Origin of the sequence: Verrucosispora sp. WMMA2044, from assembly GCF_027497155.1 — a bacterium.
GTDB classification, from domain to species: domain Bacteria; phylum Actinomycetota; class Actinomycetes; order Mycobacteriales; family Micromonosporaceae; genus Micromonospora; species Micromonospora palythoicola.
Genome location: NZ_CP114913.1, coordinates 3556653 through 3614323 on the forward strand (window position 1 = coordinate 3556653; position 57671 = coordinate 3614323).

Here is a 57671-nt window from a genome sequence, read left to right on the forward strand (position 1 = left end):
GCCGCTCTGGATGGTGTGCGTACCGTTGCCCAACGTCGGCGTCCGGCCGCATCCCGCGCCCGGCTCACCGGTGGGTGGTGGCGACGTGGGGCCACCCCCGTCGACCCGGGCCAGCTGCCACTGCTGGTTGGCGCCGTTCCAGTCGGCGTACTGCACCACGTTCGCGCCGTCCGCCGTGGCCGCACCCTGCACCTCCACGACCTTACCGCTGTGCCGACCGACCAACCGCACATGACCACCATCGGAATCAGCCAACCGGAACTGCTGATTGGTGCCGTTGTGATCAGACCACTGCACCACCGCCGCACCATCCGCGGTCGACGCGTTCGACACATCCAGCACCTTGCCCGAATGCCGCGACTTCAACCGGTAGTAACCACCACCGGAATCCACGAACTGCCACTGCTGATTCGCACCGTTGTTACGCGTCCACTGACTGATCCGCGCACCATCGCTGGTCGCCAGACCATACACGTCCAACGCCTTACCACTGTTGCGGTTCACCAACACGTACCAGGCATTGGTGTCCACGGTCGCCGCCGCCGCGGGCGCCGCGTTGACGGCGACGAGGCTACCGGCCACCAGGACGGCCGCACCGACCGCCGCCACGACCGACCGTCGGCGACGCCTGGCAGGAGAGGCGGGACGAACCTCACCATTCATTGATCCACTCCTTCGACTAGGACCACGCGCGGTCGGGAGGGGACGCGCGTTGTCGCAGGCACCGACGGTGTGGATGGTGGTGTCGACACGTCGGGCCGCCAGCGAGCAAGCCCCAACGTATCGTCGTAATACGTCATACGTCAATGAAGGACGTCGATGGACTGCGGCGTGCCGGACGATCACGTCCGGCACGCCGGGTGCGGAACAGGCAGCTACTCGCGGTCGATCTGGTGACCCACCACGGCCGGGCCGAGCATGACGGCGAAGCCGGAGCCGTCGCGGCGCGGGTCGGCCGCCGGCAGCTCCACCGCCTCACCGTTGGCCGTCGAGCCGACCGGCCGGGGACCGACCCAACCGACCACCACGTCGGTCTCACCCTTGAGGAACCGATGGGCACGCACCCCGCCGGTCGCCCGCCCCTTCGCCGGGTACGCCGACAGCGGCGTCACCTTGACCGTCGCACCGGTCGAGGTGACCACCATCGGCTCACCGTGCTCCGGATCGTCGGTGCGCACCGCGCCGAAGAACACCACCCGAGCCCCGGATGGCAGGGCGATCCCGGCCATCCCGCCGCCCTTGAGCCCCTGCGGCCGGATCGTCCCGGCGGCGAACCGCAGCAGCGAGGCCGCGCTGGTCAGGAAGGCGAGCGTCTCAGCACCGTCGACCAGCCAGGTCGCCCCGACCACCTCGTCGCCGTCGCGCAGCCCGATCACCTCGAACTCGTCGGAACGCACCGGCCAGTCCGGCGCGCAGACCTTCACCACACCCTGCCGGGTACCGAGCGCCAGACCCGGTGAGCCCTCGGCGGCAGCGCCGAGCGGCGCCAGGCCGACCACGGTCTCCCCCGGCTCCAGCGGCACCAGCTCGGCGGCGGACATCCCGCCGCGCAACGACACCGTGCCGGCCTGCTCCGGCAACACAGGCAGCGGCAGCACGTCCACCTTGAACGCCCGGCCGGCACTGGTCACCAGCAGCACCCGCCCCCGGGCGGTGGAGTGCGCCACGGCGCGTACCGCGTCGTGCTTGACCCGGCCGTGCCGGCGGCGCCCCTCGGCGGCCTCCTCCGACTCGGCCGCGGTGCGAGCCACCAACCCGGTCGCCGACAGGATCACCTGGCACGGGTCGTCGGCGACCTCCAGCGGCCCGGCCGGCGCGGACGCGGCCAGCACCTCCTTGAGGTCGCCGTCGACGAGCGTCGTCCGCCGGGGCGCGGCGAACTGCTTGACCACCGCGGCCAACTCGTCCGAGACGACCTTCTTCAGCACGTTCTCGTCGTCCAGGATGGTCGACAACTCGGCGATCTCGGCGCGCAGCTTCTGCTGCTCGGCCTCCAACTCCAGCCGGTCGTACTTCGTCAGCCGGCGCAGCGGAGTGTCCAGGATGTAGTTCGCCTGGATCTCGGAGAGCTTGAACTGGCGCATCAGGCCGCTGCGGGCCGCCTGGGCGTCCTCGCTGCCCCGGATCAGCTTCACCACCTTGTCGATGTCGAGCAGGGCGATCAGCAGACCGTCGACCAGGTGCAGCCGCTCCTCCCGCTTACGTTTGCGGTACGCGCTGCGCCGGGTCACCACCTCGTAGCGGTGGGCCAGGAACACCTCCAGCAGCTCCTTGAGCCCCAGGGTGCGCGGCTGCCCGTCGACGAGCACCAGGTTGTTGACGCCGAAGGACTGCTCCAGCGGGGTCAACCGGTAGAGGTCGGCGAGCAGCGCCTGCGGGTTCACGCCGACCTTGCACTCGATGACCAGCCGGGTGCCGCTCTCCCGGTCGGTGAGGTCCTTGACGTCGGCGATCCCGGTGAGTCGCTTGGTCTTGGTCACCTCGTTGGTGATGGCGGCGATGACCTTCTCCGCGCCGATGCCGTACGGCAACTCGACCACCGTGATGGCCTGCCGACCCCGGCTGCCCTCCAGCGGCCCGATCTCCACCTTGCCGCGCATCCGCACCACGCCCCGGCCGGTCTCGTACGCCCGGCGCACCTCGTCCAGGCCCAGCAGCATGCCGCCGGTGGGCAGGTCGGGACCGGGCACGAATTCCATCAGCTTGTCGAGGGTGGCGTTCGGGTGCCGGATCAGCCACCGGGCCGCCGCGACGACCTCGCCCAGGTTGTGCGGGATCATGTTCGTCGCCATCCCGACCGCGATCCCGGCGGCACCGTTGACCAGCAGGTTCGGGAAGGCCGCCGGCAGCACCGTGGGCTGGGTCAGCGAGCCGTCGTAGTTGGGCTCGACGTCGACGGTGTCCTCGCCCAGCTCACCGACGAGCAGCATTGCCTCCCGCGACATCCGAGCCTCGGTGTATCTCGCCGCTGCCGGTCCATCGTCTGGGCTCCCAAAATTTCCATGCCCGTCGATGAGTGGCACGTTGAGCGAGAAGTCCTGCGCCAACCGGACCATCGCGTCGTAGATCGGGCCGTCGCCGTGCGGGTGATAGCGACCCATCACGTCACCGACCACGCGGGCCGACTTGACGTACGCCCGGTCCGGCCGGAAGCCCGACTCGTGCATCGAGTAGAGGATGCGGCGGTGCACCGGCTTGAGGCCGTCGCGTGCGTCGGGCAGGGCCCGGGAGTGGATGACCGAGAAGGCGTACTCCAGGTAGGAGTCGGACACCTCGGTGGTCAGCGGGTTGTCGATGATCCGCGCGCCGGCCCGGTCGAACGCGGAGTGGTCGACCTTCGTCTCCTTGCGGCGTGCCATGGCTCAGCTTTCCTTCCGAGAGACCCGATGGTCAGGCGTCGATGGCGTCACGGTCGACCCGGTCGGCGGAGTCGATCAGCCAGTTGCGGCGCGGCTCGACCTTCTCCCCCATCAGCAGTTCGAGGATCCGCTCGGCGGCGTCGATGTCGTCCAGGGTGATCCGGCGCACCGCGCGGGTGGCCGGATTCATCGTGGTCTCCCACAGTTCCTCGGCGTCCATTTCGCCGAGACCCTTGAACCGGGGCACCGGGGTGACGATCTGCTTGCCGGCCCTCTCGAACCGGCGCACCGTCGACTCCATCTCCGCCTGCGTGTAGGTGTAGACGGTCTCCGGGTTGCGCCCCTTGGTCGTGATCTTGTGCAACGGCGGCATCGCGGCGTAGAGCCGGCCCGCCTCGATCAGCGGTCGCATGTACCGGGCGAAGAGGGTGATCAGCAGCGTCCGGATGTGTGCGCCGTCGACATCGGCGTCGGCCATGATCAGCACCCGGCCGTAGCGCAGCGCCGACAGGTCGAAGGTGCGCCCCGAGCCAGCCCCGAGCACCTGCACGATCGCCGCGCACTCGGCGTTGTCCAGCACCTGCTGAAGGCTGGCCTTCTGCACGTTGAGGATCTTGCCCCGAATCGGCAGAAGGGCCTGATACTCGGAGGTACGGGCGACCCGGGCGCTGTTGTGCACGAACACGCCCGCTTCCAGTGCGAAGTTGTGGTAGCCATCGACTGTCAGGTCATAGACGTCCGCCGTCTCGTCGAGCGCTTCGACGGACACCACACGGTGGTTGACCAGAGCAGCAGCCTCACGAAGCCGGGCGTAATCCCCGTCGTAAAGCGTGAGGAGCCGGTCGAAGCGAAGCCCGGTACGGGCGGACTTCAAGCGCTCAGCCTCGTAGGCCGCCGCGAGTTCACCATTGTGCAGCGCAAGCATCGGCGCGAGTCGGCGCAGCGCGGCCAGCCGCCTCCCTTCCTGCTGACGGCTCACCCGGTCCGCACGCGGCACGTCGGCCACGTAGCGCAGCCGTCCGGCCTGCACCTTGGCAAGGTGGCTATTCTTTGGATCGGCCATCCGCTGCTTCATCCGGCGAGAGTGGCGCTCGCCGAACTCCCGGTTGTTCTCATGCCAGGCCACGACCGCGTTGCGTTGCCGATCCCGTTCGGCGGGATCGGAGAACTGCTCGAGGGTCTTTCGGGAACGCCACGCACGCAGCTCGGAGTCCTGCCATTGCCGAACGGAACGCTCCCGCCACTCCGCGCGCCGCGCGGGGTCGGTGAAGTACAGCCGAGCCCGCTCCGCAGCGGCCGCTCGGTGCTCCGGATCCGACCAGTAGCCTGCCTGCCGTTCCCTCATGCGGTCGGCGTAAGCGCACCGTTCGTCGTCGCTCAGCGCGGCGTACCAGTCCTGGAACCCCTGCTCGACCTTGGCTCGGAACGCGGGTGACTCGTTGAGTGCGAAAAGCCGAGCCAGGCACGCCTCTCGGAAGGCGGGGTCGCGCCACTGAGCGGTGAGCATCGCCGACCTGAACTCCCGGCCGCCGTTCTCGAACCACTCACGCCACCCGGCCTGGACGTGCTCGCCCATCATCGCGGCGTGCAGCGCCGAATGATCGGCCCAGGTCATCCGCTGGATGTTGCGCGGGTCGTTGTTGCGCTTGTCGATGTCGATGTGGTGCCGGACCCTGCCGTTGGCGGCGCTGTCCCTGCCGTTTCTGAGGTTCCACGCGTCGGCGAGGTAGTGGGTGTAGACCCACTCATCTTTGTCGTTCATCCAAACCCGCTCGTACCCTTGCAGCTTCTGTCCGGCCGCCTTGTTGGACAGGCTGCGGTAGAGCGGCATGAGGGAGTCGCCAGGCATCAGGGCGTCGGCACGGCGGTAAGAGCCGTCACGGAGCCGGAAGCGGTGATCGGGTGTGCATCTGACGGACTCGCCGTTGTCGAGGGTGACCCGCACCAAAGGTGCACCCCGCTTGGTCAGACGCGGCTCGACCAGAGGTGCTATCACCACTCGACCGGCCTTGTTCGTGGTGTAGCCGAAGTGGGTCACACCCTGCTGCCAGTCATTCGCCAGATCGGCGAACGAGCGGCTCATGCCGGAAGCCAGCGCGACCATGGTGTCGCCCGTGAAGCACCCGAGGGCGCTGTCCCCTTCGACGATAAACAGCTCGCTGCGGTCCACCCCGGTGGCGCGGCAGTCGACGAGCTTGGCGGGCATGGCCGCGCCTTCGAGGGCGGTCTTGCGCCGGGCCGCGTCCTTCTGCTGCTTCTGGGTGAGGCGTACCCGGGACGCGTCGACGATCTTCTGGAGGACCGTACGCGCCTCGGTGCGCGTCTTGCGGTCGTCCAGCCAGGACTTGACGTGCTGCTCCACCAGGCCCTGCACGACCTTGGTGATGCCGGCGGTGGAGAGCTCGTCCTTGGTCTGCGAGGTGAACTGCGGCTCGGGCACCCGCACGTGCACCACCGCCGTCATGCCCTCCAGCACGTCGTCCAGGGTGGGCGCGTCCTCCTTGGCCTTGAGTAGGCCCCGGGTGTTGCGTACGGCGTCGGCGAGAGTACGCGCCAACGCCCGCTCGAAGCCCTTGCGGTGGGTGCCGCCGTGGGCGTTGCGGATGGTGTTGGTGAAGCACTCGACCGTGCGTTCGTAGCCGGTGCCCCAGCGGAAGGCGATCTCGACCTCGGCCCGGCGCTGCACGTTGGACTGCATGACGCCGTTGGCGTCGGCGGCGTTCTCCCGGTACGTCCCCTCGCCGGTGACCAGCAGGGTGCCGGAGACGGGCCGGTCGCCGGCCGGTGCGAGGAACTCCACCATGTCGGTGAGGCCGTTGGGATAGTGGAAGCGCTCCTCGGTGGTCTCCCCCGTGGTGCGGTCGTGCAGGGTGTAGCCGACGCCGGGGACCAGGAAGGCGGTGTGGCGCAGCTTGGCCCGCACGGCGTCGTGGTCGAGGGTGGCACCGGTCTCGAAGTAGCGGGGGTCGTGCCAGTAGCGGATCGAGGTGCCGGTGCGGCGGCCGCGCTTCATGGCGCCGACGACCTGGAGGCCGGGGCCGGGGGTGAACGGCGCGTCGGGGCCGTCGCCGTCGAAGACGCCGGGCACCCCGTGCCGGAACGACATGGTGTGCACCTTGCCGCCCCGGCGCACGGTGACGTCGAAGCGGCGGGACAGGGCGTTGACCGCCGAGGCACCCACGCCGTGCAGGCCGCCGGAGGTCTTGTAGCCGGAGCCGCCGAACTTGCCGCCGGCGTGCAGGCGGGTGAGCACCAGCTCCACCCCGGAGATGCCGGAGCGGGCGTGCACGTCGGTGGGGATGCCCCGGCCGTCGTCGTCGACCTGCACCGACCCGTCGGCGTGCAGGATGACCTCGACGCTTGTGGCGTGGCCGGCGACACCCTCGTCGGTCGAGTTGTCGAGGATCTCGTTGACGAGGTGCCCCACGCCACGGCTGTCGGTGGAGCCGATGTACATGCCGGGCCGCTTGCGGACGGCGTCCAGCCCCTCGAGGTGCGTGAGGTCGTCGGCCCCATACAGGGTGTCAGGCTCTGCGGTCAACTGGTCGTACTCCCCGGTCTCGGCGATGTGCTCCCCCGCGCCGTCGGCGGTCGGCCCGGCGCGGACACGCCGCAGCGAGCGTAGCCGCACGCCCCGACAACCTGTGCGGACACCCGCCCGGCACGCCGCGGGCCGCTCCTGGCGGACCTGCTGCGGTCAACGCCCCGGCCGCCGGCCTTATGCCCGGCGGCGGCACTCGACGCCGTTCGCGGGAGCATCCCTGACCCCGCTGGACCCACCTGTCACGGATGTTTCCCACTGTTGACGTTCGTCACACCCGCGTGATCTCATCACCGCACCAGAGGATCTTTCACATTTCTATGAACGGATGGGGATGCCGATGTCCGCGTTGCGTCGTACCGCCGCCGCGATGGCCCTGGCCGTCACCGCGGCGACTCTCTCCACCGCCGTCGCGGTCCCCACCGCCTCGGCCGCACCACCCACCGCGGCGGTGGCCCTCGGCGACAGCTTCATCAGCGGCGAGGGCGCCGGCTCCTACCAGCCGGTGGTCGACGTGACCGGCGTGGCGCGGAGCTTCCCGGGGTGGACAGCGCCCAACAGCAATGCCTTCTTCTGCCACCGCTCGGCCAACGCCTCGCTGCACAAGGCGACGCTGCCCGGCATCCAGGACCGGTTCAACCTGGCCTGCTCCGGTGGCCAGCCGCACGACATCGCCGCCGCCTCGTCGGCCCGAACGAGCGGCCGGCAGGTCGCCGCCCAGCTCGACCAGCTCCGCGCGGTCGCCCAGACCCATGACATCGACCTGGTGCTGATCGGGCTCGGCTCGAACAACAGCTCGTTCACCTTCGGCGGGGTCGCCGAGAAGTGCGCCAACCGGTTCATCGCCGACGCCTGGACCGGCTGGTGGGAGTTCTGGGCGTACCTGAACGGCCCGGTGGAGCAGAAGCCGTGCAGCGACGCCGACCTGGCCACCGCCGCTCAGATCACCGCCGCGACCGCGGAGACCACCACGGCCGTACGCCAGATCCTGACCACCCTGCGCGAGGTGGACGCCGACGGTCAGCACCGGGTGGTGCTGCAGGACTACACCAACCCGCTGCCGCTGGACCTGGCCCCCACCTACCACTCCGAGGACAACCGGGACGACACCCGGGACAAGTTCCGCGCGCTGGGTGCCGAGCGGTACGCGGCCGGCTGCCCGATCCACCGGGCCAGCCTCCCGCCCGGTCACCGGTTCTCGCAGGGCCTCGGGACCATCGTGCGGTCCACCCGGGACACCCTGGCCGCCGAGTTCGCCGGTGCCGACCTGGTCTACCTCAACGTGCAGCGCGCCTTCGACGGCGCCCGGCTCTGCGAGAACACGAACAGCCCGACCGGCACCCTGGCCACCCCGATCCGGTTGATGGACAACCCGCCGAACGGGACCTTCGTGACCAGCCTCTCCGGCAAGGACAAGATCGCCATCCAGCGGATCGCCAACACCTGCGTGAGCTACTTCCAGACCTGCCAGGAGTCGTGGCACCCGAACGCCGCCGGGCACCAGGTGCTGGGGCAGTGCCTGTCCGGCGCGGCCAGCACCGCGGCCCGCTCGGTGGCCTGCGTACGCTCCGCGAACGGCACGATCGGCGTTTCCTGACCGCCCCGAGTCGGGCAGTGGGGTGCCCCGGAGTCCGGCCGGACTCCGGGGCACCCGTCGCCGCGGTGCGATCCCGGCGGGGGTGGCCCCCCGCCACAACCTACCCGCCGGTAACCTGTGGTCGTGAACGCGACGGAGTATCAGCAGGAGTTCGTCCAGGTCGACGATGCCCGGCTCGGCATCCAGGTCTACCCGGAGCCCGTCGGGGTGGCCGATGCTCCGGTGGTGCTGATCTCTCCGGCGATGGGGGTCCGGGCCCGCTACTACCGACCGTTCGCCGCCGCGCTGCGCGCCGCCGGGCTCGCCGTGGTCGTGGCGGACCTGCGCGGCACCGGCGAGAGCACTCCCCGGCCGAGCCGGACCTGCCGGTACGGCTACGCCGAACTGGCCGCCGACATCGGGGCGGTACGGACGGCGCTCAAGCCCCGGCTCGACGGCCGGCGGACGGTGTTGCTGGGACACTCCCTCGGTGGCCAGGCCGCCGTGCTGCACCTGGCCCTGCACGGCGAGCACGAGGTGGACGGGCTGGCCCTGATCGCGGTCGGCATCCCCTACTGGCGTGACTTCTCCGGCCCCCGACGGTACGGGGTACTGCCGTACACCCAGGGCATCGCGGCCACCGCCCGGATGCTCGGCGTCTGGCCCGGTTGGGGCTTCGGTGGTCGGCAGGCACGCGGGGTGATCCGCGACTGGGCGCACACCGCACGCACCGGACGCTTTCCCGAGCTGGACGGGGTGGACACGGAGGCGGCGGTGCGCCGGATCCGCACCCCGGTGCTGGCGATCAGCGTCGACGGCGACCAGTACACCCCGCATCCCACGCTGGACCGGCTCTGCGCCAAGCTCACCGCAGCTCCCGTCGAGCGTGAACGCTACGGCGCGCCGGGCACCGACGTGGACCACTTCACCTGGGTACGCGCCGCCGGACCGCTGGCCGCGCGGGTGGCCGACTTCGTCACCACCCTGCCCGCCCGCTGACCCGCACGGCGGCGGCCGGGACGCCCGACAGCGGTCAGGCCGACGGGCTGGCCGAACGGCGCCGGCGAAGCCGGAACAGCAGCCGGGCCACGGTCATCGGCAGCAGGTGCAGCACCACCACCAGCGCAGCCGTCAGCATCGCGTACTGGCCCACGGAGAGCCCGGCCAGGGCCAGCACCAGTCCGGCGCAGGCCACGGTGACCAGCGTCTGGCCTGCGATCCGTAGCGCGATCCGTCGGGGCGACGGGTCCACCTCGGCCTCGGTGGATCGTCGCAGCGCCGCGCCGGCCGCCGCCGCGACCGCGGTCAGGCCGGCGAACTGCAAGGCCCAGAGGGCGACCCGGCCGACACCGGCCTCGTCGGTCGCCGCCGGCGCGACGAGGGTGGCCAGCGCGAACACGACGAAGGTCGGTGGCCAGGTGAGGACGAAGGCGGCCAGCACCGCCAGCGCGACCCTGCTCGGCAGGCTCGGCTCCGGGGTGACCTCCTGCCGGATACGGGCGGCCACCTCGTCGGGTGCCCACACCAGCTTGCCGTCGGTGCCCGCTTCTGGTGCCGGTTGTGCCATGCGGCGAGCCTAGTGGGATCGGTCAATGCGCTCGGGTGCGGAGCATCCCCGTCGGCCGACCACCACCGCACGGCGACGTGACCTGCCTCACCAGGCGGCACAGCGGTGGGCATTACGGTGTCTTGCGGCCGGAGCCAGACCCATGGGGCGCCATGATCCCCGGTGCTCGTCATCGACGGCGGGTACGCCGGGGTCCGGAAGGAGAGGTCGAGACAGTGAGTGAGCGCATCACCGACCCGGCGACCACCACCTTCGTCGCCCACCGCAACCTGCTGTTCACCGTCGCGTACGAACTGCTCGGCTCGGCCGCCGACGCCGAGGACGTCCTTCAGGAGACCTGGCTGCGCTGGGTCGACGTCGACCTGGATCGGGTCCGCGACCAGCGTGCCTACCTGGTCCGGATCACCACCCGGCAGGCGCTCAACCGGCTGCGCACGTTGCGTCGCCGCAGGGAGTCCTATGTCGGCTCGTGGCTGCCCGAGCCCTTGCTCACCGCACCGGACGTGGCCGAGGACGTCGAACTCGCCGAGAGCGTCTCGATGGCTCTGATGCTCGTCCTCGAGACGCTGTCACCGACCGAACGGGCCGTGTTCGTGCTCCGCGACGCGTTCGAGGTCAGCTACGACGAGATCGCCGCAGCGATCGGGCGCAGCCCCACGGCGGTGCGGCAGATCGCGCACCGGGCCCGCCAGCATGTCACCACCCGCCGCCCCCGCGACGTGGTCTCTGCCGGCGAGACCCGGGCGGCGCTGGAGTCGTTCCGGCGCGCGGTCGAGACCGGCGACCTCCAGGCCCTGCTCGACGTGCTCGCTCCCGAGGTCGTCCTGGTCGCCGACGGCGGCGGCGTGCGGCAGGCCGTGCCGAACCCGGTCGTCGGCGCGGACAAGGTGGCCCGCATGATCCTCGGCGGTCTCCGCCGGGCGCCGGGCCGGCTGACCGCGACCGTGACGGCGCTCAACGGCAGCCCGGCCCTCGTCGTACACCTCGATGGTGATCTCGACGGCGTGCTGGCCGTCCGGGTCGGTGAGGCGGGCATCGGTGGCCTCTACTACGTCCGCAACCCGGCGAAGCTGACCCGGGTCGGCTCCGAGACCCGACTCGTCCGCCGCTGAACGCCGGGATCATCGCGGCGGGTGTCCCCAGGTCACCGCGATTAGCCCGGCCGAAGGCGGGTAAGCCGCTGCGCCCGACACGGTGGAAGGGGACCAGATGTCTGACAGCCACACCGCACTACGTTCCATGCACGACCTGGGCCTGGCGGCCTGGTTCGGCGGCAGCCTGATGGGTGCCTTCGGCGTGAACGGTGCCGCAGCCCGGATCGGCGACTCGACCCAACGACTCTCGGTGGCGTCGACCGGTTGGAACCGGTGGACGCCGGTCAACGCGGCGGCCATCGGCGCTCACCTCGCCGGCGCGGTCGGCGAACTGGTGACCGAGAGCCCGCGCATGGCCGCCCAGGCCGGGGTCGGCCGGGCCAGCACCGTGAAGACCGCGCTGACCGTCGGCGCCCTGGCGGTGACCGGGTACAGCCGGTTGCTCGGCATGCGACTGGCCAAGGCCGGCCAGGCTTCGGTCGAGGGGGTGACCGAGCCGAACGGACAGACCCCGGCGAACGTGGCCTCCTGCCAACGCCAGATGAAGGCGCTGCAATGGGCGATCCCGGCGCTGACCGGCGCCCTGATCGTGGTCACCGCCTACATGGGTGAGCAGCAGAAGCCCGGGCAGGTCCTGCGCGGCATGCTCGGCCGCGTGGGTGGCCTCGGGCACTCGTCGAAGACGATGGGCAAGGGCGCCGGCGGGATGGCGGCGGCCAAGGCGATCCGGCAGATGGCGATGTCCGGCCGCTGACGGCGGCGGCATCACCGCCAGTGCACCCATGTGCCGGCGTCGGTATCGGGTAGACCGGCGGCCGCGCACCGATCAGCGAGGTGGCCATGACGGACCGGGACAGGCAGGACCGGGCACCCGAGGGTGTCTCCCCCTGGGGGACCACCGACGGCTTCGACGGGGATCCGCCGTGGGGTGCCGGCGCGGACTCCCCGATGGATGAGGGCAGCGAGGAGACCGCCGTGCCGGAGGGACGACGCGGTGAACGACGCGCGGCCGGCACTTCCGCCGGTGATCCGACGGACCGGCCCGCCGGGCGGCACGGGTTCGGCTCGGTGGAGCCGACCCGTACCCCGGCGGCCGGGCCCGGGGCACCACCGGACCCGGCGCCCTCGCGGCGCAGCTTCCCGGACGACTCGGCCGATGGGGACCTGCCGGACAACGCGCTGGAGGAGGCGACCGGGATGCACCCGGAGGGCACCTGGCGCGGGTGAGCGCCACCGTGCCGTCCACTCAGGACGGTACGGCCCGCCGGTCGGCCCCGTCGAGCAGACCGACCAGCCGCTCCGCGTCGCGTTGGGCCTGACCCGCGCAGCAGTTGTTGAACAGCACGTGCAGCTCGTCGGCCTGCCCGGCGAGATCGATCAGCAGCTCGGACCAGCGGCGCAGTTCCTCGTCGCCGTAGGCGTACCGGAACCGGTCCTCCTTGTCGCCGCTGGTCCAGGCGCTGCTGTGGCCGTGGAACCGGATCATCGCCAGGTCGGCGGTGGCGACCGGGATCGGCGGCACCGAGTCCGGATGTCCCTGCGGCATGTCCACGCAGCAGAAGGTCAGTCGCTGCTCGCGCAGGAAGGCCAGCGTCTCCAGCGCCGCCGCCCCGTCGAACCAGGAGGCGTGCCGCACCTCGACGGCGACCCGCCACGGTCGGCACCGCGACGCCAGCTCCGCGATCCGTCGGCGGGCCGCCTCGCTGCGGGCCAGCCACGGCGGGAACTGCAACAGCACCGCGCCGAGCCGGTCGGCCGCCGCGATCGGCGCCAGCGCCGCCCGGAACCGGTTCCACAACTCGTCGTACGCGGCCGTCGGCAGGTCACGTCGGCGGATCCGGGCCGGACCGCCGCCCGGACGGAGGTCGGCGGGCAGGGTGGCCACCGGGGTCGGGTGACCGGTGAAGAGACTGAACGCCTTGACGTTGAAGGTGAACCCGTCGGGCGTGGCGTCGACCCAGCCCTGCGTGGTCTCCGGTGCGGGCACCGCGTAGTACGACGTGTCCACCTCGACCAGCCCGAACCGGTCGGCGTAGTGGCGCAGTCGGCCGGCCGGTGTGTTGGCCTGGCGCGGGTACCAGCCGGAACGGACGAGCGTCCGGTCCGCCCACGAGGACGTGCCCACCTTGATGACACCCATGTAGTTCAGTGGACCGCCGAACGGGCCCATCGGCAACCGCTGGGCGGTGACCGCCGGGCCGACCCGTTGGTAACGTGCCGCGATGACTCTGCGGCGTCGATCCGCGGCGGTGGTGGTGCTCCGCCTGGCGATCGTGACAGGTGTGCTGGCCGGCGTGGTGCTCACCGCGCTCGGCCCGGCCACGGTGACCGGGCTGCTGCCGTACTTCACCATCCAGAGCAACCTCGCGGTGGGCCTGGTCGCCGGGTACGCGGTCTGGCGGGGCCGGCCGGATCCGTCGGACGTGCTCGCCGCCGCGGTGACCCTCTACATCACCATCACCGCCGTGGTGTACCACGTGGTGCTGGCCAATCCGGCCAGCCCGTTCGCCATGCCGCAACCGGACCGGGCGCTCGGTGAGGCGTTCGGTAACCAACTCCTGCACACCGTGGTGCCGTTGCTCGCCGTCGCCGACTGGGCGGTGCTTCGCCGGCACGGGCGGCTGCGCCTGCGGCACGCGCTGTGGTGGTTGGCGTTCCCGCTGGGTTACCTGGGTTTCGCCCTGGTACGCGGGCTGGTGGTGCACCGCTACCCGTACCCCTTCCTGGACGCGGGCGAGCTCGGCTACGCCGGGGTGGGCATCGTCTCGGCCTGCCTCGCCGTGGTGTTCTGGCTGCTCGGCCTGCTGCTCGTCGGCATCGACCGGACGCTGACCCGGCTCCGGCCGGCATCCGTGCCGGCCGACCCGGACCCGGTGCCGGCGGCCCGACCCGCCCCTGCCGGGTCGGCACCGCCCGACACTGCGACCCCACCGGAGGAGCAGGCGGCGGAGGTGGTTTGAGTCGGCATCCGTCGGGGAGCCTCGGGCAGGGGTAACGGCGACGGGAGACAGGGATGCGTGCACTGCGGCTGCCCGCCTGGAAGACCGAGCCGGAACTGGTCGAGGTCGACCAACCGACACCCGGCCCGGGCCAGGTGGTGGTGCGGATCGGGGCCGCCGGTGCCTGCCATTCCGACCTGCACCTGATGCACGACTTCGAGGCCGGCGGCCTGCCCTGGAATCCGCCGTTCACGCTCGGCCACGAGAACGCGGGCTGGGTGCAACGGCTCGGCGCCGGGGTGACCGGCCTGGAGGTGGGCCAGCCGGTGGCGGTCTACGGCCCGTGGGGCTGCGGTCGCTGCGCCCGCTGCCGGGTCGGTGTCGACAACTACTGCGAGAACCCGGCCGCGGCGCCGGTGCCGGGCGGTGGTGGTGGCCTCGGCCTGGACGGCGGGATGGCCGAGTACGAGCTGGTGCCGGACGCCCGGCACGTGCTGCCGCTGCCGGACGGGCTCGATCCGGTCGACGCCGCGCCACTGACCGACGCGGGGCTGACCCCGTACCACGCGATCCGCCGGTCGTGGCCGAAGCTGCCACCGGGCAGCACCGCGGTGGTGATCGGCGTCGGTGGGCTCGGGCACGTCGGGGTGCAGATCCTCAAGGCGACCACCGCCGCCCGGGTCGTCGCGGTGGACACCCGGGAGGAGGCGCTGCGGCTCGCCGAGGAGTGCGGTGCCGACCTGACGATGCGCTCGGCCGAAGGCACCGCCGAGGAGATCCGCCGGGTCACCGGCGGCCGGGGCGCCGACGTGGTGCTCGATTTCGTCGGCGCCGACGCCACGCTCAGGCTGGGCGTCGCCGCCGCCCGGACCGTGGGCGACCTGACCATCGTGGGGCTCGGCGGCGGCTCGCTGTCGGTCGGCTTCTTCTCCGTGCCGTACGAGGTCAGCATCCAGACCACCTACTGGGGCAGCCGTCCGGAGCTGCTCGAGGTGCTCGACCTGGGTGCGCGCGGACTGGTACGACCGAAGACCACCACGTTCGGGCTGGACGAGGCGATGCGCGCGTACCGGATGATGCAGGACGGCAGTCTGGAAGGTCGGGCCGTGATCGTGCCGTGAGCCGCCCGACGACGCGCCCCTCTACAGTGATCATGTGGTCGCCGCGTTGGAGCTGTACCTGGACACCGTCGCCACCCGGCGGATCCGCGTGCTGTGGGACGCCCTGGAGGCCGAGGGGGTGCAGAGCATGCGCTCCCTGCTGGCGCAGCGGCACCGGCCACACGTCTCGCTCGCGGTCGCGCCGCGCTTCGACCCGGAGCAGGTCACGGCGGCGCTCGCCGGCACCACGGTGGCGGCACCGCTGCGATTGTCGTTCCAGCATGCCGGCCAGTTCGTCGGTCGGGTGCTCTGGTTGGGCCCGGTACCCACCCCGGAGCTGCTGGCGCACCACCGACGGGTGCACGACCTGCTCGTCGCCGGCGGGGTGCCGCTGGTGGAGCACTACCGGCCCGGCCGGTGGGTCCCCCACTGCACCCTGTCCATGCGGGTCCCCAACGCGCTGATGGCCCCCGCCGTCCGCCGCTGCCTCGAGGTCCTACCGCTGGAGGCCACGGTCGTCGCCGCCGCCCTCACCGACCACGCCCGCAACATCTCCCACCCCCTCCCCTGACAGACCGCTCCCACCCCTGGGGCGGCGGGTGAGGTCGATGAGGGTCAGGAGGGGTGGTTGTGGCGCCAGTAGCCCATGAAGGCCACCGCGCGGCGGTCCAGGCCCCGTTTGGTGACCAGGTGCCGGCGGAGGGTACGGATGACTCCGGCCTCTCCGGCCAGCCAGGCGTAGAGCGGGGCGGTCGGGTGTGCGTCGGGTACCTCCCAGAGGATCTCGTGGTCCTCGTCCACCTCGTCGACCGGTTCCGGTACCGGGCCGTCGCCGGTGACCGGGCCGCTGGCCAGCAGTTCGTCGGCGGCCGCGGCGACGGCGGCGACGAGCCGGCTGCCGTGCCCGCCGGCACCCCGGGGCAGCCAGGTCACCTCGACACCGGGCGGAGTGACCAGCGACAACGCGTCGCCGGCCTCGGGGACTTCCAGCAGCACCCGACCACACGCGTCAAGTGGCAGCCGCTCGCAGATGCCGCTGATCGCCGGCACCGCCGTCTCGTCCCCGGCCAGCAGCAGACGCCCGGTCGACGGGGGGCGGAACTCGACGCCACCGTGGTCACCGCCGTACGCCGAGTCCGGGCCGACGATGGCGATCTCGTCGCCGGGGCGGACCCGGCGGGCCCACCGGGTCGCCGGCCCACCGTCGCCGTGCAGCACCAGGTCGACGTCGACCTCGCTCAGGTACGGCCGGACCGCGCGCACCGTGTAGGTCCGGATCGGGTTGCGCTGGTGATCCGGCAGGGCCCGCCACCGCGCGTACCAGTCCGGCCCCTGCGGCAGGAGCACACCGGCCTGGCCGAGCAGCGGCAACGCCAGCTTGATCCGTTGGTCGTAGCCGTTGTCGGCGAAGCGGTCCAGGTCGGGACCGGTGAAGGTGACCCGGACGAAGGACGGGCTGAGCCGACGTACCGCGCGGACCTCGACGGCGAACAGCCGCCACGGTGCGACAGGCAGGGTGTGGGTCATGATGCCTCTCCGGGTCGGGTCGGTGCGCTTACCGGGACGGGGTGGCGGCGCGGGACCGCCACAGCAGCCAGACGAAGTAGGGGGTGCCGATCATGGCGGTGACCAGCCCGGCGGGTATCTGCGCCGGAGCGATCACGGTGCGGCCGAGCGTGTCGGCGAGGCTGACCAGGGCCGCGCCGAGCAGCGCGGCGACCGGAAGCACCCGGGTGTGCCGGCCGCCGACGAGGGCCCGGGCCGCGTGCGGGGCGACCAGGCCGACGAAGCCGATCACACCGACGGCGGAAACCGCCGTCGAGGTGAGCAGGGCCGCCGCGCCGAGCGCGATCAGTCGGGTGCGTTCCAGCCGGACACCGAGCACCCGAGGGGTGTCGTCGTCGAGCGTCATCAGGTCCAGCTCGCGCCGGGCGGCGACCACGGCCGGGGTGAGCACCAGCAGGGCTATCGCCACCGGCAGCACCTGCGTCGCGGTCCGCCCGTAGGTGGAGCCGGAGAGCCAGGTGAGGGCCTTGCCGGTGTTCCAGGGATCGAAGGCGACGATCATGAAGGTGATCATGGCCATGCCGCCCTGCCAGGCACCGAAGCCGATCAGGACCAGCCGGTCGGAGCTGAGACCACCGCGCCACGCCGCGCCGTACACCAGGGCGAAGGCCAGCATGGCACCGAGCCCGGCGACCCCGGAGACGGCCCAGACACCGGCCAGCGGCACGAAGGTGAGCAGCGAGACCGCGCCCAGCCCGGCACCGGCGGTGATGCCGAGGATGCCGGGCTCGGCCAGCGGGTTGCGGCAGACCGCCTGCACGGTGGTGCCGGCGACCGCCAGGGCCGCGCCGGCCAGCATCGCCGCGGCGACGCGCGGCCACCGTTGGTCCAGCACGAAGGTGTACGCCGGCCCGGTGCTGCCGTTGATCCAGTTGACGATGTCGCCGAGCAGCAGCCAGGTGTCCCCGGCGAGCATGCCGAGCAGCACCGCCGCGACGGTGACCGTGGCGGCGACCGCCACCACGGTGCGGTGGAAGGTCGCGGAGCGTACGGCGGCGTGGCCACCGGCGGGGCGGCGGGTGGGGCCGGCGTCGCGGTGCCGACGGGCCAGCCAGATCAGGATTCCCGCGCCGAACAGTGTGGTCACCACGCCGGTCGGGATGTCGACACCGGCCTGTCCGCCCATCAGGGCCCGCAGCAGCACGTCGGAGCCGAGGACGATGATGACGCCGGCCATGCCGGACAGTGGCAGCAGGATCCGGTGCCGGTGGACACCCGGCACCAGCGGACCGAGCAGCCGGACGATCACCGGCGCGCAGAGGCCGACGAAGCCGACCGGGCCGGTGAGGGTGACCGCCGCGGCGGACAGCAGCACGGCCAGCACGGTGACGATCAGCCGGGTACGGCGTACTTCGATGCCGAGCACGGTGGCGGTGTCGTCGCCGAGGGCGAGGATGTCGAGGCGGTGGCCGAACAACATCAGCGTCGCCATGGCCGCCACGATCACGGGGGCGAGCTGGGTGAGGGTGTCCAGGTCGCTCTGCACCAGTGAGCCGTTGCCCCAGGCGAACAGGCCGATGGTGGCCTGCTCGAACAGCAGGAGCAGCAGCATGGTCACCGAGCTGAGCGCCAGCGCGGTGGCCGAGCCGGCGAGGATCAGTCGGGTGGTGCCGGCCTGGCCGCCGGAGGACATCGCCATGACCAGGCCGGCGGCGGCGAGGCCACCGCAGAAGGCCAGCCCTCCGGCGGGCAGCGCGGGCAGCGCGATGCCGAACGCGGCCACCGAGACGATGGCCAGGTGGGCGCCGGCGTTGACGGCGAGGGTGTCCGGGGACGCGAGCGGGTTGCGGGCTATCGACTGCAACGCCGCGCCGGCGAAGCCGAGGGCGACACCGATGGTGAGCCCGGCGAGCAGCCGGGGCACCCGGGAGGCGACGAACACCCGGGCGGTCTCGTCGTCACCGCCGGTCAGCAGGCGGAGCAGATCGAGCGCGCCCACGGTGGAGGTGCCCTGGGTGAGGTGCACCGCCACGACCACCAGCAGCAGCGCGGTGGCCGCGAGGAAGATCCCGACGACGCGCGGAACCGAGGCGCGCCCGGCCGGAGCCGGCTGGACAGCCGGCTCCGGCCGCGAGGGCGCGGACAGCATGGTCACCCCGCGTAGGTGGTGACGAGCTGGTCGATGTACTGCTTGCCGGACAGCGGCCCACCGAAGGTCCAGATCCCGTCGGGCATCCGGTGCAGGTTGCCCTGCTTGACGAAGGGCAGCGACTTCCAGATGGCGTTGCTGTTCAGCCCGTCGGCGAAGACGTCAGTGCCGTCCGAGGCGTTGTAGAAGAAGTGCAGGTCCGGGCTGGAGAGCACGGTCAGGCCCTCGACGTCGGTCTGGCCCAGGCCCCACGCCGGGTCGGTCTCGCCGGTCCACGCGTTGCTGAGGCCGAGCTGGATGCCGATCTGGGAGACCAGCGCGCCCTCGCCGAACATCCGGATGCTGACCGTGCTGCCCTCCTTCCAGCCGTCGGCGATGGCGAACGGCTTGCCGGCGGCACCGGCGTCGGCGATCTTCTTCTTGCCGTCGGCGATGGCGGCGTCGAAGTCGGCGAGCAACTTCTCCGCCTCGGCGGTCTTGCCGACCGCGGCGGCGATCATGTTCAGGTCGGCCCGCATCCGGCCGAGGTTGTCCGAGGCGTCGCTGCCCTTGGTCACGATGACCGGGACGTACTTCTCCAGCTGCGTGATGACGTTGGCGCCCCGGTCGTCCTCCATGACCACGAGGTCGGGTTGCAGCGCCACGATGGAGTCGATGCTCGGCTCGCCGCGGGTGCCGACGTCCTTGACGCCGGGGTCGAGCTTGGCGGCGCTGACCCAGGTCGCGTACCCCTCGGGGTCGGCGACGCCGACCGGCATGACGCCGAGACTGACGAGCATCTCGACCTCGCCCCACTCGAGACCGACCACCTTGGTCGCGGGGGCGTCGAGCTTGACCTCCTTGCCGCGGCTGTCGGTGACGGTGACCGGGCCGCTGGCGGCGGAGGTGGCGGCGGCGGGCTCGGTGGTGTTCTCGGTGGTGCCGCAGGCGGCCAGCAGCACCGCGGTGGCGGCAGCCAGCAGGGCGGTTACACGGGTACGGGACATGATGTTCTTTCTCGGGTGGGTGTCGTGACCGGTCTGTGCTCAGACCGGGACTCGGGCCAGGTGTCGGCCCACTGGGCGGGCCGTCACCAGCCCGCTGAGCGGGTCGGTGCTGACCTCGATCCGGATGCCGTAGGTCTCGGTCAGATCCGGTTCGGTGAATACCTCGGCCGGGGTGCCGGTGGCGCGGACCCGGCCACCGTGCAGCAGGACCACCTCGTCGGCCACCGCGGCGGCCTGGTTGAGGTCGTGCAGCACGACGCCGACCGCGACGCCGTGGTCGTCGGCGAGGTCACGCATCAGGTCGAGAATCCCGACCTGATACCGCAGATCAAGGAAGGTGGTGGGCTCGTCGAGCAGCAGCACCGGGGTGTCCTGGGCCAGACAGGTGGCCAGCCAGACCCGCTGCAACTCGCCACCGGAGAGTTCGTCCACCGGCCGACCGGCCATCGCGCTGACGCCGGTGACCTCCATGGCGCGGGCGATGGCGGCCGGGCCGTCCGGGTCGTCCGCGCGCCACCGGCCCCGGTAGGGGTGGCGGCCGTAGCCGACGACGTCGCGGACGGTGACGCCGTTGGGGACCGGCCTGCTCTGGGCGAGCAGGGTGACCCGGCGGGCGTACTCCTTGGCGGGCAGGCCCGCGGCGGCGATGCCGTCGGCGAAGAGCACGCTGCCGCGGTCGAGCGGATGCAGCCGGGCCAGTGCCCGCAACAGGGTGGACTTGCCACTGCCGTTGGGGCCGACCAGAGCGGTCACCGTTCCGGGGCGCAGGGCGATCGCCGCGCCGTGCACCACCGTCGTGCCGTGGTAGCCCAGGCACAGGTCGACACCGCGTAGACTCTGCTCGGCGTCGTTCGACATCAGTCCGCTCGACATGTGGTTAGGCTAACCTAACCTAAGTACCTGTCAAGACGTGGGTCCGTCTCACCCTTCTGAACCTCGACCGTCACTCGGCGTTGCTGGACCGCCGTCGATGCGCCGAGCCACCTCGCTGGCCAGCCCTGGTGGCGCACGCCGTGACGAGCCGCCACCTGCGATCGGGCCGGGACGCCGATGCCGGGCCACCCGTCAGGCGGCCCGAAATCCGTACCGGGGTGGGACGACAGAGCAGTCGGAGCAGCGGTAACGTTGCGCGTCATCCGCCGCCGGCCCGCCGGCGTGGCGCTCTTCGATCCTACGGAGGATGGGGCATGTCCATCGGCGAGGAGCCGTTCGCAGTCCGCGACGACCTGGCCTCGCGGCCGAACTTCGAGGTCGCCCTGCGTGGGTACGACAAACGGCAGGTGGAACGCTACGTCGAGCAGATCGACGGCCGGCTCGCCGCGGTCTCGGCGGAACGGGACCGGGCCACCGCCCAGTTGCGGGAGCTGACCGGGAAGCTTCAGGCGGTGCAGGGCGAGATGGCCGAGCTGCGGCAGCGACCGGCGCAAGTGGACAAGGCCACCTTCCAGGACGTCGGCCCGATGGTCGGCCAGATCCTGGACCTGGCCGAGAAGCAGGCTGCGGCGATCATCGAGACGCACAGCCAGCGGGCCACCAAACTCCAGGCGGAGGCGGAGAAGACGCTCGCCAACGCGCGGGAACGCACCGTCAAGGCGCTTGCCGACCTTGAGGAGGAGCTGGCCGGCCGGCGGGCCGAGCACGAGAAGACGTACGAGGAGTTGCGGGCGGCCGCCGACGCGGAGCTGGCCGAGAGCCGAGAGCGGGCCGACAAGCTGCGCGCCGACGGGGAGGCCGCACACGAGCGTGCGCAGCAGGAGGCGCAGCGGATCGGCGAGCAGTGCCGCCAGCAGGTCGAGCAGGCCCGCTCGGCGGCGGAGGCGCTCACCACCTCGGCGCGTACCCAGATCCACCAGGAGATCCAGGCGGCCCGGTCGAAGAGCCAGCAGGAGCTGGCGCAGTGGCGGGCCACGGTCGAGGAGGAGCTGGCCGAGCGGCGGGCCACGGCCGAGGAGGACCTGGCCGAGCAGCGGGCGGCCGTCGAGCGCGAGTTGGCCGCGCAGCGGGCCGCCGCCGAGCAGCGGGTCAGCTCGATGATCGCCGACGCCCAGCAGTACTCCGCGGAGATCCGCAAGCGCGCCGACGAGCAGGCGGCCGAGGTACGCAAACTCAGCGACGAGCAGGCCGCGGCGGCCGAGGAACAGCTGCACGCCGTCCAGCTCGAGGTCGGGGAGCAGCGTCAGGCACTGGCCCAGCTGCACGAGCAGTTGGACGACGCCGAGCAGCAACTCGACGCCGCCCGCCGCACCAAGGACGCCACCGAGACCGAGCTGACCCGGCTGCGGCAGTTGCTGGAGGAGACCAGCCACGAACTCGTGGCGGAGCGCCAGCGGCTGGACGAGGTGCGCCGGGCGGCCGAGGCCGCCGAGCGGCACGCCAAGGAGACCCGGGCCCGGGTGCAGCGGGAGGCCAAGCGGGTCGCCGATCTGGCGGCCGCGGCGGTGATGGCCGCGGCGGCCGGTGGCGGCGAGACCGCCGAGTACCCGATGGTGGCCGCCCGACTCGGGGTGTCCCGAACCGCTGGCGACGCCGCCGCGGCGGGCGGTGGCGAGGTGACCTCGGCGGCCGGTGGTCAGACCGAGGACGTGGCCACCGAAGCCGAGGGCAGCGCCGAGCGGGCCAGGTCGGATCCACAACGTACCGTCACCGACGCCACCGACCCGGCGGGTCGGGAGCGCAACGGCGTGGTCCCCGGCCGACCGGGGCACCCACAGCCGGAGCAGGGCGCACGCCCCGTGGTCGATCCGGTGGCTCGCGCGGCGGCCGCGGTGGCGGCCGGTGGGCCGGGTGGCATCGACTGGTTCGCCGGTCAGGCCGGGAACCAGCAGTCCGAGGCGGAGGAACCGCCGACGCCGGGCGCGACCGCGGCCGACCGGGCGCCGGAACCCGCGGCGAACTGAGCGCGACCGACAACGGGCCGCCCACCCCGAACCCCGGGGCGGGCGGCCCGCCGCGTCAGGACCGGCTGGTTGCCAGTTCCGGTTCCCGCGCGGTCGGATCCGGCACCAGCCCGAAGGGGCCGTAGACGAGGCCCCTGCGCCGTGCGCCCCGCTCGAACATCCGATGCAACGGAGTCGCGGCGAAGGTGGTCACGATGGCCATGATCGCCAGCACCGTGTAGAGCTGTTGGCTCACCAGGCCGGCGGAGAGCCCGATGTTGAGCAGGATCAGCTCCATCAGCCCTCGGGCGTTGGCCAGTGCGCCCATCGACCCGGCCTCCCGCCAGGTCATGCCCTGCCACCGGGCCGCGAGCCCGACGGCACCGAACTTGCCCAGGAAGGAGGCCGCCATTACCACGGCGGCCACCAGCAGCACGGACGGCTCGAAGATGAGGCTGAGCTTGGTGTTCAGCCCGGAGTAGATGAAGAAGGCCGGTAGCAGCAGGTACGCGGCGAGCGGCTCGGCCCGTTCCCGGAGCGCGTCGACGAAGCGACCCCGCGGCATGACCGCACCCGCGACGAAGGCACCGAAGACCGAGTAGATGCCGACGAAGTCGGTGAACCAGGCGGCGAGGAGCACCACCGTCAGCGTGACGGTCAGCGGCCCCACCGGCAGCGCCGCCGTCTCGCCGACGGCACGTCGGCGCTCGGCCCAGTCCTCCAGTCGGCGCAGCAGCGGCCGACCCACGAAGATCATGAACAGCAGGAACGCCAGCCCACCACCGAGGGCCACCACACCGCCGCCGATCCCGCCGGCGGCCGTGGCCACCACGATCGCCAGGAGCACCCAGGCGCAGGCGTCGTCGGAGGCCGCGCAGGCCAGGGCCATCGTACCGAGCCGGGTGCGCAGCAGGCCCGAGTCGTAGACGATCCACGCCAGCATGGGGAACGCGGTGATGGCGATGGCCGAGGCGATGAACAGGGCGCCCTGCCAGGGCGCCACCCCGGCGCTGAAGTACTCGTCACTGTGGACGGTCAGCCACCAGCCGAGCACGCCACCGAGCAGCAGCGGCACGCCGAGCCCGGCCGAGGCGGTGGCCCCGGCCTGCCGGACGTGCCCACGGAGAATACCCAGATCGAACGAGCAACCGACCAGAAACATGTAAACGACGAGACCGAGTTGCCCGATGACATAAATTGCGGTCAGCGAGGGGTGCGGTATGACCTCGCCGCCGACCTGCAATGTCAGGGGGAACATCCATTGTTGCGCCGCCGGCCACAACAGCCCGAACAGCGACGGGCCCAGCAGGAAACCGGCGACCATGATGGCCACCACCTGCACCTGCCCCAACCTGCGAAACAGCGGCCAGATCAGTCGATAGACGGCCAGAATCACGGCCATCTGCAGAAAAAGATGCATGGCAATTTCGAGCATCGAAGGCATGAGCCATCCACTTCTCGATTGACACGGCAACGGAAACAGCGCTCGACCGAAATTCCCCCCGGAGGAATTATCGACGATGCTAGATCCGGCCCGAAGCGGCGACAAGAGTGGCTCGGCCTCCCCGACCGTCTGGTGGCGGACACTTCACGGTCCGACCTGGTTGCCACCCCGGTACCACCGGTGGAAACGACGAAAGGTCTGGTTGGTCGAGTCTCTCTTCGCTCTTCAGAAGGGACCTTCCCCCGCACCCGGCGAGGTTCGCTCGATATCGGGTCGGCTGGGACGCCGACCGGTGACACCGCCGCGCCCGGTGGTCACGGGCTCACGCGAGCCTGGGACCGCCGGGCGCGGCGTACAGCCGCCGGGCCGGTCAGAACGGCCGGCGTGGCAGCCAGCCGAGGAAGCGGTTGCGGGCCCGGGCCAGCGGCAGCCCGGGCAGGTCGCGGGCGGCGGCGAGCAGACAGGAGCCCAGGTAGACCGCGAGCGCGGCGCGGGCCCCGCCGAACTCCGCGAGCAGTTGACTCTGCTTGACCGCGCACGGCCACTCCTGCCCGCAGCCGGTGCAGGTCCAACTCGGCGGCGAGGGCAGGTGCTCCGGTGGCTTGGCGGAGCGGTAGCGCACGGCGGCACTGTTGCGTCGGCCGACCCGGGTCGGCAACCGGTGTGGACCGCCCGACGCGGGATGCCGATCGGTGAACAGTTCCCGACGGGCCAGTCCGAGCGCCCCGCCGACCCGGACCAGCGCGTCCGGCCCCGGGCGATAGCCGACCACGGCACCCAGCAGGTGGTGACCCAGCAGATCGAAGGCGTCCGGCCCGAGCGCTAGATCGCGACAGAGCGCGATCAGCCGCGTCGGTGCCGCCACCCGCTGCGCCACCAGGGCGCAGCGCAGCACGTCCCGCAGGCCGCCACCCAGGTCGGACAGGCGGGTTCCCACGATGCCGGCAAGGTCCGCCTCCCCGGCGACCCGCCGGAGTGCCTCAGCCGTCGCCAGTCGGACGATGTCAGTCGGATCCTTGGTCTCCAACGCCCCCACCCCTATCCGTTAGGCGAACAATTGCCCTTGTTCGACACCCTTCGCATGATCACGGCCACGGACGGTTGCTGGCTAGCCCGGTTCGCGCAAGCCGGACCGCACCGACTAGCCCAAAAACGAAAACTCCCCTGACATCGACAACGAGCGAGATCCACCGGCGCGACGGATGCGCCGCGAAAACTTCATGGGACTCCTTCCTTTGTGGATACCATCGATGGGAATCCTGGCTCCGCATGTCCTACCGCTCTCCGGATCCACCACGTCCGTCGGGTGCCATCCCGGCGTGCCGAAGCGCCCTCCGTCCAGGTCGATGGAGACGTATTGAAGACGAAGGTGCCGACCACCCACCGGTTCGACAGCGGCGACCCGGAGACGATCCACGACTTCCTGGCCCGCGCCTACCACTCCAGAGTGGCCATCCGCGCGGCCGTCGACGCCCGGTTCCGGTTCCGCCACCACCGGGTCGACGCGGGCTCGTTCTGGTGGGAGACGGTGGACCAGTCCACGCAGCTCGACATCGATGTCGAGCCAGCCCACGCGTTGGTGATCTGCGAAGTCGTCAGCGGACGCGTCGACCGCTCCGGTGCCGGTACGCACGGTCGGTTCGGGCCGGGTGACGTCTTCCTGGCCACCCTGCCCGACCTGGCCTGCTCACTGCGCTGGCTGCCGGGCAGGATCACCGCCTGCCTGCTGAGTCCCTCCGTCCTGGACCGGGTGACCGGCATCGCCTCCGCCGGCCGGGCGAGCAGGATCCGGTTCACCGGGCTGATCCCCGCCTCCCCGGCCCTGGCCGGTCTGTGGCGACACACCACGAGCTATCTGCACCACGTCGTGCTGGGCAATCCATACGCGTACCGCGAGCCCCTGGTGATCGCCAACGCGGCCCGGATGCTGGCCGCGTCGGCCCTGGCGGTCTTCCCGCACACCAGCGTGGGCTGGTCTCCCGCCGCCGACCAGCGGGCCGCCACCACCACCGCGCTGCGCCGGGCGACGGCGTTCATCGAGGAGTACGCCGACCGTGACATCGGTGCGGCCGACATCGCCGCCGCGGCCCAGGTCTCGCTGCGGACCCTGCAACTGGCGTTCCGCCGACATCTCGGCACCACCCCGATGGCGCACCTGCGCCGGGTCCGGCTCGACCGTGCCCATCGCGAACTGCTACAGGCCGACCCGCGGCAGGAAACCGTCTCGGCGATCGCCTCGCGGTGGGGATTCCTCAGCCACAGCCGGTTCACCGCGCGCTACCACGCCACCTACGGATTCCCGCCCAGTCGCACCCTGCACGCCTGACGTCCGTGCTGACCGACCGCCGCGGGGCGGGCCACCGTCCGCATGATGGCCGCCCCACCGCATCGATGCCAGAATCGCACCATGCGGGGTACGCTCGTCGGCCGCGACGGGGTGTTCGATCAGTCCTGGCGCGCACTGCGCGAGCCGGGCTCGGTGCTGTTGGAGGGCCCGGCCGGCATCGGCAAGACAACGGTGCTGCGGGAACTGGTCACCGAGGCGAACCGGGCCGGCTGGTCGGTGCTGAACTGCGCCCCGACCGAGTGCGAGACCGAGCTACCCTTCGCCGCCCTCGCCGACCTGCTCCGCCCACTGGCGGACCTGGTGGCGGCGCTGCCCCGCCCACAGCGGGTCGCGGCCGAGGTGGTGCTGCTCCTGCGGGACAGCGACGAGACCATCGACGAGCGGGTGGTCGGCGCCGCCACCCGCTCGCTGCTGGAGGCGGCCCTCGCCGCCGGCCGGCCGGTGCTGGTCGCCGTGGACGACGCGCCGTGGCTGGACCGGCCGAGCGAACGAGCACTGCGGTTCGCGCTTCGCCGGGTCGGGCCCGGGCTGTCCATCCTGGTCAGCTGCCGCACCGACAACAGCGCGGCGCTGCGGATCGCGCCACTCGGGCTCGACGCCGGTCCCGGCCGACTGACCCGGCTGACCCTGGCGCCGCTGGGCGTGGGCGCCCTGCACCACCTCCTGCGGGAGCGGGTCGGTGCCGTCCTGAGTCGTTCGCTGCTGGCCCGGATCGCCCGGGAGGCCGCCGGCAACCCACTCGTCGCCATCGAGGTGACCCGCGCGGTACAGCGCCTGCCGCAGCCACCGGAACCGGCACAGGACCTGCCGGTGGCCTCCTCGATGCACCAACTCCTCGGCGAGGTGCTCGCCCGGCTGCCGGCCGGCTGTCGCGATGCCGTACGGCTGGCGGCCCTGCTGGGCGTACCTCTGCTTCGGGACCTGGCCGCGGCGGGGGTCTCCCCTGCCGCGTTCGACGCCGCGGAGGAGGCCGGGTTGCTCGTGGTCGGGGCCGCGCGGGTGGAGTTCACCCATCCGGTCTACGCCGCCGCGGTCCGCGCCGGCATCCCGCCCGGCGTCCGGCGCGGCCTGCACCGCAGGCTGGCCGAGGTGGTCACCGATCCGGACGAACGGGTCCGGCACCTGGCCCTGTGCACCACCGCGCCGGATCCGGTGGTCGCCGACGCCCTCGCCGCGGCTGCCGCCCGCCAGTACGCGCGGGGGGCGCCGGAGGCCGCCGCGAACCTGTACGAGTCCGCGGCGCGGCTCACCCCCACCGACGACGAGGCCGATCGTGGCCAGCGGCTGTTGGCGGCGGCCCGGTGCCGCTTCGGGTGCGGCGACCATCCCGGGGCACGGATCGCCGCCGAGGCGGTGGCCGAAGGGTTCGGCGGCGACGTCCGGGCGGAGGCGCTGCTGCTGCGCGCGGTGGTCGCGTGGAGTGCCGACGAGTCCGGCGGTACGGCGGTCGAGGCAGCCGGGCGGGCGCTGGCCGCGACCAGTCCGGACGCCCCGCTGGCCGGCCGGATCCACGCCCACCTGGCGCTCTTCGTCGACCTGCCGGATCCGGCGCGGGCCCACGCCGAGGCCGCCATCGCCCTGCTCACCGGTGCCGGTGGGGACCGCACGCTGCTCGCCGCGGCGCTGCTGCACCTGTTCTTCAACGAGGTACGCGCCGGCGAACCGCCCCGCGTCGAACTGCTCGACCGGGCGCTGGAGATGGAGGGGCCGGAGCCGTCATGGCTCGCCGGCACGATCCCGGCGATCTGGTGGAAGTCGATCGACGATCCGGCGCGGGCCCGACGACGGCTGGGCCGGATGCTCGACCTGGCGGCAGCCCGGTGCGACGAGCCCTCGCAGTACGACCTGCTCAAACACCTCGGCGAGACGGAGCTGCTCGCCGGGCGGTGGTCGACCGCCGAACGGCACATCGCGGCGGCCCGGGAACTCGGCGAGCTGCTGGGCACCGAGGCGACCGCGGAGATCTGGCTGGCCGGGCTGCTCGACGCGTTGCGCGGCCGACTCGACGTGGCGCAGCGGGTGGCCGAGGCGGGGCTGCGACTGGGCGAGCGGCTCGACGACGACTGGTGTCGGCGGATCCACCTGCAACTGGGCGCGTTCGTGGCGCTCTGCGCCGGCCGGATGGCCGACGCCGCGGCCGGATACGGTCGACTCGCCGCGACGGTCGACCGGATGGGTCTGGCCGAGCCGCTGGCACAGCGCTTCGAGCCCGACTGGATCGAGGCCTGCGTGGGCGCCGGTGACCTCGTCACGGCACGGGTTGCCCTGGCCCGGCTGGCGGAGCGGCACCGGCGGTTGCCACGCCCCTGGACGCGGCTGGGCCTGGCGCGCAGCCGGGCCCTGCTGGACAGCGCCAGCGGCGCCGACCCGTCGGCCGCCCTGGACGAACTCGCTGCCGCGCGGTCCGCCGTGCCGCCGGAGGTGCTGCCGCTGGACCGGGCGAGGTGTCTGCTGGTCGAGGGCGTGGTGCACCGCCGGTCCCGCCGCAAGCGCCCGGCCAGGGAGGCACTGGCCGCCGCGGCGGCCGAGTTCGACGCGCTGGGCGCGACGGTGTTCGGCGGGCGGGCCCGGGCCGAGGCCGCCAGGCTCGGCGGGCGGCCGCCCGCACCGTCGGACCTCACCGCCACCGAGGAGCGGGTCGCCCGGCTCGCCGCGCAGGGACGGACCAGCCGGGCCATCGCCGACGAACTGTTCGTCAGCCCGAAGACCGTCGAGACCAACCTGTCCCGGGTCTACCGCAAGCTGGGCATCTCCCGTCGGGCGGAACTGGGTGCCGCGCTGGCGCGGGTCGGTGGAGCCGACGAACAGGCGCGCGGGCCGGCGGCCACCGCCAGCGCGCCGGCCAGCGCGGTCAAAGGCTAGGGAAACGCCGGATTCATCCACGGCCGGGTGGTCGTAGCGTCGAACTGTCACTCCCGCCGGGCCGACTCGTCCGGCCGGCACGTCAGCAGACCCTGCCGCCCGGAGGGCCGGCTTCCGCCACCGGCGCGGTCCCACACCATGTCGAGCTGCCCGGCCCGGTCGCGGTCGGGTGTCAGAAGGGAACCGAACACGTGCGTCGACTGATCCTGCCCGTGGTGCTGGTGGCCGCGCTCGCGCTGACCGGCTGCGACAGCGCCGAACCCACGCCACCGGCGGCCGGCCCCGGCGCGGACGCGGAGACCGACCTCGACCTGCCCGCCGACGGTGCCGGCAACCAGACCCCGGCCTGCCCGTTCACCGCGGCCCAGGTCTCCGAGCTGGTCGGCCAGTCGATGGCCGACGACGGCAACTGCAGCTTCGGCGACGGCAAGGGAGTGGCGGCGCTGTCCGTGACGACCGCCTCCCAGCTGGCCGGCGAGACGACCTACGACTACCAGCGCCAGCAGGCCGAGCAGAGCTACCAGACGGTGACGGACCTCGACGGCGACGGTAAGGGTTACCTGGCGGTCAAGGACATCGGCGCCGAGGCGGTGCTGGTCGGCGGAGCCGGCAGCTTCACCGTGACGCTGAGCAGCTTCGAGCGCCTCGGCGCGGAGCCCGACGGCTACGCGCAGGCGCTGCGCCGGCTGCTCGACGCCCTGCCCCGGTGACACCACGCCCCGAGGAGACGACCGTGAGGTACCTCAAGCTCGCCGCGGCGGCCGCTGCCGTCGCCGTTCTCACCGCCTGCGGCGGCAGCGCCGAACCTGCCGCCGCGCCACCGCCACCGACCGAGGTGGCCGAGCCGGCACCGCCCAGCGAGGCGACCGAGGCGGAGCCGTCGACCGAGGCACCACAGGTCGACGCCTGTGCCCTGGTGCCCAAGGAGGACGCCGAGAAGCTGGCCGGCACCCGCCTGGAGGATGCGGTGCCGGTCCGCGAGACCTGTACCTACACCGGGCCGACGTCGGGTCCGTTGGCGCAGGTGGAGGTGTACGTGGGCGACGGAGCCAAGAAAATCCTCGACGTCGACCGTGACCTCGACCACGAGTTCGAGACGCTGTCCGGGATCGGGGACGAGGCGTACCTGGAGGACGGCGCGGTCTTCTTCCAGTCCGCCGGGGTGTGGGTGGCCATCCGACTGGTCCGGCTCGACGACCCGGCGAAGTACGACAAGCCGCTGACCGAGCTGGCGCGGACGGTCGCCGGGCGGCTCTGAGTCCGGCCGGGGCCGATCACGCCGCCTTCCGCTCGGCGGGCGACGCCTCCCCGTCCTGACTCCGCAGTTCGTGACGCTGCGCCTCGAAGCGTCGCCGGATCACCTCGACCGCCTCCTCCTCGTGGCAGCCCAGGCTGCGCAGCAGGTCGGTGGCGACGGTGCGAATCTGGGCCACCACCACGCTGCCGGAGAAGCCGACCCCCTCGTCGTACGCCTCGGCGGCCCGGTCGACCGCTCTGAGGACCAACTGCTCGGAGCGCGTCGTGCGCTGCCGACTCTCCGCCTCGACCTGCAACAGCGCCAGGGCGTCGCCGAAGTAGTGCACCGCAGCCGACAACCCGGCCGGCATCGGTTCGCCGTCGCGGACCGCGGTGGCCGCCCGGCGCAGCATCTCCTGGCCGCCCCCGACGGACAGGTCGAGGTAGCGGGTACCGCGTTGGTAGTGCTCGAACTCGCCCCGTCGGTGCCAGCGGGCCGGCGACACCGCCACCGCCTCCTGTGCACCGGAGACAGCGTCGTTGAGCAACGCCAGTTGGGGGGTCAGGCCGTACAGCCCGTCCCGGGCCCGGGCCACCGCCCCGGCGTCGCCCCGGGACATCCCGTCCGCGGCGTCGTGCAGGTGCTCGATCAGTGCGGCAAAGAGGGGGCGGGCGGCCCGTTGGATGATGCGCACCGGGTTGACCGGCAGCAGGGCCACCACCACCACGGCGGAGACCGCGCCGATGACCGCGTCGATCACCCGCGGCACCTCCAGTCCCCGCTGGATCGGCGAGAGGGTCGCGATCAGCACCGCCGTACCGCCGGCCTGGGTGACCACCGCGCCACCCCGGCTCATGGTCAACGCGAGCAGGATGGCCAGGGTGACCACGGTGCCGATCTGCCAGGGGCCGGTGCCGATCACCATGATCAACGCGTCACCCACCAGGAGACCGGCCAGCACGCCGACAAGCAGTTCGAGGGTGCGCCGGGTGCGCCGCCCGATCGCGGCGGCGATGGTGCCGACGGCGGCGCTGGGAGCGAACACGGGCGACGGGTGGTTCAGCAGCTCGTGCGCCAGCGTCCAGGCGAGCGCGGCGGCCACCCCGGACTGCACCGCGAGGATGGCGTACAACTCCAGGCTCCGACGTCGCTCCCGCCAGTTGATCTTCCGGCTGATACCGCCGACCGTCCCGGCTACCACGGCCTCGAACCGGTCACCGGCACGACGCGCCCAGCTCCGGTCGTCCTCCGCCACCGCCACGCCGCCGACTACCCCGCGAGGCCACGCTCATTCGCTGCCTGCCGGACCAGTGCCGCCTGACTCCGACTGCCGCCACCGATCCGCTGGACGTCGGCTTTCCACCCCTCCGGTACGACGGGCCACCCCTGTTGCTCATCGGGCCACCCTCCCCACCTGGAAAGAAGGAGACTAAATCGCAGAACGTCAATTGACAAAGTTGATGATCCCAACTTATGGTGCGAGCCGGCCGGATGTTTCCGGTGGACCGGCGACGCCCGGCCAGCCACCCCGTCGACACCATCACCACGCGAGGAGCGTCATGGCTGGGCTGAAGGGCACACTACGCAGGACACGATGGCGATTCGGCCTGGTCGCCAGCGGCGTCGCCGCACTACTCGCCGGTGCCGGCCTGATCACCGCCGGCACCGCCCACGCGGCGGCCGGATGCCGGGTGGCGTACTCCGCCCCCAGCCAGTGGCCGGGCGGGTTCACCGCGAACGTCGCGGTGACAAACCTCGGCGATCCGCTCAACGGTTGGCGACTGACCTGGACGTTCCCCTCGGGGCAGCGGGTCACCCAGGCCTGGAACGCCACGGTCACCTCGTCCGGTAACGACGTCACCGCCAGCAACGTCGGCTACAACGCCGCGCTGGGCACCAACCAGACCGTGTCGTTCGGCTTCAACGGGTCGTGGTCCGGCAGCAACACGGCACCGACCACGTTCGCCCTCAACGGTGTCACCTGCACCGGCAGCGTCGGCACCACCCCGCCGCCGACCACCACCCCGCCGCCGAGCACGCCCCCGCCGACGACCCCGCCGCCCACGTCGCCGCCGCCGGCCGGCGACCCGATGGCCTACGTGGCCGCGATGCAGCCCGGCTGGAACCTCGGCAACACCTTCGACGCGGTCGGTGCCGACGAGACCGCGTGGGGCAACCCGCGCGTCACCCAGGCACAGCTCGACGCCATCCGGGCACAGGGCTTCAACAGCATCCGCATCCCGGTGACCTGGAGCAACCACCACGGCCCCGCCCCGTCGTACACCATCGACGCGGCCTGGCTGAACCGCGTCAAGGAGGTCGTCGGCTGGGCCCTGGACGACGGCTTCTACGTGATGATCAACCTGCACCACGACTCGTGGCAGTGGATCCACGAGATGCCGACGAACCGGACCACGGTGCTCAACCGCTACAACGCGCTGTGGACCCAGATCGCCGCCGCGTTCCGGGACCACTCGCCGAGGCTGCACTTCGAGAGCGTCAACGAGCCGCAGTTCGCCAACAGCTCCGGCGACGCCCAGAACGCGGAGCTGCTGCACGAGCTGAACGTCAACTTCCACCGGATCGTGCGCGCCTCCGGCGGCGTCAACGCCACCCGGATGCTGGTCCTGCCGACCCTGCACACCTCCTCCGAGCAGGCCCGGATCAACGAGCTGACCACGACGATCAACCAGCTCAACGACCGCAACCTGATCGCCACCGTGCACTTCTACGGCTACTGGCCGTTCAGCGTCAACGTGGCCGGCGGCACCCGCTTCGACGCCACCACCCAGCAGGACCTGACCGACTCGTTCGACCGGGTGCACAACGCCTTCGTGACCCGCAACATCCCCGTCGTGATCGGCGAGTACGGGCTGCTCGGCTTCGACCGGCACACCGGCACCATCCAGCAGGGTGAGAAGCTCAAGTTCTTCGAGTTCCTCGGCCACTACGCGCGGACCAAGCGGATCACCACCCAGCTCTGGGACAACGGCCAGCACTTCGACCGGGTCGCCTTCCAGTGGAAGGACCCGGAGCTGTGGGCCCAGATCAGGTCGAGCTGGACGACCCGTTCCGGCACCGCGTCGTCCGACCAGGTGTACGTGCCGCGTACCGGCTCGGTCACCGCGAAGTCGTTGACCCTCAACCTGAACGGCACCACCTTCTCCGGGTTGCGCCAGGGCAGCACCAACCTGGTGCAGGGCACCGACTACACGGTCTCCGGCAACCAGCTCACCATCACCGCCAGCGCGCTCACCCGGCTGGTCGGCAACCGGGCGTACGGGGTCAACGCCAGCCTCCAGGCCCGCTTCTCGGCCGGCGTGCCCTGGCGGATCGACGTGATCACCTACGACACGCCGGTGCTGTCCAACGTCACCGGCACGACCGCCGCCTTCGCCATCCCCACCCAGTTCCGCGGCGACCAGCTCGCCACCATGGAGGCGAGGTACGCCGACGGCAGCAACGCCGGCCCGCACGACTGGACGTCGTTCAAGGAGTTCGACGTGGCCTTCTCACCCGACTACCCGGGTAACCGGATCACGTTGACCGACACCTTCTTCGGCGAGGTCCGCGACGGCGCACCGGTCACCCTCACCTTCCACTTCTGGAGCGGTGCCCAGGTGACCTACCGCGTCACCAGGTCCGGCAGCAACGTCACCGGGGTCACCGGCTGACCGGCCCGCGCCACCGGCCGCCCACCGGGTGGCCGGTGGCGCGCGGCGGTCATCATGGGCTCATGATCCGATTCCTGCTGAACGTGCTCTGGCTCATCTTCGGCGGTGGTCTGGTGCTGGCGATCGGCTACGGTATCGCCGCCCTGATCTGCTTCGTGCTCGTCATCACCATCCCGTTCGGCGTGGCGTCGCTGCGGCTGGCGTCGTACTCGCTGTGGCCGTTCGGCCGGACCCTGGTGCCCAAGCCCGGCGTCGGGGTGGCCTCGGGACTGGCCAACATCATCTGGGTGCTGCTGGCCGGCTGGTGGCTGGCGCTCTCGCACATCGTCGCCGGCGTCAGCCTCTGCCTGACCATCATCGGGATCCCGTTCGGCGTGGCCAACTTCAAGCTCGTCCCGGCGGCGATCTGGCCGTTGGGACAGGAGGTCGTACCCGCACCGTGAGAGTTGAAGGCGTGTTTCCGACAAACGACCTGACCGGCCGGGTGGCCCTGGTCACCGGGGCCAACCACGGCATCGGCGCGGCCACCGCCGTCGCGCTGGCCCGGGCGGGCGCCGCAGTGCTGGTCAGCTATCTACGGTTGGACGACCCGCCGGATGCGGGCATCCCCGACACGTACCGGCGCAACCGGGCCGGCGACGCGACCGAGGTCGTCGAGCGGGTGCGTGCCGTCGGCGGCCGGGTGCTTCCCGTCGAGGCGGACCTGGCGGACCCGGCCGTCCCGGCCCGGCTGTTCGACATCGCCGAGCGCGAGCTGGGCACGGTCGACATCCTGGTGAACAACGCCAGTGGCTGGCTGGCGGACACCTTCAAGCCCACCGCCGTCGACCGGCACGGCCGCACGCTGCGGCCGGTGAGCGCCGAGTCGTTCGACGCCCAGTTCGCCGTGGACGCCCGCGCGGGCGCCCTGCTGATCGCCGAGTTCGCCCGCCGCAACGTCGCCGCGCGGCGCGGCTGGGGGCGCGTCATCAGCCTCACGTCGGGCGGCAACGACGGCTTCCCCGAGGAGGTCTCCTACGGTGCCGCCAAGGCGGCCCTGGTCAACTACACGATGGCCGCGGCACACGAGCTCGCGCCGTTCGGTATCACCGCCAATGCCGTGCACCCGCCGGTCACCGACACCGGCTGGGTCAGCGACGAGGTACGCGCCGCCGTCGACGACGACCCGCACCTGCTGCGGGTGGCCGAGCCCGAGGAGGTCGCCGACGTGATCACCTTCCTCGCCGGGGAGAGCGGGCGGCTGGTCACCGGCAACGTGGTCCAGCTGCGCTGACGACTCACCAGTGGGCGCCGCCGCAGACGCCTTCGGCGTCGCGTGGCTCGACCTGCAGGGTGGCGTGCTCGATGGTGAAGCGGTCGTGCAGCAGCTCGCGGGCGGCGGCCAGCACCGGGGTCAGCTCGGCTCCGGTGTCCAGGGTGAGGTGTGCCGAGGCCACCTCCATGCCCGAGGTCAGCGTCCACACGTGCAGGTCGTGCACGTCGGCGACGCCGTCGAGCCCGCGCAGCCCGTCGCGTACCTCGGCGACGTCCAGGTGCGGGGGCGCGGCCTGCACCAGCACCCGCAGCGCGGCGCGGGCGAGGCGGTAGGTGCGCGGCAGGATGAACAGCGCCACCCCGACGGCGACGATCGGGTCCGCGTACCACCAGCCGGTCAGCGCGATCACCCCGGCCGCGACCAGTACGCCGACCGAGGCGAGCAGGTCACCGAGGACCTCCAGGTAGGCGCCGCGCACGTTGAGGCTCTCCGTCGACCCGGCGCGCAGCAGCAGGAAGGCGGCCACGTTGGCGACCAGCCCGCCGACGGCCACCACGAGCATCGGGCCGACCAGCACCTCCGGCGGCTCGTCGAGCCGCCGCACCGCCGCCACCAGCACGTAGAGGGCCACCCCGGAGAGCAGCACCGCGTTGGCCAGCGCCGCCAGGACCTCCATCCGGTACAGGCCGAAGGTGCGCTGGCCCGCCCGGGAGGCCCGGCTCGCGGCGGTGATCGCGGCGAGCGCCATGCCGATGCCCAGCACGTCGGTGAACATGTGGCCGGCGTCCGACAGCAGGGCCAGCGAGCCACTGACCCAGGCACCGACCGCCTCCACCAGCATGAAGACCGTCAGCAGGACGAAGGCCGCCCACAGCCGCCCGCGGTGCTTCTCCCCCGCCCGGGCGACCTGCCGCCCGTGATCGTGCCCGGCACCCACCCCGCACTCCCTCCGTCCGTCCCACCGCAAACATATGCTGACATTGCAATGAGTGCAACAGTTGCTCGGCCACCACCCTCGCGATCTTGCACTTCCGGTCGGCGAGATGCGTGTTTTCACCGCTTTTGCGGGGGCCAGAAGTGCAAGATCGCGGGGAACGTGGCGGAGATCAGCGGGCGCGGCGGTTGGCCAGCAGGGCGTTGAGGATCACCGTTGGGGTGACCAGGGAACTCGGGTGTTTGCGCATCGAGACGACGTCGTTGAACCGGCGGGCGGTGGCCACGTCGGTGACGGTCGCCGCGATGATCTGCCGGCTCACCCAGCTGGAAAGCCGGTAGCCGCGTGGGTAGGGGCCGTCGACGTGCGGCAACGCCAGGTCGGCCGAGGTGGAGATCGACCAGGCGGCGTCGACCACGACCTTCTGGAGGGCGAAGAAGTGTCGGGCCGGCAGGCCGAGGTCCGGGCGGGACCGCAGGTAACTCGCCAGGCAGGCCGCGTGCAGCGCGGCGGCGGTGATGCCCTGGCCGTACACCGGATTGAACGAGGCGACCGCGTCACCGACGCTCACCAGCGCCGCCGGCAGCCGGGTCAGCGCGTGGAAGTCCCGGCGCCGGCTGTCGGCGTGCCGGTAGGTCTGCACGTCGCCGAGGAGTTCGCTGTCGGCGACCACCGCGAACTCCGGCGGGAACTGCTCCCGCAGCCGGCGGACGAAATCCTCGGCGGTACGGCCGGGACGGTTCTCCCCGTAGCCGGCCATCATGGCCATCCACCGACCGTCCTCGATCGCGAAGAAGGCGGCACCGGCCACGTCCACCGACCTCGTCGGGCTGTGCAGCGCCAGCACCACCGCGTGCTCCGGGTTCGCCTCGTGGCGCCGGAACAGGGCGGTCGCGTAGTTGAGGTCCACCGTCATCCGCCGCAGCGCCGGCCGCTGCCAGCCGGCCTCCGCCAGCCAGTCGGACAGCCGGCTGGACCGCCCCATGGCGTCCACCACCAGGTCGGCGTGCTCGACACCGGCCGCACCGCCGACGTCGCACCGCACTCCGCTGGTCACGTCGCCGTCGAAGACCAGGCCGGTGGCCCGCGCGGTGACCGTCTTGACGTTCGGCAGTCGCAGCACCTGCTGCCGGATCAACGACTCCAGCAGCGGCCGGCTGCCGGCCAGGCTGTCCGCGTCGTCCGGCACGACGACCTTCAGCCGGCCGTCCAGGTAGTTCCGCCGGGCCGCGGGCGGAGCCTCCACCGCCCCCTGCGCCAGGGCCTGCTCCCGGAACCCGGGGAACAGCTGCTCCAGCAGGAGGAACCCGCCGGGCAACAGGGCGTGCAGCTGGGTTCCCTGTGGTACGCCCGGTCGCCCGCCGGTCGCGTGCAGGTCGTCGCGGTCGACGACCACCACGCTCTCGGCGTGATCGGACAGCACCCGGGCGGCCAGCATCCCGGCGATGCTGCCGCCGACCACCACCGCCTTGCCGACGACGGGAGACGACTGGTCGGGCGGTCGCACCGCGTTCAGCGCGGCGAGGACCCGAGCCGGGGAGCGGGACATCGTGCTCTCCAAAGGGGTACGAGGTGGGGCGCCGTTCCGCCTGCCTGCCAGTGACCGTTGCTCGGTCAGGCCGACGGAGCCGGACGGTCGGCATGACGCCCAACGATCGTTGCACAGCAAGGGAACGCCGACGGCGAACCGGTCGTACCTCTGTCACGCGGCCTCGTCGGCTCAGGTCCGGGCGGCACCGTCCGGCGCGGCGTCGCGTCCGCTGCCCACCCGGTTGACCAGGTACCCGAAGGCGGCGGCCGTGAAGAACATGACGATGCCGTAGACCGCGCCGGGAATCGCCATCCGGGTGCTGTCGAGCAGCGCCGGACTGAGCGCGACGGTGATGGCCAACGTGCTGTTGTGGATGCCGATCTCGAACCCGGCCGCCTTGGCGGCGCTGCGCTCGACCCCGGCCAGCCTCGGCACCCCGTACCCGATGCCGAGGCTGAGCAGGTTGAACGCGAGTACGGCCAGACCGACGGAGACGAAGTAGTCGGCGAGGTTCTCCCGCTCACCGAGCACCGCACCGGCGATCACCGCGACCAGCACCACCACGGACAGCACCCGGACCGGACGGTCCAGCCGCTCGGCCACCCGGGCCCAGCGTGCCCGGACCAGCATGCCGACCACGACCGGGACGAGCACGATCGCGAACACCTGGAGCACCTTGTCGAACTGCAACCCGATGCTCCGTGCGTCGCCGAGGAAGTACGCCGCCGACAGGTTGACCACGATCGGCAGGGTGAACACGGCCAGCACCGAGTTGATGGCGGTGAGGGTGATGTTCAGCGCCACGTGGCCGCCGAACAGGTGACTGTAGAGGTTGGCCGTGGTGCCGCCCGGCGAGGCGGCCAACAGCATCATCCCGACCGCCAGTTCGGGCGGCAGGTCGAAGGCGAGCACCAGGCCGAAACAGAGCGCCGGGAGCAGCAGCACCTGGCACCCCAGCGCGATTACGGCGGCCTTCGGGTGCCGGGCCACCCGGCGGAAGTCGCCGGTGGTCAGGCCGAGACCCAGACCGAGCATGATGATGCCGAGGGCGACGGGTAGTCCGATCAGGGTCAGGGCGGAGTCCATGACACGACATCGTTACCACCGGGTAATGCACTGGCAATCCTCCATGCGGCCGGGGTGCCCGCTCCCCCCGCTCAGAACTGGACGACCCGCCCCACCCGGGGCGGGGTTCGGCCCGCGAGCACGTCGAGCCAGGCACTCTCCAGCGCGGCCGGGCCGGTGCCGAGCTGGACGTCGACCCATCCGCCGGCCACCTCCGTGAAGCGCCGCCAGGCGTCGGCGAAGCGTCGGTCGAGCCCGTCGCGACCCCAGTCGAGGCGGCGTTTGCGCATCTGCACCGGGGCGAAGAAGACCTCCCCGGCGGCGTCGGCGTTCGGGATCTGGTTGGTCAGGCCGACCGCGATGTCGCGCACCAGCCGGTCGCCCAGGTGCCGCCGCAGGGCAGCCCGGGTCGCGGGAGCACCGGACAGGTCGAGGTACGCGGTCGGCACCGGGTCGAGGGCGGTGATCCCGTCGTACGGCAGCACCTCGTCGTAGCAGCCGAGCGCGCGGGTGAACTCGACGTTGCCGGGCGAGGTGAGCCCGACCAGACGTGGGCCGCGCCCGCGCAGTTCGACGGCGGCGGCGTACGCGGTCTTGCTGGACGCCGACGAGACGACCAGCGACGTCGCGCCGTAGCAGTCGTTGTCGACGACCTGGTCGGCCAGCATGAAGGAGGTGAAGAACAGCGGCCGGAACAGGATCAGCAGGTCCTCCTGGTCGGCCTGGTACGCCGGGTCACTCACCGTCGAGCGGTACCCGTTGTACGGCGAGGGCAGGTCGGCCCGGTGCGCGCTGGCGTCCCGGAACCCGGTGGCGTCCACCCTCGCCGGCCGGACCACCAGGTGTCCTGCCGGCGGAAGGTAGCCGTACACCCGGCACCCCACCTCGACCTCGGCGACGGTCGAGGCGACCACCTCGGCGAAGCCCCACACCGGCGGCAGCCCCCACTGCCCTCCCAGCCCGTGGTGCTCGGGTGGAAAGAACTCCCAGTAGCGCATCGAGTCGCCGAGCACCGCGTAGGTGACGTTGTTCGCGGTCAGTCCGACACGGTCCACGCGCAACAGCGCCTCGCCGTCGGACAGCGCGGGCACGGCACGCTCCACCAGGGTGGTGCGGCTCAGCTCGGCACGGGCCACGGCGAACGTCCAGGAGGCAGCCATGCCGAAGACGCTAGGCAGCCCCGGCCTCCGAAACAAGATGCACTGTAGGTGCAAAATCCCACTCCTCGTCGGCACCGCACAACCTTTCCGGTCGGCCCGGGGTCTTCCTGTCATGAACGATGCCCAGGCAGGGCTGGAGGGGCGCAGGTGACCGATGACGGCTTCCGCGAGTTCGTCGAGATCAGGTACGCGGACCTGGTCCGGACCGCGTACCTGCTGACCGGTTCCCGTCACGCGGCCGAGGATCTGGTGCAGATCGCGCTGATGCGGGCGATGCGCCGGTGGAGTCAGGTGGACGAGCCGATGGCGTACGTCCGCCGGATCATGGTCAACGAGCGGACCCGGCTCTGGCGGCGGTTCGGTTCCCGAGAGCTCCTCGCCGGTGTCACAGGTTCCTGGCGGTCTCCGAGCGAGCCTGGCCGGGACCTGGCCCACGATGTCGTGGTCCGCGACGAGATGCTCGCCGCGCTGCATCACCTGCCACCCCGGATGCGTGCGGTGCTGGTCCTGCGCTACTGGGAAGACCTCACCGAGGCCCAGATCGCCGACGCGCTCGGATGCTCGGTCGGCACCGTGAAGAGCCAGTCCTCACGGGCGCTCGCCCGGCTCCGGGCGGTGCTGCCGGCGGCACCGCCCCGGCCGGTGACATCGGAACAACCGGCACCGTGCCGCGACGTCGACAAGAGTTCGCTGGCCGCGGTGCCGGACGCGTCGAGAAGGAGAGATCCGAGCGATGGCCGATGAGATCAGGCACGCGCTGGCCCGGCTCGCCGAACCGGTGGTGCCCGAGCCCGACCCGTACCAGCGGTTGCTACGTCGCGTACGGCGACGCCGGCGGCGACAGGCGGCGTTGACGGGTGTGGCCGCCCTGGTGTTGGCCATGGTGACCATACCGCCCGTGGGTCTTGCAAGCCTGCTGAGGACCGACGAGTCCACGCTGGCCACGGCGGCGTACCAACCGGCGAGTCCGATCGACGATCCGATGGTGCGCCGGCTGCTCGACTCACCCACCCGCGGCAGTCTGGCCGGCGACACGGCGCTGATCGCCACCATCGAACGGGAGTACCGGGCCGCCCGCGCCGAACTCCTTGTCGATCCGTCGTTGGACGAGGTGCGGGTGCTGTTCGCCGACGACATGCCGGGCGCGTCCCGCGTGGTGGTGGTGGCCTACCTGAACGACTCGCACGCACTGATTCGCCACAGCAGCGGCCCGGAGGGTGCGTCCATGCCGGAACTGCTCGACCAGACCGGGACGCCGGACGAGCCGCAGGAATTGACTCCGTACGTCTTCTTCGCACGGTACGCCCCCAGGGGCGACGACCACGTCGCCGATCTCGCGGTCGGCCTGGCACCGGCCGGTTGCCGCGTGGAGGTCTCCAACGCCGGTCGGCTCCAGCCGGACGGCTCCGTCGTCCGGTCCTGGGCGCGGATGAACACCGACGGTTACGCGGTGCAGGGGGGTGAGCCGGCCGGACGGTGGCAGTTCACCTGCGACGGGACCGTGCGGTACTCCGGCCCGGCCGTCCAGGCCGGCGTGCGGACGAACCTGACGATCACGGAGGCGCAGGAAACCGACCTCGGCAAAACCGCCGTCCGCGAGCTGCGCGACGTGCTCGACGGCGAGGGACTCGTCGGCTCGACGCCCGAGGTGTTCTGGACCGGTCGGTTGCCCACCTGGGTCCCCGATGCGCCGGCAGCCGTCCTGGTCCGGTCCTGTTCGCTCGACGGCGGTTGCGCCGCGCTGCTCAAGGCCGACGCTCGTGCGCTTGCGCGATCACACCCAGCGATTCCGCCCGACCACCGGACCGGCATCGGCAGCGCCGCCCTCGTCGCCGTGCCGTTGCCGGGCGAGACCGCCGGTGTGCTGGTGGCCGGGCCGGAATCGGCAGCGCGCGCCGAGCTGGTCGACGCGCGGGGGTCGACGATGACCGATGGACCGCTGAACGACGGCATCGGTGTCTTCAAGATCGACCATCGCAAGGTCGCCGGGGTAAAGGTCTTCGACAGTGCGGACCAGCCGTTGCTCACCGCTGCCACGCCGCACCTCACCGAGGACACGCATCAACTCGCCGAGCCGACGGTCTGGGCCTGGTGAGGCGTCATACCGGACCCATTCGACTCGGGAGGGGCACGCCGACGGGGAGGCCGGGTGTGGCTACGCCGCCATGCGGCGGGTCAGTTCGGCCGCCCGGTACGCCGCGACCCGGCGGGCCGCACCGGCCACGAAGCGCCGCAGCGGCGCCGGCGCGTCGGCGGTGACCCGCTCGTGCACCCGGGTGCCCGCCGACAGGGCGGTCAGCGTCACCACGGCCCGCAGGGACACCCGGCCCGGGCTGCGCACCTGGCTGACCAGCGGGCCGTGCGGCGGCGTCGACACCATGCGTACCCGGATGCGGTTGTCCCACCGCACCGGCCCGACCAGCCGGAACCGCTCGACGGCGAGGTACTCGGCGACCGCGCGGCCCTCGGCGTCGTGACCGTGCCGCACCTCGTCGACCGCCACGATCAGCGGCGACAGTCCGATGTAGCTGCGCGGATCGGCCAGGTGCGCGTACACCACGTCGGGCGCAGCCGCGACGGTGCAGGTGGTCTCGAACGCGATCGGCGGCTTCCGGTCCTCGGGCACGCCCCATGGTGGCACGGCGGCGACGGAGTCCGTACCGCCGCGGGTCCGACCGGTCGACCCGGCGCGGCCGCGCGGTCGCCTTGGTCACCGCGCGAGCTACCCCCGCGCCGCCTTCGCCAGCCCCCGTTCGACGGCCGCGACGAGCTGCGGGCGCAGTTCCTCGGGCCGGATGATGGCGTCCACCGAGCCGACCTCGACCGCCCGCTGGATGCTGTGCACGCCGTCGAACTCGGCGGCCACCTCCGCCAGCTTCTCCGCCCGCACCGACGCGCGTACCTCCATCAGCCGCGTCACCAGCGCCGCCCGCTGCCCGCCGCTCGCCGCCGCGACGCGGGCCTCCAGCTCGGCCACCCGGGGATCCTTGGCGGTACGGGCGTCGACGTCGCCGGCGAACACCACGGCCGCGGCCGGTGCGCCGCCGATGACGGAGGCGAACGAGCCCGCCACGGCGAGGACCGTCATGTTCGGGTTGAGCGCCTTGGAGAAGACCACGAACGCGCCACCGTGGTACCGCGAGATCACGCAGAAGACGATCGGTCCGTCGAAGTTGACGATCGCCCGGCCGATCTCCGCGCCGTACTCCAGTTGCAACTGGCGCATCGACTCCGGTGAGCCGTCGAAGCCGGAGAGGTTGGCCAGCACCACGAGCGGCCGGTTTCCGCTTGCCGCGTTTATCGCCCGGGCGGCCTTCTTGGACGAACGCGGGAAGAGCGTGCCGGCGGTGTAGGTGTCCGGCCCGTCGGTGGGCGGGAACCCGCGCCGGGGCACCGAGCGGGACTCGATGCCGAGCAGGCACACCGGGATGCCGCCGAGGTGCACGTCCTGCACGACCGCCGTCTCCGCGTCGGCCATGCCCGCCCAGCGTTCCAGCACCGCGTGGTCCTGGTCGGCCAGGGCCCGCATCAGCGTACGGATGTCGAATGCCTTCTTGCGGTCGGGGTTGCGTTCCCGGGAGAAGATCTCGCCAACGGTGGTGAAGTCGCTGTCCGGCACGGCGTGCGGGTAGTCGGAGATGTCGCGGTCGATCGGGTCGGTGGTGACCGCACGACGTGGTCCGCTCTCCCCCGGTGCCACGTAGGCGTGGTCGTGGTACGCCATCAGCACCCGGTGGGCGCCGCGCAGGTCCGGCGCCCAGTACTGGGCCTGACCGTTGGGACCCATCACCCGGTCGTAGCCGCCGATGCCGAAGTTGTCCTCGGCGGAGACCCCACCGGAGAAGTCGAGCGACTGCTTGCCGGTCAGCACCATCGCCGAGTCGGGCGTCATCACCAGGATTCCCCGGGTGTGCATGAGCATCGTGGCCTCGGCGTTCCAGTACGGCTGGGCACCCACGGTGATTCCCGCGACGACGATGTTGATCTCACCACCGGCCTGGGTGAACTCGACGATCCGCTTGAGCGCGGCGGCCACCCAGTCCATGTTCTCGGTGCCCGAACTCATCGAGATCCGCGCGCCGGCCGACAGCGCGAACCAGTCGACCGGTACCCGCATCCGCTCGGCCAGGTCGAGCGCGGCGATCACCCGGACGCACTCCGGCTCGGCCAGCGCGCCCAGCGCCCTGGTCGGATCGCCGAGCAGCACCACCCGGGTGACACCCTCCGGATAGCGCTCGGTGGGCGTGCTCGCCACACCGACGACGATGCCCGCCGTGTTCTGGCCCTTGGGTCGCCGCACCGGCACCAGCTCGCCGGAGTCGGTCAGGTCGTGCTCGACGAAGCTGCCGTTACGGCCGGCCAGCAGCTCGGTCAGCTCGTACGGGTAGGTGGTGCCGCGCCGCCGAGCCGACAGCACCTTCTGCCGGTAGTCGTCGAGCGGTTGGATCAGCTCCGTCGTCGGCTCGGTGACGGAGATGCGCATGCCCTCGGCGTAGGAGATCTGCACCGCGATGTCGGTCAGCTCACCGGTGTCCGCGTCCCGCTGGCGGCCGAGGAACAGCACCTCCTCCAGTCCGGCGTCCGCCGTGATCGGAAGCACCCGCTGGGCGACGGTGTTCAGCTCCTCGATGCTCAGCTCGTTGGGCGGCCAGACGAAGATGGTGATCCGGTTGGTGTCGAACCGCTTCTTCGCCGGGCGCTGGGCCTGCACCTTGCGGATCGCGTCGAGGCAGGCGTCGAGCGCACCCTCGACCGCGGGCAGCGCCAGGATCCGACCGTCGGTGTCACGCAGCGGGGTGAGGTCGCGTACCTGGGCCATCGCGGCCAGCCGCTCGTCGGCCGGATTGTCCGGGGCGACGCAGTGGAAGAGGTACACCTCCTCGTCGGCCGAGGGCAGCCGGGTCAGGTCGAAGTTGCGCAGCCGGGGCAGTTGCAGACGCTGGGCGATCAGCGGGTGCAGGCCCCGGATCACCCGGTCTTCGCCCAGGTCGGGCCGGAAGGTGAAGTGGTGGTGCATCTCGGCGCCGTTACGCCCGGCGACGGAGATCGTCACCCGCTGGAGCATGTCCAGCAGGCCGGCATTGTCGAGCACCTCCCGCAGGGTCGCGGCCATCGCCTCCGCGTCGGGCTGCTCGGCCCAGGTCAGGTACACGTCGGCGACTGACGGCGCACGATCGCCGCCCGCCATCAGCGACACCGAGCCGTCCGCGCCGACCAGCGCGGCGATCTTCGTCAGGGTCGCCGGCAGCCCGGCGAAGTCCGTGGCCGCGGCGACCAGTCGGAAGCGTTCGCCGTCGCGGTCGTACCCGGCGGTGAAGAACGACCGCCCCGCCACCTCGACGGCTCGGGCATCGCTCGCACCACGGCTGCCGTAGTAGCGGCGACTGAGCACCTCCAGCATCGGGCCATGGTCGACGCCCGGCCGGCCGATGCGCTGGGCGAGCAGCCGGACCAGCGGCTCCGGTGAGGCGACCATCGTCGCGATCCGCTCGGCCCGGTCGGGCGCGCCGGGGTCGCGGTCGAGGTGACGCAGGTTGCGCCGCACGTCGGCGTACACCTCGGCCCGCTTGCGGCGCAGCATCGGCTGCGCCGCCCAGCGGAACACCACGCTGCGGGCGAGGTCGCCGATCACCGGGAAGCGGCGCTGGGTGGCGAAGATCAGGTGTTCCAACGCCTGACCGACCAGCTCGCGCAGGCTGTCGGCCGGCGGCGGCTCGGTCAGCCACCGTTGCAGGAAGGTGACGACCACCTTCACGTCGGCCGCCGCCCGCTGCTGGGCGAGGAAGATCCGGAAGACGGCCTCCTCCAGCTCCGGGGTCCGTTCGAAGTCCTCGACGCCGTAGTGGGCGAGCACCCGGGCGAGCCGCTGACGGAACGTCTCCGGCAGGGCGGCCCGCTCGACGTCGAGGCACTGGAGGTAGGTGTGGAAGTACTCACGCGGGCTGTGCACCCGGGTGTCGGTCCTGGTCTCCTCGCCGGCCGGCCGGTTGCGGCTGAGCTCGGACAAGTCGGCGAAGACCTGGAGCAGCCCGACCTCCTCCTCCAGTGGCCGGTGCGGCAGTTCGGCCCGGGCGGCCAGGTACGCGGCGAGGACGCGGCGCTCGTCACGCGGGTCCAGGTCGTAGCCGAGCAGCAGACTGCGCAGGTCGGCGATGCCCCGCGCGACCCGGTCGCCGGCCGACAGGCCGGTCGGCTCGGGCGGTAGTTCCAGGTCGACGGCGGTGGACTCGGCGACCTCGCTCACGGTCGGATCACCGAGCGGCTCCAGGCGCAGCAGCGGTGCGCCGGTCTCCACCTGGCTGCCGACGGAGACCAGGCACTCGCGCACCTTCGCCGCGAACGGGGCGCGCAGCACGGTCTCCATCTTCATGCTCTCCAGCACCAGCACCGGCGCGCCGGCCTCGACCTCGTCGCCCACCGCGAGCGGGGTCGCCACGACGAGCGCGGGTGACAGGGAGCGCAGTACGCCGCCCTCGTCGCGGCTGACCCGGTGCGTGACGCCGTCCACCTCGACCAGGTGGATGGGTCCGTGGGTGTCGGTGACCAGCCGGAACCGCCGACCGTTGACCAGGATCCGTCCGCTGTGCTCGTCGTAGCGCTCCAGTTCGACGTCCACCGTCGCCGTCTCACCGACGCCGACCCGGAACCGGTGTGGGCCGGTCTGCGCGACGGAGACCCGGTAGGTCGCGCCGCGCAGCTTCAGGTCGATCGGCCGGCCGCTGACGTGCTGGACCTGGGGACGGCCGCCGTGCGCGGTGGAGAGCAGGCGCTGCCGCTCCACGTGCGCCTCGTCCTCGTACGCCTCGATGGCGGCGGCGGCCAGCGCCACCCCGGAGTGCCGGGTGCAGACCAGGCGGCCCTGCGCGCGGACCCGGTCGATCCAGCCGGTGTCGGCGCTGGCGTCGATCACCTCGGGCTGGTCCAGCAGGTCGAGCAGGAAGCTCTTGTTGCTCGCACCACCCTCGATGATCACCGTGGTCTCGGTGACCGCGCGGCGCAACCGGCTCAGCGCCTCGTCGCGACTGCGGCCGTACGCGATGATCTTCGCGATCATCGAGTCGAAGTCGGCGGGGATCACGTCGCCCTCGCTGACCCCGGTGTCGACTCGCACGCCGGGTCCGCTGGGCAGCACCAGGCGCACGATGCGACCGGGCGACGGGGCGAAGTCCCGGTCGGGGTCCTCGGCGTTGAGGCGGGCTTCGACGGCGTGCCCCGCCTCGACCGGGATCCGGTCACCGAGCCGTCCCCCGGCGGCCACCTGGATCTGGGCCTTCACCAGGTCGAAGTCGGTGGTGGCCTCGGTGATCGGGTGCTCCACCTGCAACCGGGTGTTGACCTCCAGGAAGGCGAACATCCGGTCACCCGGGTGGTAGAGGAACTCCACGGTGCCCGCGCCCCGGTAGTCCACGGCCAGCGCGAGCCGCTCGGCCGCCTCCTTCAGCTCGCGGGTCTGCTCGGCGGAGAGCACCGGCGAGGCGGACTCCTCGATCACCTTCTGGTTGCGTCGCTGCACCGAGCAGTCCCGTACGCCCAGCGCCCACGCGGTGCCCTGGCCGTCGGCGATCACCTGCACCTCGACGTGCCGCGCACCGGTGACCAGCCGCTCCAGGAAGACCACACCGCTGCCGAACGCGCGCTGCGCCTCCAGGCTCGTGCGCTCGTACGCCTCGGCGAGTTCGGTGTCGCTGCGCACCACCCGGATGCCCCGGCCACCCCCACCCGCGGTCGCCTTCAGCATCAGCGGGTAGCCGATCTCGGCCGCGGCGCGCTGGGCCGCGTCGAGGCTCTCCACCGCGCCGCGACTCCACGGCGCCACCGGGACGCCGACCTCCTCGGCGATCAGCTTCGCGCCGATCTTGTCGCCGAGCTTGCGCATCGCCTCCGGGCTCGGACCGATGAAGGTGACGCCGTTCTTCTCGCACAGCTCGGCGAAGGCCGGATCCTCGGCCACGAAGCCCCAACCCACCCAGGCCGCGTCGGCGCCGGTGTCGTGCAGCGCCCGTTCCAGGACCCGGTGGTCCAGGTACGGTCGGGCGGACGCGGGCCCGAGGCAGTAGCTGTGGTCGGCCTCGCGTACGAAGGTGGCCGACCGCTCCGCCTCGGTGTAGAGCGCGACGGTCTCGATCGGCGGGGCGTCGGTCTCGGCATTGAGCTCGCGAACAGCGTGGATCAGCCGCATGGCGGCCTCTCCCCGGTTGACGATGGCGATGCGGCTGAACACCGAGCAGGCCTCCGGAAGATCGTCCCTGACAGGAGGGGACGCTCCCTCGGACAGGGGGGTCCCGCTCAACCAACCTTCGTGGCTACCGGCGGGTAAGGAAGACGTGGGAACTGCCACCTCCGGACAACGGATTTTGTCGGGACCCTCCAACGCCACGCTTGGACCCGGACGACGGGTGGCCCGGGTCACCCCGGACGGGCCCCGAACGACCACACCGGGTCGAGGCGGCAAACACCCTGCGTGGCGGTCAGATCTCCCAAGATCATCAACATTTCCCTGACGGACCTGGTGCTATACGGTCAGCGGGTGAGAGTTGAGCGTCACTGGTGGAACGGCGACCACACCCCACGCGGACGTCGCGACGTCTACATCCGCACGGACGGTGAGTCGTGGGAGGTTGAGGCCCGGGCCGGCGGCGGCACCGGCCGCTCCAAGATCTACCCCTGCCCAGGCCGCAAGTCGGCGGAGATCCTGGCCGGAGCGTGGATGGGCGGCCAGAGCCGCTGGCGGGTCGTGGCACCCTCCTGAACCTCACCGGCAGCCGGCCCGCCGCCGGTCGGGTAGGCTGACCATGCGACCCGCCCGACGGCGGGTCCGATTCGATGTCCCAGACCCCGCGCCGTCGACGCGCCAGGCCACGGCCGGCAACGCAGCGCCGGATGGGACGTCCCCTTCGACGTTCGGAGCCTTCATGGCGGCACGCCGCCCGCAGCAACAGACCACCCCGCCCACCGTCCCGACCTTCGCCGAGCTGGGCGTGCCCGCCGCACTCACCCGGGTGCTGGCCGCGACGGGGGTGGACCAGCCATTCCCGATCCAGGCCGCCACGCTGCCCGACGCCCTGGCCGGTCGCGACGTGCTCGGTCGGGGCCGCACCGGTTCGGGCAAGACGTACGCCTTCGCCCTGGCGGTGCTCACCCGGCTGGCCGCCACCGCCACGCCCCGCCGGCCCGGGCGACCCCGGGCGCTCATCCTCGCGCCCACCCGGGAGCTGGCCACCCAGATCGACAGCGTGATGGCGCCGCTGGCCCAGGCGCTGTCGCTGCGCACCATGACCGTCTTCGGCGGCGTCGCCGCGCGGCCGCAGATCGCCGGTCTGCGCGCCGGGGTCGACGTGCTGGTGGCCTGCCCGGGCCGGCTCGCCGACCACGTGCAGGCCGGACACGCCCACCTGGACGCCGTCGAGATCAGCGTGCTCGACGAGGCCGACCACATGGCCGACCTGGGGTTCCTGCCGACCGTCCGCCGGCTGCTGGAGCTGACCCCGCGCGGTGGGCAACGGCTGCTCTTCTCCGCCACCCTGGACTCCGGCGTCGACGTGCTGGTGCGGCGTTTCCTCACCGATCCGGTGGTGCACAGCGTCGACTCTCCCCGGTCGCCGGTCGCCGCGATGACGCACCACGTGCTGCACGTGCAGGCCGAGGACCGGTTCGCCGTGCTTGTCGACCTGACTGCCGCGCCGGGCCGGACGGTGGTGTTCACCCGCACCAAGCGCGGCGCCAAGACCCTCACCCGCCGGCTGGTCGCGGCCGGGGTCGCCGCAGTGGAGCTGCACGGCAACCTGGCCCAGGGGGCGCGCACCAGGAACCTCAAGGCGTTCTCCGACGGCACGGTGCGGACGCTGGTGGCCACCGACATCGCGGCGCGGGGCATCCACGTCGATGACGTGGCCCTCGTGGTGCACGCCGATCCACCCGTGGAGCACAAGGCGTACCTGCACCGGTCGGGGCGTACCGCCCGGGCCGGCGCGGCCGGGACGGTCGTCACGCTGATGACCGACACGCAGGCCCCGGAGGTGCGGGAGCTGACCCGCAAGGCGGGCATCGCGGCGACCACCACCCGACTGCGTCCCGGGGACGCGCTGCTGCGTGAGCTCGCGCCGGGGGAACGCACGCTCGCGGTCGCGCCGGCCGCCGGAACCCCAGCCACCCGGCGGGAGGTGCCGTCCGCACCCACTGGCCGCCGTCGACGCGGCGGCAAACCCGCCCAGACCAGCGCGACCCGCTCCGCTTCAGCGAACTCGGGGCGGGCGGTACCGGCCGGCTCGGTGCGGTCCGCGTCGGCCGGCACCGGGCGATCCGGTGCCGCCCGGCCGAGCGTCGGGCAGGCCGGTGCCGCGCGCTCCGGTGCGGCGGCGTTCTCCGCCCGGGCCCGGCCCGGCGGGCGTGGCGGCGGGCGCTGAGCGGCACCCCACCCCCGACGACCTGGACGATCCACCCGAGCGCCCGCCGGCGATGCCGGCGGGCGTTTTCTTGCGCCGTCCGCATACCTAGAACTACTATGCCTCACAGTTCTAGGTATTGGTGGTGGGAGAATCTCATGAAGGTCACCAAGGATCTCGTCGCCGCCTCGGCGACGCCGATGGTGCTCGGCATCCTGGCCGACGGGGAGAGCTACGGGTACGCCATCCTCAGGCGGATCAACGAGCTGTCCGACGGCGAGCTGGACTGGACCGAAGGGTTGCTCTATCCCCTGCTGCACCGGCTCGAACGGCTCGGTCACGTGGAGTCGAGCTGGCAGTCGGTCCCCGGGGAACGGCGACGCAAGTACTACCGCATCACCGACAGCGGCCTGGCCGAGCTGGCCGAGCAACGTCGCCAGTGGGACACCGTGGTGAGCGCCCTCAAGGCGATCTGGGTCGACCCCGGCGACGTCCGGCGCTCGGCGACGATTCCCCTCGGAGGTCTGGCATGACCGCGCCCGGCAGCCCCGACGGCGGCACGACACCCTACGGACCGGACGGGCTGGAGGCCCAGTTCGACCAGTGGCGTCACTACGTCCGACGCCGCCCGGAGTTGCAGCGCTCCGACGCCGAGGAGTTGGAGGACCACCTGCGCGGCTCGGTCGACGAGCTGATCGCCGCCGGTCTGCGCCCCGACGAGGCGTTCCTGGTCGCGGTCAAGCGGCTCGGCGGCCTCGACGAGCTGTCCCGCGAGTTCGCCCGGGAGCACTCGGACCGGCTGTGGAAGCAACTGGTCCTCACCGGCGGCACCGATGACCCGGAGACGGACAACCGGTCCCGGCGCGACCTGGTCGCGATGATCGTCTGCGCGGTCGGCGCGGCCGTGTCGATCAAGCTACCGGCGTTGTTCGGCCTGGGTTTTCAACAGGACGGTGCCTTCTACGCACCCAACTTCGCGTTGTTCACGCTGCCCTGGCTGGCCGCGTACCTGGCCTGGCGGCGCCGGGCCGGGACGGCGGTGATCGGGGTGATGGTGGCGTTGTTCGCCCTCGGCGCGGTAGCGGCCAACGTCTACTCCCTCGCGGAGGACTCCCAGTCGCTGGTGCTGACCACCATCCACCTGCCCATCGCCCTGTGGTTCGTGGTCGGCCTGGCCTACGTCTCCGACGACCTACGCTCGTCGCGACGACGGATGGACTTCATCAGATTCACCGGCGAATGCTTCGTCTACTTCGTCCTCATCGCCCTCGGCGGCGGCGTGCTGACCGCCTTCACGGTCGGCACCTTCCAGGCCATCGGCATCGACCCGGAGGGCTTCGTCTCGCAGTGGTTGCTGCCGTGCGGCGTGGTGGCCGCGGTGGTCGTGGCGGGCTGGCTCGTCGAGGCCAAGCAGAGCGTCGTCGAGAACATCGCCCCCGTCCTCACCCGCCTGTTCACGCCGCTGTTCACCGCCGCGTTGCTGGCCTTCCTGATCGCCATCGTCTGGACCACCGCCGGCATCAACGTCGAGCGGGAGGCCCTGATCCTGTTCGACCTGCTGCTGGTCGTGGTGCTGGGGCTGCTGCTCTACTCGATCTCGGCCCGCGACCCGCTGGCCCCGCCCGGCCTGTTCGACAGGTTGCAGCTCGCCCTCGTGGTCAGCGCGCTCGTCATCGACGTGCTGGTGCTGTGGGCGATCACCGAACGGATCACCGAGTACGGCACCACCCCGAACAAGGCCGCGGCACTCGGTGAGAACGTCATCCTGCTGGCCAACCTCGCCTGGTCGGCGTGGTTGGTGCTGGGATTCGTCCGTCGGCGCACCCCGTTCGCGGCCCTGGAACGCTGGCAGACCGGCTACCTACCGGTCTACGCCGGTTGGGCCTGGATCGTGGTGCTGCTCTTCCCCCCGCTGTTCAACTACCTCTGATCCGCCACGCGCCCCGAGCGGCCACCGGCTAGCACTGACGGCAATCGTCCGCGCCCGGTGGCCGCCTGCGCGCCGATCTTCCAGCTCCTGGCACCGGCAACCGCTTGAAGCGCCTTCATGCCGATCGACCACGCAGTGAGTGCCGGCGTCTCAGCTGGTCGCGCCGCGCCAGGGATCGACGACATTGATCCCTGTGTCAGTGAAGTCCTTAGTGTTCCGGGTGGCGAGGGTGGCGGCCTGGACGCGGCAGATGGCGGCGATCTGGGCGTCGAACCCATCGATCGGGTGGCCGAGTTTTTCCCGCACCGCGACCACGTCGGCGTAGGCACCGGCTGCGGCGAGGTCGAAGGGCAGCACCTGGCGAGGAAAGGCGGCGAAGATCTCGCTGGCAGCCTGGTGCAGTGATTCCCGGCGCTGGCCTTCCGGCAGCCGCGCAATGCCGTAGCGGATCTCGGCGACGGTGACGGCTGTGGTGTACAGGCCGGTGCTCGAACTCTGCTGGAGCCACGCGAGAACCACTGGAGCGGGCTCGGCCCGCATGAGCTCGGAGACAACGTTGGTGTCGAGAACGATCATCATTCGGGCAGATCCGCCGCACGGGGGGCCGTGGAACGTGCCGGTACATCCAGCTCAACCCCACCGAGTCTGGTGAATCGATCGGTGAGTGCGCTGAACAGATCGTTTGCCGGTGCGTCCTCGGCAACTGCCGCAGTGAGTATGTCGCGGATCTCGGCCTCCATGGATCGGCCGTGTTGCGCAGCGCGGCGGCGCAGCTTGTCGCGCACGCTGTCGTCGAGATCTCTGATGCTGAGGGCTGCCATGCTGTTCCTCCCACCTACCCAATGAGAGCAATGCTAGCATGGGCTACCGCACGCTGGTCGGCGGGCCGAAGGCGACCGGCACCCCCGGCGAGTAGAGCACGCTAGTCGGCGGCCCCTGCGGCGGCGGCAGCCCGGCGGCGGTCACCAGTTCGTCGTCCAGGTCGAGCAGTTCCACGTGGTGCAGTGGCCAGCGGGGGTGCCAGTTCGGCAGGTGCCGGGTTCGTCCGTACGCCCGGGTGTGCAGGCCCCAGCGCGCGGTGACGAAGTGCTCCAGCGGCGTCGGCTCGGCGATCGGCTCGCCGACCCGCACCTCGATCCGGCTGGTCGTGCCGGTCGGGCCCGGCCACCGACGCCGGCAGCGGTAGCGGAGTCGGTCGCCGTCGCGTTCCAGGCTCATCGCCGACCACAGGTACGGCAGCCGCAGGGTGGCCCGGGCCACCAGCACCGGCACCAGCCGGGAGGCGTCGAGCGAGCGGAAGACCACGGCCCGTCGGCCGGAGCCGTCCACGGAGTACAACCGCACGTTGGTTTCCCAGAAGCTGCCGAAGTACGGCACACCCGGCCCGAAACCCAGCCCCAGACCGACCATCCGGAAGCCGATCAGCCCGACGTAGGTCAGCCCGTCGAGCGTGTCGGGGCGGGTGCCGGCCGGCAGCAGCGGTGCGACCCGCGCCGGCTCGACCGGCCAGTGCAGGAAGATCAGATCATCCCAGCGTTGCCGAAGGATCGCGCGGCGGAATCCCCGCACGGGCGCGACGTCGACCGGCTCGATGTCCACACACCGATCCTGCCGGACCGGCCGACGCCGCCGCACCCGGCATGTCCGGGCCGCGATCGGCGGTCAGGTACCGGGGTGGCGGCTGCTAACCCGGTTACCGCCCGCCCGCTTCGCCGCGTACATCGCACCGTCCGCATGCGCCAAGGTCTCGCCGAGGGTGTACGCGGAGCCGCCGGCCACCCCGACGCTCACCGTCACCCGCCACGCCGCCATTCCGGCGACGGCGTCGACGGTCCGCTGGGCGACCTGCTCGGCGGCACCGAGATCCGCCCCCGGCAGGATCGCGACGAACTCGTCGCCGCCCAGCCGGGCGACGAGATCGTCCCGGCGGACACTGGCCGCGACCACCTGGGCCACCGCCCGCAGCACGTCGTCGCCGGTGGCGTGCCCCAACGAGTCGTTGACGTCCTTGAACCGGTCCACGTCCACGATCAGCACCGCCACCGGATCCGTCCCGGCCGCCGTGGGAGTGGCCAGGCGCTCCAGGAAGCTGTCCAGGCCACGCCGGTTGGCCACCCCGGTGAGGGGGTCGATCCGCGCGGCCCGTTCGGCCCGCTCGTGCTGCCACCGCAGCACGTCGTACGACTGCATCGTCACCGCCGCGTGCAGCCAGCGGTGCCGCTGACGCCACAGCAGTTCCGCGAGCGCGTCGCCGTAGGTGAGGCCGGGCAGCGCGTCGCGCGCCCCGTTCTTCGCCAGCAGCACGGCGTGCGTACGGTGCAGCGCCGCGGTGATCAGCCAGTCGCTGTCGGGAGACAGGCCGGTCACCGCCTCCTCGATGACACGCAGCGCCTCACCCGGCCGCCCGGACCGGCTGAGCGCGACGGCGTGGAACGGTCGGCACAGCAGTTGCTCCTGGTGCCCCTGTTGGACACCGTGCTCCTGCAGCGTCGCCAGGAACCGGGGGATGTCCTCCGCCGCACCGGCCGGGTCCTGACGGTCGGCGCGGGCGCACGCCGCGAACAGCGACGCGGAGAGCCGCCACACCTCCGCCTTGGGGCCGGAGGCTTCCGTCATCGCCCGCATCGCGTGCTCCTCGGCCACCGTGGTGTGCTTCTCCGCCTCGGCGACCTGACCCACCTGGTACAGCTCCAGGGCCCACATCAGGTTGAGTTCGGCGAGGTTGCACAGCCACATCGCCCGGTTGCCGTTGTCCGGGTACCCGGGTCGGCAGGTGGTCTCGTACGCCGCCTGGAACTGTGGCACCGCCAGCTCGTAGAGGCGCAGCTTCGCGTACCCGATCGCCAGCCCGGTACGGGCGTTGCCCTCGATCACCGGGTCGGGTTCGCCGGCCAGCAGGGCCGTCTCCGCGCGGACGAGATCCCGCAGGACGGCCTCGATGTCGTACTCGGCGATGTCCTGGTCGCCGAGGCGCAGCCGCCGGTCGGCGCGCAGCGACAACGCGCAGGAGCGCCACCCGGCGCTGTTCTCCCGCTCGGCGGCGACGAGCATCAGATCGGCGGCGGCGATCGCCGCGCGCAGGTCACCGAGCCGGGTCAACGCCACAACCCGCGCGAAGTGCATCGCGGCGGGGCCGTCACGCAGTTCCCCGGTCGGTTCCCGCAGTGCCGCGACCGCCTCCGCCAGCACCTGGGCCGCCCCACCGGCCTGCGCCTCCTCCAGTAGCCGCAGGGCTCGGAGGGTCACATCGTCCATGCGGTCTCCTCCGCACCGCCCAGGGAAGAACAGCCCGATGGTACGGTAATCAGCCCTCTTCGATAGCCTCCGACCGGTTCTGACTCTGCGCCAGCGGTCGCCAGGCGGCCAGAGCGACAAGCGCCATCGTCACCCCGGCGATCCAGAACGGTGTCGTGATACCCCAGACGCCGGCGATCAGACCACCGAGGAGTGAGCCGACCGCCGCCCCACCGAGATCGAGCACCGCGTACGCGCTGCCGACCCGGCCGAGCAGATGGGACGGCGCCAGCCGTTGTCGCAGCGACGCGACGGTGACTCCCCAGACCATGCCGTGCGCGCTGAACACGACAAGGACGGCCACCACGACCCAGAGCGCCGTGGTGGTGGCCAGGATCAGGTGCGTGAGCATCTCGACGACCAACCCGACCCGCAGCACCACGGTTCGTCCGAACGTCCGGACCAGCCGGGTCGCCAGCGCGGTGCCGGCCAGCCCACCGACCGCGAACGCGGTGAGCAGGAAGCCGTAGCCGACGTCGGAGACGCCCAGACGCTGCCGGCAGTAGAGCACGAACACCGCGAACGCGGCGCAGAAGGCGACGTTGCCCACGCCCATGCTCAGGGCCAGGGTCCGCAGCAGCCGGTGCCGCCACAGCCACCGCACCCCTTCGGCGATCGAGCGGATCACCGAGGCGTGCGTCGTGGCGGCCGGTGCCGGGGCCGGCCGCAACCTCACCAGCAGCACTGCGGCGAGGACGAACGTGAGTGCGTTGAGCCCGAACGGCGCCGCCGCGGCGATCACGAACAGCCAGGCGCCCAGCGGCTTGGCCACGAACTGGTTGCCGATCGTGAAGGTGGCGTAGAGCCGCGCGTTCGCGCTCGACAGCCGGTCGGGGGCGACCACCGATGGCAGCAGCGCGCCCATGGCGGTGTCGGCCAGCGTCTCCCCCGTACCGAGGAGGAAGAGCACCGCGTAGCAGACGGCCACGGTGACGGTTCCGGTGGCGATGGTGAGGGCCAGCGTGGTGAGGGCGGCGGCTCGGACCAGGTTCACCGTCACCACCAGGCGACGCCGGTCGAGCCGGTCCACGTAGGCGCCACTGAGCAGGGCGAACAACAACCAGGGCAACTGCTGTACGAAGACGGCACCGGCGACCAGCGCCGGGCTGTCGGTGATGGAGGCGATCAGCAGGGGGCCGGCCGCCATGGTGATGCCGTCACCGACGTTGGACACCGCCGAGGCGGTCCAGAGTTTGGCGAAGTCCGCGCCGAGACGCGCGGAGGTCAGGGCAGGCAAGATTGCTCCTCGAGCTGGAAGGGAACGGCCGTCAGGGGACCGCTCCGCGGCGAGGAGCACCGCCACCGCCGGTGGACCGACGGTGGGCCGCGCAGGTCAGCGCACGGTGAGCTCTCGCGCCGGAGCGGGGGCCGTGACCAGGTCGAAGCGCATCTCAACTCCTGTCCGTCGCCGGATGTCGACGCGCACGATAGTCATCCGATGTCGTACGACGACACCGGTTTTCGCCGGGTCGCGCTGCGCCCGTGGGTCGCGACATCGGTCGATACAGTGACCCGGTGGAGCAGATCAGCCGGCGGCGGTTCGTCGACGAGATCGTGGCCGTCACCCGGGACCGGCAGGCCACCACTCACCTCTACGTGATGCTGCGCGAGGGCGGGGCCATCGGCGTGAAGTGGGAGCAGCCCGGTCTGGACCATCTGCGGGAGTTCCGCGTGGTCGACCCGGACGGGCCCGTCTGCCCGCACTGCCTGATCATCGAGACGGTGGTGAGACTGGCCCCTGTCCTGCCGCTCGACATGCTGCGGACGGCCCGTGCCCGGGTGCAGTACGAGCGGGTCCTGCGTGCCGGGATGCTGCCGGCGCCCGCGTTCGCCCGGCAGTCGGCGAGTCGTGAGGTCACCTGG

General features: G+C 71.9%; 45 protein-coding genes and 5 pseudogenes (2 of these 50 cut by a window edge). 23 read left to right on the forward strand and 27 right to left on the reverse strand.

The window, feature by feature from the left end; genetic code table 11:
- The 6 genes and pseudogenes from O3597_RS16125 to O3597_RS28560 form a co-directional block, all read right to left on the reverse strand.
- Window positions 1-57, reverse strand: a pseudogene (locus O3597_RS16125) (glycosyl hydrolase) (its annotated part extends 716 nt beyond the left edge of the window); the annotation flags it as partial.
- 12 nt (window positions 58-69) lie between these two features.
- Window positions 70-663 (reverse strand): annotated as a pseudogene (locus tag O3597_RS16130) (RICIN domain-containing protein); the annotation flags it as partial.
- A gap of 212 nt (window positions 664-875) precedes the next feature.
- Window positions 876-3359 (reverse strand): DNA topoisomerase IV subunit A, encoded by a 2484-nt coding sequence (locus O3597_RS16135; protein WP_281601641.1) that lies wholly within the window; start codon window positions 3357-3359, stop codon window positions 876-878.
- Between the two features lie 31 nt (window positions 3360-3390).
- Window positions 3391-4029, reverse strand: a pseudogene (locus tag O3597_RS28550) (toprim domain-containing protein); the annotation flags it as partial.
- Window positions 4030-4035: 6 nt separating this feature from the next.
- Window positions 4036-5508 (reverse strand): annotated as a pseudogene (locus O3597_RS28555) (DNA topoisomerase); the annotation flags it as partial.
- Window positions 5482-7024: pseudogene (locus tag O3597_RS28560) on the reverse strand (ATP-binding protein); the annotation flags it as partial. The pseudogenes O3597_RS28555 and O3597_RS28560, both read right to left, overlap by 27 nt.
- Window positions 7025-7240: 216 nt before the next feature.
- Between O3597_RS28560 and O3597_RS16145 the strand changes: the two are divergent.
- Window positions 7241-8497: a hypothetical protein gene (locus tag O3597_RS16145; protein ID WP_281601642.1), complete on the forward strand. Its 1257-nt coding sequence runs from the start codon at window positions 7241-7243 to the stop codon at window positions 8495-8497.
- A gap of 123 nt (window positions 8498-8620) precedes the next feature.
- Entirely contained in the window at window positions 8621-9475 is an 855-nt protein-coding gene (locus O3597_RS16150; protein ID WP_281601643.1) for an alpha/beta fold hydrolase, read from the forward strand.
- Window positions 9476-9509: 34 nt separating this feature from the next.
- On the opposite strand, the gene O3597_RS16155 is transcribed toward O3597_RS16150, so the two are convergent.
- Window positions 9510-10043 carry a hypothetical protein gene (locus O3597_RS16155; RefSeq protein WP_281601644.1) on the reverse strand — a complete coding sequence of 178 codons (534 nt, stop codon included), beginning with the start codon at window positions 10041-10043 and terminating at the stop codon, window positions 9510-9512.
- Window positions 10044-10258: 215 nt separating this feature from the next.
- Here O3597_RS16155 and O3597_RS16160 point away from each other — a divergent pair, with 215 nt between their 5' ends.
- The 3 genes from O3597_RS16160 (at window position 10259) to O3597_RS16170 (ending at window position 12364) form a co-directional block, all read left to right on the forward strand.
- The gene (locus O3597_RS16160) at window positions 10259-11155 is read left to right on the forward strand and encodes an RNA polymerase sigma-70 factor (protein WP_281601645.1); all 897 of its coding nucleotides are present in this window, start codon (window positions 10259-10261) and stop codon (window positions 11153-11155) included.
- Window positions 11156-11252: 97 nt separating this feature from the next.
- Window positions 11253-11891, forward strand: coding sequence for a hypothetical protein (locus O3597_RS16165; protein WP_164445381.1), 639 nt, complete (start codon window positions 11253-11255; stop codon window positions 11889-11891).
- A gap of 86 nt (window positions 11892-11977) precedes the next feature.
- Entirely contained in the window at window positions 11978-12364 is a 387-nt protein-coding gene (locus O3597_RS16170; RefSeq protein WP_281601646.1) for a hypothetical protein, read from the forward strand.
- Between the two features lie 19 nt (window positions 12365-12383).
- Here the strand turns inward: O3597_RS16170 and O3597_RS16175 are convergent, their stop codons facing one another.
- Entirely contained in the window at window positions 12384-13277 is an 894-nt protein-coding gene (locus O3597_RS16175; RefSeq protein ID WP_281601647.1) for a DUF72 domain-containing protein, read from the reverse strand.
- A gap of 82 nt (window positions 13278-13359) precedes the next feature.
- On the opposite strand from O3597_RS16175, the gene O3597_RS16180 reads away from it, so the two are divergent.
- Genes O3597_RS16180 through O3597_RS16190 form a run of 3 tightly spaced genes read left to right on the forward strand, consistent with a single transcriptional unit; the run spans window position 13360 to window position 15747 of the window.
- Window positions 13360-14097, forward strand: coding sequence for a Pr6Pr family membrane protein (locus O3597_RS16180; RefSeq protein WP_166457891.1), 738 nt, complete (start codon window positions 13360-13362; stop codon window positions 14095-14097).
- A 53-nt stretch (window positions 14098-14150) separates the two neighbouring features.
- Entirely contained in the window at window positions 14151-15197 is a 1047-nt protein-coding gene (locus tag O3597_RS16185) for an NAD(P)-dependent alcohol dehydrogenase (RefSeq protein ID WP_281601648.1), read from the forward strand.
- Between the two features lie 34 nt (window positions 15198-15231).
- A complete protein-coding gene (locus O3597_RS16190; protein ID WP_269739016.1) occupies window positions 15232-15747 on the forward strand; it encodes a 2'-5' RNA ligase family protein in 516 nt (171 codons plus the stop codon).
- Window positions 15748-15791: 44 nt separating this feature from the next.
- On the opposite strand, the gene O3597_RS16195 is transcribed toward O3597_RS16190, so the two are convergent.
- The 4 genes from O3597_RS16195 to O3597_RS16210 are packed head-to-tail and all read right to left on the reverse strand — an operon-like array spanning window position 15792 to window position 20690.
- Window positions 15792-16703 (reverse strand): siderophore-interacting protein, encoded by a 912-nt coding sequence (locus O3597_RS16195; RefSeq protein WP_281601649.1) that lies wholly within the window; start codon window positions 16701-16703, stop codon window positions 15792-15794.
- A 28-nt stretch (window positions 16704-16731) separates the two neighbouring features.
- Window positions 16732-18828 carry an iron ABC transporter permease gene (locus O3597_RS16200; RefSeq protein ID WP_348650363.1) on the reverse strand — a complete coding sequence of 699 codons (2097 nt, stop codon included), beginning with the start codon at window positions 18826-18828 and terminating at the stop codon, window positions 16732-16734.
- 5 nt (window positions 18829-18833) lie between these two features.
- A complete protein-coding gene (locus O3597_RS16205) occupies window positions 18834-19817 on the reverse strand; it encodes an iron-siderophore ABC transporter substrate-binding protein (protein WP_281601650.1) in 984 nt (327 codons plus the stop codon).
- Window positions 19818-19856: 39 nt separating this feature from the next.
- On the reverse strand, window positions 19857-20690 hold the full coding sequence (locus O3597_RS16210; protein ID WP_164445388.1) for an ABC transporter ATP-binding protein: 834 nt from the start codon (window positions 20688-20690) through the stop codon (window positions 19857-19859).
- Window positions 20691-21004: 314 nt separating this feature from the next.
- On the opposite strand from O3597_RS16210, the gene O3597_RS16215 reads away from it, so the two are divergent.
- Entirely contained in the window at window positions 21005-22714 is a 1710-nt protein-coding gene (locus O3597_RS16215) for a hypothetical protein (protein WP_281601651.1), read from the forward strand.
- 55 nt (window positions 22715-22769) lie between these two features.
- On the opposite strand, the gene O3597_RS16220 is transcribed toward O3597_RS16215, so the two are convergent.
- Both O3597_RS16220 and O3597_RS16225 read right to left on the reverse strand, forming a co-directional pair.
- Window positions 22770-24095, reverse strand: a complete 1326-nt coding sequence (locus O3597_RS16220; protein WP_281601652.1) for a cation:proton antiporter — start codon at window positions 24093-24095, stop codon at window positions 22770-22772.
- 412 nt (window positions 24096-24507) lie between these two features.
- The gene (locus O3597_RS16225) at window positions 24508-25164 is read right to left on the reverse strand and encodes a hypothetical protein (protein ID WP_281601653.1); all 657 of its coding nucleotides are present in this window, start codon (window positions 25162-25164) and stop codon (window positions 24508-24510) included.
- Window positions 25165-25494: 330 nt separating this feature from the next.
- Here O3597_RS16225 and O3597_RS16230 point away from each other — a divergent pair, with 330 nt between their 5' ends.
- Together O3597_RS16230 and O3597_RS16235 are read left to right on the forward strand one after the other, a co-directional pair.
- Window positions 25495-26463 (forward strand): helix-turn-helix transcriptional regulator, encoded by a 969-nt coding sequence (locus O3597_RS16230; protein ID WP_164445390.1) that lies wholly within the window; start codon window positions 25495-25497, stop codon window positions 26461-26463.
- An 81-nt stretch (window positions 26464-26544) separates the two neighbouring features.
- A complete protein-coding gene (locus O3597_RS16235; protein WP_281601654.1) occupies window positions 26545-29346 on the forward strand; it encodes a LuxR family transcriptional regulator in 2802 nt (933 codons plus the stop codon).
- A gap of 47 nt (window positions 29347-29393) precedes the next feature.
- Here O3597_RS16235 and O3597_RS16240 read toward each other — a convergent pair whose 3' ends face one another.
- The gene (locus O3597_RS16240) at window positions 29394-29537 is read right to left on the reverse strand and encodes a hypothetical protein (protein ID WP_281601655.1); all 144 of its coding nucleotides are present in this window, start codon (window positions 29535-29537) and stop codon (window positions 29394-29396) included.
- On the opposite strand from O3597_RS16240, the gene O3597_RS16245 reads away from it, so the two are divergent.
- Together O3597_RS16245 and O3597_RS16250 are read left to right on the forward strand one after the other, a co-directional pair.
- Window positions 29538-30056, forward strand: coding sequence for a hypothetical protein (locus O3597_RS16245; RefSeq protein ID WP_281601656.1), 519 nt, complete (start codon window positions 29538-29540; stop codon window positions 30054-30056).
- A gap of 23 nt (window positions 30057-30079) precedes the next feature.
- Window positions 30080-30604: a hypothetical protein gene (locus tag O3597_RS16250; RefSeq protein ID WP_164445391.1), complete on the forward strand. Its 525-nt coding sequence runs from the start codon at window positions 30080-30082 to the stop codon at window positions 30602-30604.
- Window positions 30605-30620: 16 nt separating this feature from the next.
- Here O3597_RS16250 and O3597_RS16255 read toward each other — a convergent pair whose 3' ends face one another.
- Complete coding sequence (locus O3597_RS16255) at window positions 30621-31838, reverse strand: FUSC family protein (protein WP_281601657.1); 1218 nt, start codon at window positions 31836-31838, stop codon at window positions 30621-30623.
- Window positions 31839-32142: 304 nt separating this feature from the next.
- On the opposite strand from O3597_RS16255, the gene O3597_RS16260 reads away from it, so the two are divergent.
- From O3597_RS16260 to O3597_RS16270, 3 genes are all read left to right on the forward strand, one after another.
- A complete protein-coding gene (locus O3597_RS16260) occupies window positions 32143-34257 on the forward strand; it encodes a cellulase family glycosylhydrolase (RefSeq protein WP_281601658.1) in 2115 nt (704 codons plus the stop codon).
- A 62-nt stretch (window positions 34258-34319) separates the two neighbouring features.
- On the forward strand, window positions 34320-34700 hold the full coding sequence (locus O3597_RS16265) for a YccF domain-containing protein (RefSeq protein WP_099851924.1): 381 nt from the start codon (window positions 34320-34322) through the stop codon (window positions 34698-34700).
- Entirely contained in the window at window positions 34697-35530 is an 834-nt protein-coding gene (locus tag O3597_RS16270; protein WP_281601659.1) for an SDR family oxidoreductase, read from the forward strand. The genes O3597_RS16265 and O3597_RS16270 overlap by 4 nt, the downstream gene beginning before the upstream one ends.
- Before the next feature lie 4 nt (window positions 35531-35534).
- On the opposite strand, the gene O3597_RS16275 is transcribed toward O3597_RS16270, so the two are convergent.
- The 4 genes from O3597_RS16275 to O3597_RS16290 form a co-directional block, all read right to left on the reverse strand.
- Window positions 35535-36449, reverse strand: coding sequence for a cation diffusion facilitator family transporter (locus tag O3597_RS16275; RefSeq protein ID WP_164445394.1), 915 nt, complete (start codon window positions 36447-36449; stop codon window positions 35535-35537).
- A 169-nt stretch (window positions 36450-36618) separates the two neighbouring features.
- Window positions 36619-37995: an FAD-dependent oxidoreductase gene (locus O3597_RS16280; RefSeq protein WP_281601660.1), complete on the reverse strand. Its 1377-nt coding sequence runs from the start codon at window positions 37993-37995 to the stop codon at window positions 36619-36621.
- A gap of 171 nt (window positions 37996-38166) precedes the next feature.
- Window positions 38167-39063, reverse strand: a complete 897-nt coding sequence (locus O3597_RS16285; RefSeq protein WP_164445396.1) for a bile acid:sodium symporter family protein — start codon at window positions 39061-39063, stop codon at window positions 38167-38169.
- A 71-nt stretch (window positions 39064-39134) separates the two neighbouring features.
- Window positions 39135-40202, reverse strand: a complete 1068-nt coding sequence (locus O3597_RS16290; RefSeq protein WP_164445397.1) for a DUF2855 family protein — start codon at window positions 40200-40202, stop codon at window positions 39135-39137.
- Between the two features lie 147 nt (window positions 40203-40349).
- Between O3597_RS16290 and O3597_RS16295 the strand changes: the two genes are divergently transcribed.
- Together O3597_RS16295 and O3597_RS16300 are read left to right on the forward strand one after the other, a co-directional pair.
- Window positions 40350-40946, forward strand: coding sequence for a SigE family RNA polymerase sigma factor (locus tag O3597_RS16295; protein ID WP_164445398.1), 597 nt, complete (start codon window positions 40350-40352; stop codon window positions 40944-40946).
- Complete coding sequence (locus O3597_RS16300) at window positions 40936-42297, forward strand: hypothetical protein (protein ID WP_281601661.1); 1362 nt, start codon at window positions 40936-40938, stop codon at window positions 42295-42297. The genes O3597_RS16295 and O3597_RS16300 overlap by 11 nt, the downstream gene beginning before the upstream one ends.
- 60 nt (window positions 42298-42357) lie before the next feature.
- Here O3597_RS16300 and O3597_RS16305 read toward each other — a convergent pair whose 3' ends face one another.
- Together O3597_RS16305 and O3597_RS16310 are read right to left on the reverse strand one after the other, a co-directional pair.
- Window positions 42358-42828, reverse strand: coding sequence for an SRPBCC family protein (locus tag O3597_RS16305; protein ID WP_281601662.1), 471 nt, complete (start codon window positions 42826-42828; stop codon window positions 42358-42360).
- A 96-nt stretch (window positions 42829-42924) separates the two neighbouring features.
- Complete coding sequence (locus tag O3597_RS16310; protein WP_281601663.1) at window positions 42925-48423, reverse strand: biotin carboxylase N-terminal domain-containing protein; 5499 nt, start codon at window positions 48421-48423, stop codon at window positions 42925-42927.
- 306 nt (window positions 48424-48729) lie between these two features.
- On the opposite strand from O3597_RS16310, the gene O3597_RS16315 reads away from it, so the two are divergent.
- From O3597_RS16315 to O3597_RS16330, 4 genes are all read left to right on the forward strand, one after another.
- Complete coding sequence (locus O3597_RS16315) at window positions 48730-48951, forward strand: hypothetical protein (protein ID WP_099851929.1); 222 nt, start codon at window positions 48730-48732, stop codon at window positions 48949-48951.
- Window positions 48952-49114: 163 nt separating this feature from the next.
- Window positions 49115-50605: a DEAD/DEAH box helicase gene (locus O3597_RS16320; RefSeq protein ID WP_281601664.1), complete on the forward strand. Its 1491-nt coding sequence runs from the start codon at window positions 49115-49117 to the stop codon at window positions 50603-50605.
- A 137-nt stretch (window positions 50606-50742) separates the two neighbouring features.
- Window positions 50743-51117 (forward strand): helix-turn-helix transcriptional regulator, encoded by a 375-nt coding sequence (locus tag O3597_RS16325; RefSeq protein ID WP_281601665.1) that lies wholly within the window; start codon window positions 50743-50745, stop codon window positions 51115-51117.
- A complete protein-coding gene (locus O3597_RS16330) occupies window positions 51114-52514 on the forward strand; it encodes a permease prefix domain 1-containing protein (protein ID WP_281601666.1) in 1401 nt (466 codons plus the stop codon). Before O3597_RS16325 ends, O3597_RS16330 begins: the two co-directional genes overlap by 4 nt.
- 150 nt (window positions 52515-52664) lie before the next feature.
- Here the strand turns inward: O3597_RS16330 and O3597_RS16335 are convergent, their stop codons facing one another.
- The 5 genes from O3597_RS16335 to O3597_RS16355 all read right to left on the reverse strand — a co-directional run bounded on the left by O3597_RS16335 (window position 52665) and on the right by O3597_RS16355 (window position 57045).
- Window positions 52665-53093 carry a type II toxin-antitoxin system VapC family toxin gene (locus O3597_RS16335; RefSeq protein ID WP_235944355.1) on the reverse strand — a complete coding sequence of 143 codons (429 nt, stop codon included), beginning with the start codon at window positions 53091-53093 and terminating at the stop codon, window positions 52665-52667.
- Window positions 53090-53335 (reverse strand): Arc family DNA-binding protein, encoded by a 246-nt coding sequence (locus O3597_RS16340; protein ID WP_164445404.1) that lies wholly within the window; start codon window positions 53333-53335, stop codon window positions 53090-53092. Before O3597_RS16340 ends, O3597_RS16335 begins: the two co-directional genes overlap by 4 nt.
- A gap of 43 nt (window positions 53336-53378) precedes the next feature.
- Window positions 53379-54113, reverse strand: coding sequence for a DUF2071 domain-containing protein (locus tag O3597_RS16345; protein WP_281601667.1), 735 nt, complete (start codon window positions 54111-54113; stop codon window positions 53379-53381).
- A gap of 63 nt (window positions 54114-54176) precedes the next feature.
- Window positions 54177-55769, reverse strand: coding sequence for a GGDEF domain-containing protein (locus O3597_RS16350; RefSeq protein ID WP_164445406.1), 1593 nt, complete (start codon window positions 55767-55769; stop codon window positions 54177-54179).
- A gap of 49 nt (window positions 55770-55818) precedes the next feature.
- Window positions 55819-57045, reverse strand: a complete 1227-nt coding sequence (locus tag O3597_RS16355; RefSeq protein ID WP_281601668.1) for an MFS transporter — start codon at window positions 57043-57045, stop codon at window positions 55819-55821.
- Between the two features lie 278 nt (window positions 57046-57323).
- On the opposite strand from O3597_RS16355, the gene O3597_RS16360 reads away from it, so the two are divergent.
- Window positions 57324-57671, forward strand: the 5' portion of a protein-coding gene (locus tag O3597_RS16360; RefSeq protein ID WP_281601669.1) for a hypothetical protein. It continues 915 nt past the right edge of the window; only the first 348 of its 1263 coding nucleotides appear in the window; it begins with the start codon at window positions 57324-57326; its stop codon lies off the right edge, out of view.

What these genes read in the sequence shown, in the direction of transcription:
- O3597_RS16135 (WP_281601641.1), bottom strand. Translation starts at nt 3,359, where the DNA reads ATGGCACGCCGCAAGGAGACGAAGGTCGACCACTCCGCGTTCGACCGG.
- O3597_RS16145 (WP_281601642.1), top strand. Translation starts at nt 7,241, where the DNA reads ATGTCCGCGTTGCGTCGTACCGCCGCCGCGATGGCCCTGGCCGTCACC.
- O3597_RS16155 (WP_281601644.1), bottom strand. Translation starts at nt 10,043, where the DNA reads ATGGCACAACCGGCACCAGAAGCGGGCACCGACGGCAAGCTGGTGTGG.
- O3597_RS16165 (WP_164445381.1), top strand. Translation starts at nt 11,253, where the DNA reads ATGTCTGACAGCCACACCGCACTACGTTCCATGCACGACCTGGGCCTG.
- O3597_RS16170 (WP_281601646.1), top strand. Translation starts at nt 11,978, where the DNA reads ATGACGGACCGGGACAGGCAGGACCGGGCACCCGAGGGTGTCTCCCCC.
- O3597_RS16175 (WP_281601647.1), bottom strand. Translation starts at nt 13,277, where the DNA reads ATGGGTGTCATCAAGGTGGGCACGTCCTCGTGGGCGGACCGGACGCTC.
- O3597_RS16180 (WP_166457891.1), top strand. Translation starts at nt 13,360, where the DNA reads ATGACTCTGCGGCGTCGATCCGCGGCGGTGGTGGTGCTCCGCCTGGCG.
- O3597_RS16185 (WP_281601648.1), top strand. Translation starts at nt 14,151, where the DNA reads ATGCGTGCACTGCGGCTGCCCGCCTGGAAGACCGAGCCGGAACTGGTC.
- O3597_RS16195 (WP_281601649.1), bottom strand. Translation starts at nt 16,703, where the DNA reads ATGACCCACACCCTGCCTGTCGCACCGTGGCGGCTGTTCGCCGTCGAG.
- O3597_RS16205 (WP_281601650.1), bottom strand. Translation starts at nt 19,817, where the DNA reads ATGTCCCGTACCCGTGTAACCGCCCTGCTGGCTGCCGCCACCGCGGTG.
- O3597_RS16210 (WP_164445388.1), bottom strand. Translation starts at nt 20,690, where the DNA reads ATGTCGAGCGGACTGATGTCGAACGACGCCGAGCAGAGTCTACGCGGT.
- O3597_RS16215 (WP_281601651.1), top strand. Translation starts at nt 21,005, where the DNA reads ATGTCCATCGGCGAGGAGCCGTTCGCAGTCCGCGACGACCTGGCCTCG.
- O3597_RS16220 (WP_281601652.1), bottom strand. Translation starts at nt 24,095, where the DNA reads ATGGCCGTGATTCTGGCCGTCTATCGACTGATCTGGCCGCTGTTTCGC.
- O3597_RS16235 (WP_281601654.1), top strand. Translation starts at nt 26,545, where the DNA reads ATGCGGGGTACGCTCGTCGGCCGCGACGGGGTGTTCGATCAGTCCTGG.
- O3597_RS16260 (WP_281601658.1), top strand. Translation starts at nt 32,143, where the DNA reads ATGGCTGGGCTGAAGGGCACACTACGCAGGACACGATGGCGATTCGGC.
- O3597_RS16265 (WP_099851924.1), top strand. Translation starts at nt 34,320, where the DNA reads ATGATCCGATTCCTGCTGAACGTGCTCTGGCTCATCTTCGGCGGTGGT.
- O3597_RS16280 (WP_281601660.1), bottom strand. Translation starts at nt 37,995, where the DNA reads ATGTCCCGCTCCCCGGCTCGGGTCCTCGCCGCGCTGAACGCGGTGCGA.
- O3597_RS16285 (WP_164445396.1), bottom strand. Translation starts at nt 39,063, where the DNA reads ATGGACTCCGCCCTGACCCTGATCGGACTACCCGTCGCCCTCGGCATC.
- O3597_RS16290 (WP_164445397.1), bottom strand. Translation starts at nt 40,202, where the DNA reads ATGGCTGCCTCCTGGACGTTCGCCGTGGCCCGTGCCGAGCTGAGCCGC.
- O3597_RS16300 (WP_281601661.1), top strand. Translation starts at nt 40,936, where the DNA reads ATGGCCGATGAGATCAGGCACGCGCTGGCCCGGCTCGCCGAACCGGTG.
- O3597_RS16320 (WP_281601664.1), top strand. Translation starts at nt 49,115, where the DNA reads ATGGCGGCACGCCGCCCGCAGCAACAGACCACCCCGCCCACCGTCCCG.
- O3597_RS16325 (WP_281601665.1), top strand. Translation starts at nt 50,743, where the DNA reads ATGAAGGTCACCAAGGATCTCGTCGCCGCCTCGGCGACGCCGATGGTG.
- O3597_RS16330 (WP_281601666.1), top strand. Translation starts at nt 51,114, where the DNA reads ATGACCGCGCCCGGCAGCCCCGACGGCGGCACGACACCCTACGGACCG.
- O3597_RS16335 (WP_235944355.1), bottom strand. Translation starts at nt 53,093, where the DNA reads ATGATGATCGTTCTCGACACCAACGTTGTCTCCGAGCTCATGCGGGCC.
- O3597_RS16340 (WP_164445404.1), bottom strand. Translation starts at nt 53,335, where the DNA reads ATGGCAGCCCTCAGCATCAGAGATCTCGACGACAGCGTGCGCGACAAG.
- O3597_RS16350 (WP_164445406.1), bottom strand. Translation starts at nt 55,769, where the DNA reads ATGGACGATGTGACCCTCCGAGCCCTGCGGCTACTGGAGGAGGCGCAG.